Annotated in this window: 55 protein-coding genes and 2 pseudogenes (1 of these 57 cut by a window edge); 43 read left to right on the plus strand and 14 right to left on the minus strand. The window is 59.1% G+C overall.

The window, feature by feature from the left end; translation table 11 throughout:
- A partial coding sequence (locus ACGYLX_RS18015) for a plasmid pRiA4b ORF-3 family protein (protein WP_394451005.1) occupies positions 1-446 on the plus strand: 446 nt, incomplete at its 5' end.
- 336 nt (positions 447-782) lie between these two features.
- On the opposite strand, the gene ACGYLX_RS18020 is transcribed toward ACGYLX_RS18015, so the two are convergent.
- On the minus strand, positions 783-2,906 hold the full coding sequence (locus tag ACGYLX_RS18020; RefSeq protein ID WP_394451007.1) for a GumC family protein: 2,124 nt from the start codon (positions 2,904-2,906) through the stop codon (positions 783-785).
- A 534-nt stretch (positions 2,907-3,440) separates the two neighbouring features.
- Here ACGYLX_RS18020 and ACGYLX_RS18025 point away from each other — a divergent pair.
- Positions 3,441-4,763, plus strand: a complete 1,323-nt coding sequence (locus ACGYLX_RS18025; protein WP_394451009.1) for a glycosyltransferase family 4 protein — start codon at positions 3,441-3,443, stop codon at positions 4,761-4,763.
- A gap of 15 nt (positions 4,764-4,778) precedes the next feature.
- Here the strand turns inward: ACGYLX_RS18025 and ACGYLX_RS18030 are convergent, their stop codons facing one another.
- The 4 genes from ACGYLX_RS18030 to ACGYLX_RS18045 form a co-directional block, all read right to left on the minus strand.
- Positions 4,779-5,297: a transcription termination/antitermination protein NusG gene (locus ACGYLX_RS18030; protein ID WP_394451011.1), complete on the minus strand. Its 519-nt coding sequence runs from the start codon at positions 5,295-5,297 to the stop codon at positions 4,779-4,781.
- A gap of 110 nt (positions 5,298-5,407) precedes the next feature.
- Positions 5,408-6,757 (minus strand): polysaccharide biosynthesis/export family protein, encoded by a 1,350-nt coding sequence (locus ACGYLX_RS18035; protein ID WP_394451013.1) that lies wholly within the window; start codon positions 6,755-6,757, stop codon positions 5,408-5,410.
- Positions 6,758-6,854: 97 nt separating this feature from the next.
- Positions 6,855-7,475 carry a YjbF family lipoprotein gene (locus tag ACGYLX_RS18040; RefSeq protein WP_394451015.1) on the minus strand — a complete coding sequence of 207 codons (621 nt, stop codon included), beginning with the start codon at positions 7,473-7,475 and terminating at the stop codon, positions 6,855-6,857.
- On the minus strand, positions 7,472-9,610 hold the full coding sequence (locus ACGYLX_RS18045) for a YjbH domain-containing protein (protein ID WP_394451017.1): 2,139 nt from the start codon (positions 9,608-9,610) through the stop codon (positions 7,472-7,474). Before ACGYLX_RS18045 ends, ACGYLX_RS18040 begins: the two co-directional genes overlap by 4 nt.
- A 177-nt stretch (positions 9,611-9,787) precedes the next feature.
- Between ACGYLX_RS18045 and ACGYLX_RS18050 the strand changes: the two genes are divergently transcribed.
- The 18 genes and pseudogenes from ACGYLX_RS18050 to ACGYLX_RS18135 form a co-directional block, all read left to right on the plus strand.
- Positions 9,788-10,573: a metallophosphoesterase family protein gene (locus tag ACGYLX_RS18050; protein WP_394451019.1), complete on the plus strand. Its 786-nt coding sequence runs from the start codon at positions 9,788-9,790 to the stop codon at positions 10,571-10,573.
- Positions 10,574-10,719: 146 nt separating this feature from the next.
- Complete coding sequence (locus tag ACGYLX_RS18055; RefSeq protein ID WP_394451021.1) at positions 10,720-11,085, plus strand: MarR family EPS-associated transcriptional regulator; 366 nt, start codon at positions 10,720-10,722, stop codon at positions 11,083-11,085.
- Between the two features lie 176 nt (positions 11,086-11,261).
- Positions 11,262-12,260, plus strand: a complete 999-nt coding sequence (pseB, locus tag ACGYLX_RS18060) for a UDP-N-acetylglucosamine 4,6-dehydratase (inverting) (protein WP_394451023.1) — start codon at positions 11,262-11,264, stop codon at positions 12,258-12,260.
- Positions 12,260-13,408, plus strand: coding sequence for a UDP-4-amino-4,6-dideoxy-N-acetyl-beta-L-altrosamine transaminase (gene pseC / locus ACGYLX_RS18065; protein WP_394451025.1), 1,149 nt, complete (start codon positions 12,260-12,262; stop codon positions 13,406-13,408). The genes pseB and pseC overlap by 1 nt, the downstream gene beginning before the upstream one ends.
- Positions 13,405-14,259, plus strand: a complete 855-nt coding sequence (locus ACGYLX_RS18070) for an aldo/keto reductase (RefSeq protein WP_394451027.1) — start codon at positions 13,405-13,407, stop codon at positions 14,257-14,259. The genes pseC and ACGYLX_RS18070 overlap by 4 nt, the downstream gene beginning before the upstream one ends.
- A complete protein-coding gene (locus ACGYLX_RS18075; RefSeq protein ID WP_394451029.1) occupies positions 14,256-14,858 on the plus strand; it encodes a GNAT family N-acetyltransferase in 603 nt (200 codons plus the stop codon). The genes ACGYLX_RS18070 and ACGYLX_RS18075 overlap by 4 nt, the downstream gene beginning before the upstream one ends.
- Before the next feature lie 4 nt (positions 14,859-14,862).
- Positions 14,863-16,185, plus strand: coding sequence for a hypothetical protein (locus ACGYLX_RS18080; RefSeq protein WP_394451031.1), 1,323 nt, complete (start codon positions 14,863-14,865; stop codon positions 16,183-16,185).
- Positions 16,182-18,221 carry an aminotransferase class III-fold pyridoxal phosphate-dependent enzyme gene (locus ACGYLX_RS18085; RefSeq protein ID WP_394451033.1) on the plus strand — a complete coding sequence of 680 codons (2,040 nt, stop codon included), beginning with the start codon at positions 16,182-16,184 and terminating at the stop codon, positions 18,219-18,221. The genes ACGYLX_RS18080 and ACGYLX_RS18085 overlap by 4 nt, the downstream gene beginning before the upstream one ends.
- A 35-nt stretch (positions 18,222-18,256) precedes the next feature.
- Positions 18,257-19,384: a UDP-2,4-diacetamido-2,4,6-trideoxy-beta-L-altropyranose hydrolase gene (gene pseG / locus ACGYLX_RS18090; protein ID WP_394451035.1), complete on the plus strand. Its 1,128-nt coding sequence runs from the start codon at positions 18,257-18,259 to the stop codon at positions 19,382-19,384.
- Positions 19,374-20,018, plus strand: a complete 645-nt coding sequence (locus ACGYLX_RS18095; RefSeq protein ID WP_394451036.1) for a formyltransferase family protein — start codon at positions 19,374-19,376, stop codon at positions 20,016-20,018. The genes pseG and ACGYLX_RS18095 overlap by 11 nt, the downstream gene beginning before the upstream one ends.
- A gap of 1 nt (position 20,019) precedes the next feature.
- A complete protein-coding gene (pseI, locus tag ACGYLX_RS18100) occupies positions 20,020-21,063 on the plus strand; it encodes a pseudaminic acid synthase (RefSeq protein WP_394451038.1) in 1,044 nt (347 codons plus the stop codon).
- A gap of 7 nt (positions 21,064-21,070) precedes the next feature.
- On the plus strand, positions 21,071-21,607 hold the full coding sequence (locus ACGYLX_RS18105; RefSeq protein WP_394451040.1) for an acyltransferase: 537 nt from the start codon (positions 21,071-21,073) through the stop codon (positions 21,605-21,607).
- A 4-nt stretch (positions 21,608-21,611) separates the two neighbouring features.
- Positions 21,612-22,505, plus strand: coding sequence for a hypothetical protein (locus ACGYLX_RS18110; RefSeq protein ID WP_394451042.1), 894 nt, complete (start codon positions 21,612-21,614; stop codon positions 22,503-22,505).
- A 52-nt stretch (positions 22,506-22,557) separates the two neighbouring features.
- Positions 22,558-23,808 (plus strand): hypothetical protein, encoded by a 1,251-nt coding sequence (locus tag ACGYLX_RS18115; RefSeq protein ID WP_394451044.1) that lies wholly within the window; start codon positions 22,558-22,560, stop codon positions 23,806-23,808.
- A 205-nt stretch (positions 23,809-24,013) separates the two neighbouring features.
- Complete coding sequence (locus ACGYLX_RS18120) at positions 24,014-24,628, plus strand: acyltransferase (RefSeq protein ID WP_394451046.1); 615 nt, start codon at positions 24,014-24,016, stop codon at positions 24,626-24,628.
- Positions 24,615-25,904, plus strand: a complete 1,290-nt coding sequence (locus ACGYLX_RS18125; RefSeq protein ID WP_394451048.1) for an oligosaccharide flippase family protein — start codon at positions 24,615-24,617, stop codon at positions 25,902-25,904. Before ACGYLX_RS18120 ends, ACGYLX_RS18125 begins: the two co-directional genes overlap by 14 nt.
- Positions 25,901-27,001, plus strand: coding sequence for a glycosyltransferase (locus ACGYLX_RS18130; protein ID WP_394451049.1), 1,101 nt, complete (start codon positions 25,901-25,903; stop codon positions 26,999-27,001). The genes ACGYLX_RS18125 and ACGYLX_RS18130 overlap by 4 nt, the downstream gene beginning before the upstream one ends.
- A gap of 479 nt (positions 27,002-27,480) precedes the next feature.
- A pseudogene (locus ACGYLX_RS18135) lies at positions 27,481-28,352 on the plus strand (mannose-1-phosphate guanylyltransferase); the annotation flags it as partial.
- An 806-nt stretch (positions 28,353-29,158) separates the two neighbouring features.
- On the opposite strand, the gene ACGYLX_RS18140 reads toward ACGYLX_RS18135, so the two are convergent.
- Positions 29,159-29,716, minus strand: a complete 558-nt coding sequence (locus ACGYLX_RS18140) for a tyrosine-type recombinase/integrase (protein WP_394451051.1) — start codon at positions 29,714-29,716, stop codon at positions 29,159-29,161.
- Between the two features lie 220 nt (positions 29,717-29,936).
- Here ACGYLX_RS18140 and tnpA point away from each other — a divergent pair, with 220 nt between their 5' ends.
- The 5 genes from tnpA to ACGYLX_RS18165 all read left to right on the plus strand — a co-directional run bounded on the left by tnpA (position 29,937) and on the right by ACGYLX_RS18165 (position 33,304).
- The gene (gene tnpA / locus ACGYLX_RS18145) at positions 29,937-30,305 is read left to right on the plus strand and encodes an IS66-like element accessory protein TnpA (protein ID WP_394451053.1); all 369 of its coding nucleotides are present in this window, start codon (positions 29,937-29,939) and stop codon (positions 30,303-30,305) included.
- Positions 30,302-30,649 (plus strand): IS66 family insertion sequence element accessory protein TnpB, encoded by a 348-nt coding sequence (gene tnpB, locus ACGYLX_RS18150; RefSeq protein WP_394451054.1) that lies wholly within the window; start codon positions 30,302-30,304, stop codon positions 30,647-30,649. The genes tnpA and tnpB overlap by 4 nt, the downstream gene beginning before the upstream one ends.
- A 62-nt stretch (positions 30,650-30,711) precedes the next feature.
- Entirely contained in the window at positions 30,712-32,349 is a 1,638-nt protein-coding gene (gene tnpC / locus ACGYLX_RS18155; RefSeq protein ID WP_394451056.1) for an IS66 family transposase, read from the plus strand.
- Positions 32,350-32,617: 268 nt separating this feature from the next.
- Entirely contained in the window at positions 32,618-32,899 is a 282-nt protein-coding gene (locus ACGYLX_RS18160; RefSeq protein ID WP_394451058.1) for a transcriptional regulator, read from the plus strand.
- An 81-nt stretch (positions 32,900-32,980) separates the two neighbouring features.
- Positions 32,981-33,304: a VanZ family protein gene (locus ACGYLX_RS18165; protein ID WP_394451116.1), complete on the plus strand. Its 324-nt coding sequence runs from the start codon at positions 32,981-32,983 to the stop codon at positions 33,302-33,304.
- 182 nt (positions 33,305-33,486) lie between these two features.
- Here the strand turns inward: ACGYLX_RS18165 and ACGYLX_RS18170 are convergent, their stop codons facing one another.
- The gene (locus tag ACGYLX_RS18170) at positions 33,487-33,747 is read right to left on the minus strand and encodes an HGGxSTG domain-containing protein (protein WP_394451060.1); all 261 of its coding nucleotides are present in this window, start codon (positions 33,745-33,747) and stop codon (positions 33,487-33,489) included.
- Positions 33,748-33,771: 24 nt separating this feature from the next.
- Complete coding sequence (locus ACGYLX_RS18175) at positions 33,772-34,290, minus strand: hypothetical protein (RefSeq protein ID WP_394451062.1); 519 nt, start codon at positions 34,288-34,290, stop codon at positions 33,772-33,774.
- Between the two features lie 345 nt (positions 34,291-34,635).
- On the opposite strand from ACGYLX_RS18175, the gene ACGYLX_RS18180 reads away from it, so the two are divergent.
- Entirely contained in the window at positions 34,636-34,878 is a 243-nt protein-coding gene (locus ACGYLX_RS18180) for a type II toxin-antitoxin system CcdA family antitoxin (RefSeq protein WP_394451064.1), read from the plus strand.
- Positions 34,878-35,174 carry a CcdB family protein gene (locus ACGYLX_RS18185; RefSeq protein ID WP_394451066.1) on the plus strand — a complete coding sequence of 99 codons (297 nt, stop codon included), beginning with the start codon at positions 34,878-34,880 and terminating at the stop codon, positions 35,172-35,174. The genes ACGYLX_RS18180 and ACGYLX_RS18185 overlap by 1 nt, the downstream gene beginning before the upstream one ends.
- A 34-nt stretch (positions 35,175-35,208) precedes the next feature.
- Here ACGYLX_RS18185 and ACGYLX_RS18190 read toward each other — a convergent pair whose 3' ends face one another.
- Both ACGYLX_RS18190 and ACGYLX_RS18195 read right to left on the minus strand, forming a co-directional pair.
- Positions 35,209-35,979, minus strand: a complete 771-nt coding sequence (locus ACGYLX_RS18190) for an alpha/beta hydrolase (protein WP_394451068.1) — start codon at positions 35,977-35,979, stop codon at positions 35,209-35,211.
- 71 nt (positions 35,980-36,050) lie between these two features.
- Entirely contained in the window at positions 36,051-36,947 is an 897-nt protein-coding gene (locus ACGYLX_RS18195) for a LysR family transcriptional regulator (protein WP_394451069.1), read from the minus strand.
- Between the two features lie 131 nt (positions 36,948-37,078).
- Between ACGYLX_RS18195 and ACGYLX_RS18200 the strand changes: the two genes are divergently transcribed.
- Genes ACGYLX_RS18200 through ACGYLX_RS18210 form a run of 3 tightly spaced genes read left to right on the plus strand, consistent with a single transcriptional unit; the run spans position 37,079 to position 40,039 of the window.
- Complete coding sequence (locus ACGYLX_RS18200) at positions 37,079-37,591, plus strand: TRAP transporter small permease subunit (protein ID WP_209219519.1); 513 nt, start codon at positions 37,079-37,081, stop codon at positions 37,589-37,591.
- The gene (locus ACGYLX_RS18205; RefSeq protein WP_394451071.1) at positions 37,588-38,898 is read left to right on the plus strand and encodes a TRAP transporter large permease; all 1,311 of its coding nucleotides are present in this window, start codon (positions 37,588-37,590) and stop codon (positions 38,896-38,898) included. Before ACGYLX_RS18200 ends, ACGYLX_RS18205 begins: the two co-directional genes overlap by 4 nt.
- 28 nt (positions 38,899-38,926) lie before the next feature.
- Positions 38,927-40,039 (plus strand): C4-dicarboxylate TRAP transporter substrate-binding protein, encoded by a 1,113-nt coding sequence (locus ACGYLX_RS18210; RefSeq protein ID WP_394451073.1) that lies wholly within the window; start codon positions 38,927-38,929, stop codon positions 40,037-40,039.
- A 42-nt stretch (positions 40,040-40,081) separates the two neighbouring features.
- On the opposite strand, the gene hydA is transcribed toward ACGYLX_RS18210, so the two are convergent.
- Positions 40,082-41,473: a dihydropyrimidinase gene (gene hydA / locus ACGYLX_RS18215; protein ID WP_394451075.1), complete on the minus strand. Its 1,392-nt coding sequence runs from the start codon at positions 41,471-41,473 to the stop codon at positions 40,082-40,084.
- Between the two features lie 125 nt (positions 41,474-41,598).
- Between hydA and ACGYLX_RS18220 the strand changes: the two genes are divergently transcribed.
- From ACGYLX_RS18220 to ACGYLX_RS18275, 12 genes are all read left to right on the plus strand, one after another.
- A complete protein-coding gene (locus ACGYLX_RS18220; protein ID WP_394451076.1) occupies positions 41,599-42,246 on the plus strand; it encodes a GntR family transcriptional regulator in 648 nt (215 codons plus the stop codon).
- A gap of 93 nt (positions 42,247-42,339) precedes the next feature.
- Positions 42,340-42,732: a VOC family protein gene (locus tag ACGYLX_RS18225; RefSeq protein WP_394451078.1), complete on the plus strand. Its 393-nt coding sequence runs from the start codon at positions 42,340-42,342 to the stop codon at positions 42,730-42,732.
- Positions 42,733-42,807: 75 nt separating this feature from the next.
- Positions 42,808-44,367: an ABC transporter substrate-binding protein gene (locus ACGYLX_RS18230; protein WP_394451080.1), complete on the plus strand. Its 1,560-nt coding sequence runs from the start codon at positions 42,808-42,810 to the stop codon at positions 44,365-44,367.
- A 73-nt stretch (positions 44,368-44,440) separates the two neighbouring features.
- The gene (locus tag ACGYLX_RS18235) at positions 44,441-45,406 is read left to right on the plus strand and encodes an ABC transporter permease (protein WP_394451082.1); all 966 of its coding nucleotides are present in this window, start codon (positions 44,441-44,443) and stop codon (positions 45,404-45,406) included.
- 10 nt (positions 45,407-45,416) lie between these two features.
- Positions 45,417-46,289, plus strand: a complete 873-nt coding sequence (locus ACGYLX_RS18240; RefSeq protein WP_394451084.1) for an ABC transporter permease — start codon at positions 45,417-45,419, stop codon at positions 46,287-46,289.
- Positions 46,289-47,284, plus strand: a complete 996-nt coding sequence (locus tag ACGYLX_RS18245) for an ABC transporter ATP-binding protein (RefSeq protein WP_394451086.1) — start codon at positions 46,289-46,291, stop codon at positions 47,282-47,284. Before ACGYLX_RS18240 ends, ACGYLX_RS18245 begins: the two co-directional genes overlap by 1 nt.
- Entirely contained in the window at positions 47,281-48,315 is a 1,035-nt protein-coding gene (locus ACGYLX_RS18250; RefSeq protein WP_394451087.1) for an ABC transporter ATP-binding protein, read from the plus strand. Before ACGYLX_RS18245 ends, ACGYLX_RS18250 begins: the two co-directional genes overlap by 4 nt.
- Positions 48,312-49,754 carry an ABC transporter substrate-binding protein gene (locus tag ACGYLX_RS18255; protein ID WP_394451089.1) on the plus strand — a complete coding sequence of 481 codons (1,443 nt, stop codon included), beginning with the start codon at positions 48,312-48,314 and terminating at the stop codon, positions 49,752-49,754. Before ACGYLX_RS18250 ends, ACGYLX_RS18255 begins: the two co-directional genes overlap by 4 nt.
- Positions 49,744-51,201: an amidohydrolase family protein gene (locus tag ACGYLX_RS18260; protein WP_394451091.1), complete on the plus strand. Its 1,458-nt coding sequence runs from the start codon at positions 49,744-49,746 to the stop codon at positions 51,199-51,201. The genes ACGYLX_RS18255 and ACGYLX_RS18260 overlap by 11 nt, the downstream gene beginning before the upstream one ends.
- Entirely contained in the window at positions 51,198-51,857 is a 660-nt protein-coding gene (locus ACGYLX_RS18265) for an aspartate/glutamate racemase family protein (RefSeq protein ID WP_394451093.1), read from the plus strand. Before ACGYLX_RS18260 ends, ACGYLX_RS18265 begins: the two co-directional genes overlap by 4 nt.
- A gap of 8 nt (positions 51,858-51,865) precedes the next feature.
- The gene (locus ACGYLX_RS18270) at positions 51,866-52,789 is read left to right on the plus strand and encodes a dihydrodipicolinate synthase family protein (RefSeq protein ID WP_394451095.1); all 924 of its coding nucleotides are present in this window, start codon (positions 51,866-51,868) and stop codon (positions 52,787-52,789) included.
- Positions 52,789-53,370: an SDR family NAD(P)-dependent oxidoreductase gene (locus ACGYLX_RS18275; protein ID WP_394451096.1), complete on the plus strand. Its 582-nt coding sequence runs from the start codon at positions 52,789-52,791 to the stop codon at positions 53,368-53,370. Before ACGYLX_RS18270 ends, ACGYLX_RS18275 begins: the two co-directional genes overlap by 1 nt.
- Here ACGYLX_RS18275 and ACGYLX_RS18280 read toward each other — a convergent pair.
- Positions 53,317-54,515 (minus strand): IS3 family transposase gene (locus ACGYLX_RS18280; RefSeq protein WP_394451117.1). Its coding sequence is split into 2 segments (ribosomal slippage): positions 53,317-54,200 and positions 54,200-54,515, totalling 1,200 coding nucleotides; the frame shifts between segments, so codons are not numbered across the junction. The genes ACGYLX_RS18275 and ACGYLX_RS18280 overlap by 54 nt on opposite strands.
- 55 nt (positions 54,516-54,570) lie before the next feature.
- Between ACGYLX_RS18280 and ACGYLX_RS18285 the strand changes: the two genes are divergently transcribed.
- Positions 54,571-54,873 carry an SDR family oxidoreductase gene (locus tag ACGYLX_RS18285; protein WP_394451098.1) on the plus strand — a complete coding sequence of 101 codons (303 nt, stop codon included), beginning with the start codon at positions 54,571-54,573 and terminating at the stop codon, positions 54,871-54,873.
- A gap of 159 nt (positions 54,874-55,032) precedes the next feature.
- On the opposite strand, the pseudogene ACGYLX_RS18290 reads toward ACGYLX_RS18285, so the two are convergent.
- Together ACGYLX_RS18290 and rfbA are read right to left on the minus strand one after the other, a co-directional pair.
- Positions 55,033-55,107: pseudogene (locus tag ACGYLX_RS18290) on the minus strand (hypothetical protein); the annotation flags it as partial.
- Between the two features lie 78 nt (positions 55,108-55,185).
- Positions 55,186-55,936, minus strand: the 3' portion of a protein-coding gene (rfbA, locus tag ACGYLX_RS18295; RefSeq protein ID WP_394403528.1) for a glucose-1-phosphate thymidylyltransferase RfbA. Its footprint extends 119 nt past the window's final position; 751 of the gene's 870 nt are visible here — the last part of the coding sequence; its start codon lies beyond the right edge, outside the window; it ends in the stop codon at positions 55,186-55,188.

Genomic DNA, 55,936 nt, shown 5'->3' on the forward strand with positions numbered 1-55,936 from the left:
GAATAGGTCGCCAGAGGACCGGCCTTCCATCAGTTGGTCTAATAGCTTTTTGTCGATGCTCATACGTGGGTCTCCTTATAGAGCAGTTACCACGCCAGAGCACAAAATTCAGGACAGTCCCCTACGACTTTGGTGACAACTGGCACCACGTGATCAAGATCGAGAAAATCGATGGCTCTATCGCGGGCGCCGCATATCCACGCCTTGTCAGGGCTATCGGTGCTTGCCCTCCGGAGGATGTGGGTGGCTTCTCCGGCTACGCTGACTTCCTCGAAGCCATGGCGGATCCTAAGCACGAAGAACACGGCCAGATGCTGGAATGGTATGGGGGACAGTTCGACCCGGATGAGGCAGAGATCGGCCGCATCCTCGATAGCTTCGAGCGCCTTGCCAAAAAATGGGCACCGAAGTCGCGTAAACCAAAAGCTTCTACCAAACGGATCTGATCAAAAGCGAACGCCCGCGGCCTTTGCCGAATGCTTACGATCCTTCTTGCACCGACAGCACGTATCGTTGCGGAACAGGACGACGCAATCCTTCTAATAGTTCAGTCTGACCGGACTCGCCGCAGGAAGATTGAGGAAGCAATGCAGGCATTCCGAAATTCTAACGAGAGCATCACTGCACCGTGTTCAATCAGGCCCGCGCAGGGTGAATGCTCTCGGGCCACCTTTGTCGGAAACGGGTAAGCTACTCTCCCTAGCAAGCGCCGAGTCGTTTAAGCACGGTAGCTTGCGCCTGCAACCTTTCTGCTAAAGAGGTCAGGCTATTCAGAACAGTTCCTATTTCTGATAGTAACTTGAATAGTCTCCGTAACTATCGGAATAGCCGTAGCGCTTCATTTTGTTGCCATCGAACTGGCTCAACACCAAACCACTCACCCGAACGTTGACGCTCTGCAGCGATTTTAGCCCGTCCAAAACCTGACGATGAGGGGTGGAATCCCATTGAACGGTGTAAATTACGGCATCGACCAACTGGCCGATGACGCGGGCGTCCGGCACGGCGAGGACGGGCGGCGTGTCGATGATGATATGGTCGTAGTGTTCGCGAAGTCCCTTGATAAAATCTGAGAAGGTGTTCGACGAAAACAAATCGGCGGCGTTGATGGTAGATTGCTCACCGTAGAGGATGTCGGCTTTCAGGGTCTCATCATGTACAATAGCCTTTTCCAGAGGAACTTCGCCTGAGATGACGGATAGGAAGCCGTGCTTTTGATCATGTCCGAAATATTCATCGAGCACGCGGCGCCTTATGTCGCCTTCAATCAAAAGAACCTTAGCTCCAAGACCAGCAAAGTTTTGCGCAAGGGTAATGGATTGCGTGGTCTTGCCCTCTCCAGGAACTGAGGAGGTCGACATGATGATCTTCGGCTTGGTGTCGAGGTTCGCCAATAGAAGCGATGTACGGAGGTTTCGAACCGATTCGGCAGCAACTGAATTGGGCTTTTGAGAGATATACTCCAGAACATTCCGGCGATGCTTCGCAGGAATTTTTGGAATCTGTCCGATGACGGAATGGCCTGTCTTCGTTTCAAGGTCCTCTGCCGTGCGGAACGTGTTCTGAGCCATTTCCCGGAGCAATACGGCGCCGGAGCCTGCCATAAGACCCAAAATTAGCGATAGGGCCAAGATTCGGGATTTGCGGGGGGCGGAGGGGGTTGATGGCACCACGGCCCGGCTGAGGATCCGGCTGTCGGCTTGTTGGATCCCTTGTTGGATGCTGGTTTCTTTCAGGCGGCTGAGGAACGCTTCGTAGAGCAAGCGGCTTGCCTCGACTTCTCGTTGAAGCTGTTCAAGGATGACCAGTTCTTCGGACTGATTGTCGATCCGGTTGCTGACCTCGGTGATTGATGCTTCGATCGCGCTCAGCTGAGACATGGCGCGTGTTGCTTCGAGTTCTGCACGGGTTATCAGCGCGTCCGCGCGAGTTTCGAACGCCGTCTCGGCGCCGACGCTCCCATCTTCGAGAAGCCCGTAAACTTGGTTAAGGGCGGCGTCATTTGCAATCTCAACAAAAGCCGCAGGACCGGCTTCGCGCGCGTCTTCCAATACCAGCAACCGGCTTTCCGTGGCCTCGGCTTGTGTGACCAGCGTCGCGCGGCGATCCCGCAGGTCTTTCAATTGGCGGTTAAGTGCGGCCAAGGTCTCGGCGTTCACGAGCTCCGTGTTGGTAGAGAAGTCTTTCAGTTCGGCCTGCGCGGTTTCTAGTTCAATCTGAAGACCGCTTACACGTTCGCTTAGCCAGCTCGTCGCCTGTTCTGTTTTTTCGAACTTAACGGAAATTTGGTCTTGGATGTAGAGTTCGGCAAGTCTGTTGGCCATTGCTGCGGATTTATCCGGATCTTCGGTGGTCACAGTAATTTCAAAGACAAAGCTTTGACGCAGGTTTGAGGCCGAAATCGAACTAAGGACAGTGTTGATCGTAGAATCAAGAATAGCCCGCTCGGTGGCAGGCTGCGTTTCTTCCGGTTCGGAGATAAGGCCGCGTATAAAACCGACGGCTTGGCCAATGGAAAAGCTCGGGGCGGGTTGCAGTCTTGTGTTGAACTCCGGATCTTCAAGAAGGTTCATGTCCATGACCAAATCTTCGATAAGACCGCGCGAGCGAAGCACTTCAACCTCGGTATTGATCGTGGATTGATCGCCGCCAAGGCCGGTGACAACGCTTTCGATGTCCATCACCTGTTCTTGTCGGCTTTCTAACGCGATTGCGGCCTTGGCGGTGTAGACTGGCACGGCCAGACCATAAGCGTAGTAGCCGCCGAGCAGCAGCGCCAGCAAACCACAGAGCGCAATCCATAGTTTACCCCGCCAAAGCGTGCGGAATAGGCTGGAAAGGTCAATTTCGTCATCATTGTCGCGATCTTGAAGGGTGCTTTCGGAAAATACTTGTCGCTGCGTCATGAAATGCCTGTTCCCACGTGGATCGCTTGGTTAATTGCTTCCTACACCGGTAGCTTTGGCAATGCTATGAAGGATCGGCAAAAAACTTGGTCGTGATCGGTTGCTCGTGGCGTTTTGCTATCTTTCAGCCAATTTCATTGGGGTGAGTTATTTCCTCTTGCGGCGGTAACAGCCGGGTATAAGAGTTATGCAGTTGATTTAGAGACGCCGATTTTGAAGCCTTTTGCCTTGCATTTTTCGCGAACTGTGCCATCTTTATGGCGTTTTCTAAATTGCTGAACCGATAGGGCCATGCTGCACACAAGCCCGACCGGCTAAGCTTGGAGAACGTGGTTCTGGGGGGTCTACATAAATTTTTGAGATCTGCGCGGCTATAGGGTCGACCTGGGTGTGAAGGTTAAGATTTCGTAACGAACGCTCAGCCATATTGGCAAATTTGCCGCGTTTCGAGTAATGTCCCGATGATTTTTCTGGGGCGTTAAAAGAGGGCGTTTTGCGATTGCGCTCACGTTAGTTTTTTGAGGTATCCTAGTTTTGTTCGAACCGTGGATTTTGTTGGCGACCTTCCTGACCAGTCTGGCCATTGGTCTGCTTTTCATTGCCTGGCCCGGCTTGTTGATGAGCCAGGAGCATATGGAGCGTGATCTGGGTGCGCGGCAGGCGACGCATACGCGTCCCACGCCTCGGGTGGGCGGCATCGGTATCATCGTCGCGCTTGTTTTCGGGTGTTTTTACTATGCAGATCAGTTGCGCAGTGATCTGCTTTTGTCGCTGGCGGCGGGGCTGATCGTCTTTTTTGTTGGTTTGCGTGAGGATATCCATCGGAACGTAAGCCCGCGTGCGCGTCTTTTGGCGGCTTTTGCCGCCGCCGCGCTGGCGATTGCGCTCACGCGTACTGTCGTTCCAGACTTGGGACTGGTGGACAATTCGCTGGCTTACTTTGTTGTCCCCGCCATCGCCATCACTTTGCTGTGGTCAGCCGGCACTTGCCACGCGCTCAATCTGATCGATGGCCTTAACGGTCTCTCATCTCTCTATACCATGAGCGCGTCAGTCGGGTTTTTCGCGATTGCCGGTTTTACCGGTGATGTGGATGTGCAGATCGTGGCGGGTTTGCTGTTTGCTGCGATGTTCGGCTTCTTCGTATTGAACTGGCCTTTCGGGCGCATCTTTCTTGGTGATGCAGGGGCCTATGGGATCGGCCATGTTGTGGCGTGGCTGGGCATTGTATTGGTCGCCCGAAACCCTTCGGTGGCGGGGATGGCGGTTCTGCTTTTGCTGTTCTGGCCGGTCTGTGATACACTCTTCTCGATTCTGCGGCGTCGTATGACGCGCAAGGCGACCGATCAGCCGGACCGGCTGCATTTCCACCACCTCGCCGTGCGCGCCTTGCCTTTGCTGCGGAAGCGCAGCCGGCGTGGCCAGTTTGACAATCCTTTGGCGAGCCTTCTTTTGCTGCCGTTTCTCTGTGTGCCAATCCTCACAGGGGTCCTGCTCTGGGATCAACCTATCGCGGCGAGTTTCGCGCTTGCGCTTTATATCTCCCTCTTCGCGCTCGGCTATGTCGTTGCTATGAAGTATTTCACGTCGCATCGTTTCCGGCAGCCGCGCCGCTTCGTGCCGCTGCCGCTGAGCCGTAAGATCAAGGGGCGGCAGACCTCACCGCTGTCGGGGACTTATACGCGGGATGGTGAGAACTTTGACGTGTTGATCTACCGCGACAGTCCGACTGTCTATTGGACTTTGCAAGCGAAGGCGGCGGGCACGGGGGCGCTGATTCTCTATGGAAGGTTCCGCAACGACGTCATCGCTTACGAGCATTTTTTGCGGGACGCGGAAAGCGCCCAAGCAGCGTAAGAGGTTAGTGGAAGGTCATTCTGTGACTTTCGCCACATGAGCGCGGGGCAGGGAGGATCGGACTTCCCTGCCCATTAGATCGATCAGCACGCCGACACGCTCTGCGCTTGGCAGGGCTTCGATCTTTGTCACGAGTTCGGCAAAAGGTCCGGTGAGAACGCGCACGCGATCGCCGACTTCTAGGTCATCTTCACCCTTGTAGGCCTCTTCGGTATCGCAGCGGTCCTGTAGGGCGCGGATCAGTTCTTCTGAAAGGGGCCGGGGGCGTCGGGGGTCGTTCAGAATGAGGCGTGAGACACCTCGGGTGCTATTGATGGCCGTCCAGCCAGTTTGGCTGGGATCAAAGTTCACGAAGAGATACCCAGGGAAAAGCGGGCGCTCGGCGCTGCCCTTGTTTGGTCGGTCATGAGGGCTTTGCAAAAGGACGGGCGAGAAAGTTTCAAATCCCTGTCGCTTGAGATGAACCCGTGCTTGGGCGAGGCCATGCGGGCGCAGTTGGGCGACGAACCATCCTGATCTAATAGTATCGGACATCTATAGCTCTCTGGTCTTTTATTGCGCTGACAATTGAAAGCGCGCGCCAAAGGCGCGCGCAAACTGTTGGAAGGAGGCACAGAAGGTGGCAGGCCAAGCCCGCCAACAGCTTAGTTAACTGAGCTGGCCACACTGGAAATAAGAGAGGGGGTGATCTGCGTGATGACCCGGTTCCAGCGCGTGACTGGCTGTTCGGCCACGAAGATGATGTCATTTGGACGCAGCTCCATCCGCGTAGCCAGAATCAGATTGGTTGCATTTCGGGCGTCGAGGTTCCATGCGGTCACTGCGCCGAATTCACGTGGGTCATTCGAGCCGCGCAAAACGTAGATTTGCGAGGGGTTACCGGTCATCGTGTCGATTCCGCCTTCGGAGTAAAGCGCATCCGCGAGGGTGGATTTCCGGCCGAAGGGCAGAGTGAAGCGACCGGACTTGGACACTTCTCCGGCGAGATAGGCGTAGTCCCGCTCTACGGCGTCATTGGCGAGCTGAGCTTCGAAGTTCGCCCGGCCTTCTTGGAGAGAGGCACGGCGCAGATCGACGACTGCTGTGAGTTCTGCCAAGGCCTGGGCGCGCGCTTGTTGGCGGAATTGCTGGAGGGTGATCTGCTCGGCGAAATATGCCTGCGCCCGATCAAGCTGGTACTCGGTGTCGACAAACACGCTGTCGCCAGCAACGAGGCGGGTTTTCTGAAGGTCGGGCCGACGCAGGTACTGTTCAAGCGGGATTTGATAGAGGTCACCGTCCCGGTACAGGCGAATCGAAGCGTATTCGAGATCAGGGGTTTGGATACCGCCTGCGCCCGCCACGGCTTGGTCCAACGTAAGCTGTGTCAAAGTGATCGGGATCACAGTGGGGTTGCCGACAGCACCGCCGACAGAAACGCGTTTGGAGTTAAACTCTGCGATCTCAAGGCTGAACGAGGGGTCGATCTGCGCTTCAAGCAAGCGCTGGAAGAGTGCCGCTTCGGCTTCTTCCAATGTCAGATCTGAGACTTTGACGCGGCCGACATCGGGAATGGCGATCGCCCCATCATCTTGAACGGTGTAGCCTTGGCGCCGATTTTGTGCGGCGAGCAGGCCACTCAGTTCTTCGACCGTGCTGCTGCCGCTGCGTGTCGCCAGCAAAAGCACATCCCCAACGCCGATATGATAGGTCGTGTTCGGCGGGGTGTTGGGGACGCGAAGCGCGAGGTTGCCGGGCTTCGTCTGAATTTGGGAAACAGGCGAGGGCGTCGGCCCTGCACCGCGCAAGCCGCCCGCGCCGCCGGCGGTCTGGAAGAACACAGCCGGAAGCTGCTTCGGTTCATAGGTTGATCTATTCGCAGCCAGAACAGTTTCCGAGGTCAAAGGTACGATACGGACCTTGCTGCCAGCATCGGTGACTTTCGGAGAGACATAGGCGACCCCGCAACCGCTGAGGAGTATCAGAGTAGAAGCAGCGATAAGACGTTTAAACATTAAGGAACCTCGGAATAAAAACGAACGGCAGCGTGTGAACGCAAGAAGGGCCTAGGAACTAAAAGTCGCTAATTGGCATGGACCTGTTTGCACGGCATCAAACATCCTCCAACCGGATGTAACCAAGATCCGGGCCAATCCATTGCCGGGACGCGACGACTTTGCCCCCAGACATTTGATAGCTGTTCTTAAAGCTGTGATCTTTGCCATAGCAGGTTTCTGTGATCTGCGCATTTCCGCTATAGTTGCAGATGTAGCTCTTGATCACAATCTGATCTTCGCCATCAAGATAGCGATGAACGCGGACGGCTTGGCCGCCATGGCGCAAACCTGCGAGCACTTCGGCGACATCGCCGCTCATCAAGTCAAAGCCAAGGCCGCGGGTGCCGACAAGCACTCCCTCTTTGAGGCTCAGTGAGATGTTGTCGGGGGTGAAATAGGTTTCGACATTGCGATTAACCCCCTTACGCACAAGGATCGAGGCCCGTTCATTCTGCTCAAGCTGAGCGATCATCAAAGACGTGTGCTGAAACCGTTGACGCACCTCCGGGGTCACCTGCCGCCGAATGTCTGCCATGCTGGAGGGTTTCGAGGCGGACTGCGTAAAGCCGAGAAGGGCCTGACCGATCGGACCAAATATACCTTGCTGTGATTGGCCCTGCCCGCAGGCGGCCAGCAACCCCAAAAGGGACAAGACGGCGATAGATTTATGTTTCATCTCCAGAACCTGCCCCAGCTGTCTTTCAATTCGGGTGTATGGTAGCCGCGCACGCTTTCGTAGAGACGGTTTCTGACCTTCAGCCTTGCACCCCCGTCGCGTGTCAGCGGTTGGATTACGGCCTTATAGGTTTTGTCCGAAGGCTCGCCCAATACATGCGACAGCGGGACGGTAAAGCGCAAACCTTTGTCGAAGGACCCTTCGCCGAAATCGTCAAATGAGACATCGGTGAAGGTGGCGTAGGCGCCGATGCTCCAGCCATTTGCGAAGACGCGGTCGAGGGTGAAAGTCGCGCCGTAGTCGCCCGCCAGATAGCGGCCCGCGTCCACTTGGCCAAGGTAGCCGTCGCCAAAGTCGTAATAAGCCGAAAGGTGGCCTGTCGCGATTTCGTAGTCCCGGAAGCCGAACCTTTGATCGAAATCGCGCTGGACGGCATAATTCACCTCGGCGCCCAGAGCCAAGCGGCTGGCGACGGGTTTCCACAGCAGTTCGCTCGAAACACCCCCGAATTGCGATTCGAGGTAGCCCGCGGTGACCCGGGCGTAGAGATCTTTGCCGGGTCGGAAGTAATGCGCGAGTGTCAGATGCTCTAGGGCGGTTTCCCCCTCACGCGCGTAGATTGAGGATTCGGACCGAACCCGCGGCAGCACGGAATTCGACCCGCGGGCCGCGTCACCGATATTCCCCGCCAGCCGCTGTTCGATGCTGCCCGAAATGAACCAGCCCGGCGCAATGTCGTAGCGCCCTTGCAGCCGCAGGCCGGTGTCGAGGCGTACCGGCTCATCCGGATCGAAGTAACTGGCGTTGAGATAGGGGCCGACAGACCAGGTCAGTTTGGGGTATTGGTCGCGATGATAGGTCGCACCATCGAGGCTACCAGCGGCATCCTCAATATCCGCGCGAGCGTAGGTTTGCCATGACCCATCTGCCTCATGCTCCAAATCCTCGATGTCCGACCGGCGCAATGTGGTGGCGGAGAGCGGAATGCCGTTCTCCAGCGGGACCACGGTAAAGCTTTCCACCGATGCCGGCATGACCTGTGTAAGGATGCGCGCCGTGCGCCCGATGGCTTCGGGGCGGGCAAGATAACGCTCGTTGCGAATGTGGACCGTCACGGCATTCGGGCTGATTTTCATTGCCTCCAGCGCCATACCGTCGCTGGCAAGCAGCGTGCCAGTTTGCTCGCGCAAGCTGGAGCTGACGCCAACGGCCTGTGTCCAACCAAGGTCGGACGCCGCCCCCGGCGCGCGCCGTTTCACTGGCAAGGGTGCCGGACCCTTGCCACCGTTTACGAGGGGGTGTCTGGGGTTGTTCCGGAGGTTCAGCGAGAAGCCGAATGTCGAGCCGTTAAGGTAATGCGCCTGTAGGTGAATGTTGTCGCGGATCTCATAGTCGAGGCCGAAGTTGAACGGCGACTTATGTTTGAACGACCCGGATCCGGTTTCAATTGCATAGTCGTCGGAGGAATACTCGGCCTTCAGCGTCAGCTTGTCCGTCGCCTGCCAAGCGACGCCGCCAAAGAGCGCGGCATCCCCGCGGAACCAGCCTGCGGCTTCGATCTCCCCGCCGCGGCCAAAGTCTCGGGCAGGTCTGGTGTCGAAGCGGTCGTTGATGACGCCAAGCGGGTTGGAGAAGCCGTTGTAGCTGCCAAGCCGGCCCCAACCGATACCACCTGTAAAGGTCAGGCGGGGGGTGACGCTTTTCGTGGCGACAATATATTCCGCCGTGTAGATGCCCGTGCCGATAAAGTCCTGCAAACCAACTGCGATCGCAGGTCGGCTGCTGGTTTCATCCACAAAGCGATATCGCAGGTCGAAGGAGCGGTCGAAATGAGTTGTGCCCACGGAAAAGTAGTCGTCGATTTTGCTGTAGCGAAAACTGCCAGAAAGCCGCGGGGTGATCTGAAAGCTCAGCGTAGTGCGGGCAGTATTGGCGAACTGACTATATGTTGCCGTCAGCTCAGCATCTTCCGCGCTTTGCGCCGTTGGCATGTCGACCAACCCGACGGTGCCATAGGTCGAGTAGGAATAGCCTTCCGTCTGCGCTGCGGCAGGCAGCAAGAGCAGACCGACCCCCACCATCGCGCGCGGGGTCCGGCGGCGGGATGCAGGCTTTGGGCGAGGCTTGTGAGTCATATGTCTCTCCGTTCCTTGGCAGAAGGGATACTTGTTCAGCCGCGGCAGGGCAATCTCTGTGCAGGTCTCTTAGGCATTCACCGGCCTTCGGTAGTTTGATGTGGCCTATCGGTCGCAGTCGCGTTAATCGAAGGGTTCGCAAGATGACTGGAACAAGACAGTACTCAGGGGGGCGGAATGCGCGCGGAGATCACGTCATGGTTAAAGGGCTGGATAAAGCGCAGCGAGGCTGAAGCCGAGGGCGCGCCTGACCACTTCGCACCCGAGATGCCTTTTTTCGCGGTCGGTGACATCCACGGTTGTGCGGGGCTCCTTGAGGATTTGCTGGAAAAACTAGGGGCGGTCGCAACCGGTGAAGAGGTATGCGTCTTCCTGGGCGACTATATTGATCGAGGTCCAGACGGGCGGGGCGTTCTGACACGGCTTTTTGATCTTTGCCAGAGCTACCCTGAAAAAGTAGTGTGCCTGATGGGCAATCACGAGCGCATGATGCTCGACTTCATTGATGATCCTGCGGGGGCAGGTTTGGAATGGTTGAGATTTGGTGGTTTGGAGACCCTGCAAAGTTTCGGTCTCTTTGCCAATAAGCGCGGGCTGGACAGTGCCGGATCAATTGAACTCGCAAATGCACTGGAGGCAGCGCTGCCGACCGGCATGCAGGAGTGGCTACGTAGTCTGCCGCTCCAATGGTCAAGTGGTAATATGCATTGTGTCCATGCGGCGATGTCCCCGAAGCGTCACCCCAATGCGCAGCGCGAGCAGGCGCTTTTGTGGGGACATCCAAAGTTCTTTAGTGAGCCCCGCGAAGACGGGGTGTTTGTCGTTCATGGCCATACGATCGTGGAGAATGCGAGCATATCTGCGAGCCGGGTGTCTCTAGACACCGGCGCATATAAAACAGGCCGGATGACCGCAGCCCGTATCTCAACAGGCGGCTGCATTTTTCTTCAGACCGAAAGCTGATCGCAATAAATTTGATGTAAGTTTGAATTCTATCTTTCCCTAGCTCGCCATCAGGGTTAGATGTTCATTCGTGAACGCAGTGACGTTCAACTCCCGGAGGCTGCCCCAGCGAACCTCTGGTGCGGTAGCTGTGTCTATAGAAAGCTATGGCGAAACCAGTTAGTGAAGATATCCGGTTCCGCGTGATGCGGGAGCTTGAAGCTGATCCGAAGCTCTCGCAGCGAGATTTAGCCAAATCTCTGGGCATTAGCCTTGGGGTGATTAACTATTGCCTGAAGGGTTTAATCGACAAGGGGCAAGTGAAGGTTGGAAACTTCCGGGCGTCTGGGAATAAGCTGCGGTATACATATGTCCTAACGCCGCGCGGGGTTTTAGCGAAGGCAAAGTTGACTAAGGCCTTCTTGAAGCGCCGCGTGGCTGAACATGAGGCGTTGATTGCGGAAATCGAGGCGCTGCAGCGAGAGATCAACCCTGAAGTGACCGCACAAGGGCTTCCTGAAGACATCCGATAGTTTGCGTTATCTGCGGTTTGCATTAGAGCAGGTCTAATCTGCCTAAGTTTTCGGAACTTCTGAGAAGCAGCAGGACTGAGGGGTTTCCGGGTCAAAGCTGCAAAATGCGCTCTCGAATTTACGGACAACATGCAGCGACCAATATCAAGATTAACCTAGAAGATTAGGCAATTACTATGCTAGAAAATTCGACAATTCTTATAACCGGCGGCACCGGATCATTTGGGCATGCTTTCGTGCCGATGACTCTGGCGCGGTATAACCCCAAAAAAATCATAATCCTTTCACGGGATGAGATGAAACAGTGGGAAATGGCCAAGCTCTACGGCGATGATCCGCGAGTTCGTTTCTTCATCGGAGATGTGCGCGATCGCGAAAGGCTATATCGGGCCTTTGACGGGGTCGACTATGTCATCCACGCCGCGGCAACCAAGATCGTGCCCACAGCCGAATACAACCCCTTCGAGTGCATCAAGACTAACATCAATGGCGCAATGAACGTTATAGACGCGGCAATTGACAAAGGTGTGAAGGGGGTCGTGGCGTTGTCCACGGACAAGGCTTCGAGCCCAATTAATCTTTATGGCGCGACTAAGCTAGCCTCGGACAAGCTCTTCGTGTCGGGCAACGCTTATTCCGGCGAACATGGGACGCGGTTCTCTGTGGTGCGCTACGGCAACGTTATGGGGTCACGCGGGTCAGTCATTCCGTTTTTCATCTCGATCCGTGATCAAGGCGAACTTCCCATTACCGATACACGAATGACCCGCTTCATGATCTCTCTCGAGCAAGGCGTAGAGCTGGTCTGGCATGCTGTTGACGACATGGTGGGTGGGGAAATCTACGTGAAAAAAATTCCTTCGATGAAGGTTACAGATTTGGCACGGGTCCTGGCACCTGAAGCTAGACAGAAGGTCGTTGGCATCCGTCCGGGCGAAAAGATTCACGAACAGATGATCGGCGAAGAGGACGCCTACTTTACCTATGAATACGCTGAACATTTCAAGATTCTACCACAGATCAACGAATGGTCTACGAGCCCCGAGCGGATTAAGGACGGAAAGCGCGTGCCCGAAGGTTTTGTCTATTCCAGCGGTACCAACACCGAGTGGATGAGCGACGCGGAATTGCAGCGCTGGATTGATGACAACGAAGTAAAGATCGGTAAGATTTGATGATCCCCTATGGTCGCCAGGACATCCGGCAGCAGGATCTCGATGCGGTCATCGAGGTCTTACAGTCCGATTTCATCACTCAAGGCCCCGTGGTGCCGCAGTTCGAAGCAGCCCTCGCCGAAAAATCCGGCGCGGCCCACGCGGTTGCGATGAACTCCGCAACTTCGGCTTTGCACGTTGCGGTGGCCGCATTGGGACTGGGCCAGGGCGATCTAATGTGGACCACGCCAATCACCTTTGTGGCTTCAGCCAATTGCGGGCGCTATGTGGGTGCCGATGTCGATTTTGTCGACATCGACCCTGACACCTTCAATATGTGTCCGAAGGCGTTAGCCGCCAAGCTGGCGCAGGCAAAGGCCGCAGGCCGCCTGCCCAAGGTGATTGTGCCCGTACACATGTGCGGCCAATCCACCGCTACCCGTGAGATCGCGGAATTGGTGCGTCCCTACGGAATCCGCATCGTCGAGGACGCCAGCCACGCGGTGGGTGGTAGCTACCTGGGCCAGCCGGTCGGATCCTGCCAATTCTCTGACATCACAGTGTTCAGCTTCCATCCGGTCAAGATCATCACTACCGCCGAAGGCGGCATGGCGCTGACGAACAATTCTGAACTGGCGGCACGCATGGAATCGCTGCGCAGCCATGGTATTACCCGGGACCCAGCCCGAATGACGCATGACCCCGACGGCCCGTGGTATTACCAGCAGGTAGAGCTTGGCTGGAACTACCGCATGACCGAAATGCAGGCGGCGCTTGGCCTTAGTCAGCAGGAACGACTTGCGGAATATGTCCACGTTCGCAACGTATTAGCCGATCGCTATGACCAGTTACTGGCCAACCTGCCGCTGGATCTGCCAGGCCGGCTGCAGGGCGCGCACTCGGCGTTTCATCTCTACGTCATCCGGCTACATGACGCCGCGCGCCGCAGCAGCGTGTTTGAAAGTCTGCGGGCCGAGGGAATTGGTGTGAACCTGCACTACATTCCGGTTCATTTGCAGCCATATTACCGTGATTTCGGGTTTCGCGAAGGGGATTTCCCTGCGGCCGAAGACTATTATAGCCGCGTGATCAGTATCCCGCTGCATGCAACATTGAACGAAGCAAACCAGCACGCGGTGGTTGCGGCGCTGAAGAAAGCTTTGTCATGAAATTGATGCTCGGCACCGTCCAGTTCGGCATACGTTACGGCACCTTCAACCCTGCCGGGAAAGTGCCGCTGGACATGGCTTCTGTTATGCTCAACCAAGCGGCGGTCGCTGGGGTGAAGATGCTGGACACGGCGCGCGCTTATGGCGATGCAGAGGCCGTTCTTGCGCGTACCGGTGCCGCGGAGCGGTTCGACATCGTGAGTAAATGCCCTGATCTGGCCCAATCGTCAGACCCGGTCGCTGCTCTCCGAACCGCCTTTGAAACGAGTTGTGCGACGCTCGGGGTTTCGCGGCTGTACGGCTATTTGCTGCACAACGCCGAGGATCTCACACGTTCCGGCGTTTGGGAAACGCTCTGTGAGCTGCGCGATGCCGGCCGTGTCGCGCGTATCGGCGTGTCCGGCTACGATGCCGAGGATGTGCGCGTTCTGTGTAACCGCTTTCCGTTGACATTGGTGCAACTGCCCGCCAACGTCCTAGATTCCTGGTACGAGAGTGTGGAGCTTCCCGCCACGTTGGAGGTGCATGTCCGATCGGCCTTTCTGCAAGGCTTTTTGTTAAGCAACCCATCCAAACTTCCATCACATTTGGCCCCGTGGAGCGCCACCCTCGAGCAGTTCCGCGTCGAGGCCGCAGAACAGGGACTGACTCCCGTCCAGGCGGCGCTGGCGCCGCTGCTGGCTAGCCCGTCTATTGCACAGGTGGCGGTAGGAGCGGACAGTCCGGCGCAGCTGGACGACATTCTGCAGGCAGCACAGGCACTTTCAGGCCGGGCCGTCCCGACCTTTAGTCCCTTTTCCGGAGTCACTAAGAACCTGACAGACCCAAGACGGTGGAGGACTGCACCATGAGCGCCAATCAGGCCCCCTCAAAGCAATGTACTGGACAGAATACCGTCCTGAATTTGGGTACGAAGTACGAGGATGGCGGCCGCATCTATCTACGTCGCCTGTCAGCCGCGGACGTCAGTCAGGACTATCTCGACTGGTTTCAGGACGAAACCGTGACAGAGTTCCTCGACTCACGTCGCCTGACCCGTGAAGCGGTAATCGAGTACATCGAAAGCGGTGCGGCCCAGCGGACCCACTATATGTACGGCATCTTTGATGCGGACAGCTGTCGACACATTGGCAACATTAAGATCGGCCCGATCCAGTGGAACCACCTCGTATCTGATTTGGTCTGCGTCATCGGTGCCCGCGAGTTCTGGGGCAAGGGGCTGGCAAAAGAAGCGATTCGACTAGGCAACCGCGTGGCATTTGACGTGCATGGCATGCGCAAAGTTTCGGGCGGAATTGCCAGCGGTAACATCGGATCGATCAAGGCTTATACTGGGGCCGGTTGGGTGATTGAGGCCACTATGAAGGGCCATCATCTGATCAACGGCGAACCTCAGGATCGTGTTGTGGTCAGTTGCTTTAACCCCAAGTTCTTTCCGGAAAGGGCCTGAAGTTATGCGGTTGGTATTCGTAGAGAACCGGGGCAAGACGGTTTTTTGGAGCGCGGTTGCCCAACATCTTGCAGCAGATGGGCACGGTGTCGGCTGGATTGTGCAAAACCCGACCTATAGGCCCAATGGCGCACCCGGCGACGTCTTTGACCTTGGTTTCCCGAAGGCCGCGGACTTGGTCGCTGCGCCGATCCCTGAAGCGGTGTCCACCGACCGGGGTCGGCAATATTTCGGTGCCGGATCGCGGCATTATACCTTCTACCGCGGGCGGATCGCCGATGCGCTGGACAGCCTCCGTCCCGATGCGGTGATCGGCGAGCCCACGCTGATGCATGAGCTACTGACTATAGCGGAATGCCGCAAGCGGAGCATCCCCTACTTGCATCCGGCAATGACGCGCTATCCCGGCGGCCGATTCAATATCCTTGATGGCGACACGCAAATCCCGGTCGCAGGCAGTGATGACACTTGGCCAGCCGCGCGGCTGTCAGACTTGGCGAGCGCGATCTCCGAGGCGCGTAGCCTGCCCAGCTACATGGCGAAACCCCCGGCCATGGCCGCGAGGATGCGCCAACTTCGTCGGGTCGAGGCGCAGGCGCGCACCACGCTGGGGTGGCTGCGTGGCGACCGGTTTAACACGCCATCGCCTGCACGGAAGATCACACTGCAACGCGCGCTGAAGGAAAACCTTGCAGCCTGGACCGCACTGGCGCGTATGCCCGACGGCGCGGGGCCGATAATCCTGTATCCACTGCAGATGCAGCCGGAAGCCAACATCGACGTTTGGGGCCGTCCCTACAGCAATCAAGTGGCGCTGGTGCGCCAGTTGTTGGCCGCGCTCCCCCAGAATGGCCGCATAGCAATCAAGGCTAACCCGAAATCGAAGTATGAGGTTTCGCCCGAGATATTGGCCTTGGCGCGTGAGACGGACCGCGTAATTCTATTGCCGCTGAACCGTTCCATGAACGACGCGCAGGCCGTCAGTACTGGCGTGGTGACCGTGTCTGGGACTGTTGGCTTTGAAGCCGTGTTCGGACGCGGGCGCTGCCTATCGCTGCGACATCCCGTTCTAGAATACCACCTGCCCGAGTTCCACGCACATTCTCCCGAAGACGCAGTTGCCCGGCTGCTGACCGACCCTCAGGCTGGTCGCGGCAGCCCCGCGCGCGGTGCAGACCTGTTGGCGCAGCTGGTGTCCGACAGCTTTGAGGGCACGATTAACGAACCCACCTATGATCCGAATTGCCTGTCGCCCGCCAACCTCGCCCGCGTGACAGCGGCCTTTGGACAGGTGCTGGACACCTTGCCACTGAAAGCCGTCGCATGAAGACAGTCGCCATCGTTCAAGCCCGGATGGGCTCCAGCCGCCTGCCGGGCAAGGTCATGAAGACCGTGGCCGGCCAGCGAGTCATCGACCTTTTAATTCGCCGCCTGCGGCAGGCGGAACAGGTTGATGAGATTGTGCTTGCGACCACCACGCTGCCGGTGGACGACCCGCTGGCCTCCCATGTCAAAGCGCAGGGCCTGCGCGTAGTGCGCGGCAGCGAAGACGACGTCCTGTCGCGCTACGCCAAGGCTGCCGAAGAAAGCGGGGCCACTACTGTGATCCGTATCACCGGTGATTGTCCCTTTGTCATGCCTGCGCTGGTAGATGCGGCGGTCTGCGCCTTTCACGCCCGTGAGGGCGGCATCGATTACTTATCTAACATCGATCCGCCAACCTTCCCGGACGGGCTTGACCTTGAGGTCTTCAGCGCTACTAGCCTCATGCGGGCACTACACGAGGCGCGCGACAGCTTTGACCGCGAACATGTCACACCCTTCCTCCGGCGCGCGGACGACATCCGCCGCGACACCATTCGTGCCGGGCGTGATCTTTCGGCGCTGCGGCTGACGGTGGACGAGCCCGACGATTTGGAGGTCCTCGAGGGCGTGTTGAACGCGCTCGCCCCGGATCGGGATTTTGAGCTTGAAACACTGATCGCCCTGTATGACAGCAGGCCGGACTTATTCAAGGCGAACAGCGCCATCCTACGAAATGAGGGAGCCAGCATGGGCAAGGGGCAAAAACTGTGGAAACGGGCCAAACGGGTAATCCCAGGCGGCAACATGCTGCTGTCAAAGCGCGCGGAAATGCATCTGCCCGAGCAGTGGCCAGCCTATTTCGAGCGAACTGAGGGTTGCCGCGTCTGGGACATGGACGGCCGCGAACTGATTGATGTCGGTTTCATGGCGATCGGGACCAACACGCTCGGCTACAGCCACCCGGAGGTCGACGAGGTCGTGCGGAGGGTCGTAACTAAGGGCAACATGTCCACACTCAACGCCCCCGAGGAAGTGCTGCTGGCGGAACGCTTAGTTGAAATCAACGCACCTTGGGCCGAGATGGTGCGTTTTGCGCGGTCTGGCGGCGAGGCCAATGCCATCGCGATCCGCATCGCCAGGGCAGCTTCGGGGCGCGACGGAGTGGCGATCTGCGGTTACCACGGCTGGCACGACTGGTATCTGTCAGCTAACCTGGCCGATGATGCCAACCTTGACGGCCACCTCTTGCCCGGTCTCAGTCCACGCGGCGTGCCTCGCAGCCTAGCGGCTAGCACCTTCCCGTTTATGTACAACGATTTTGCCGCGCTGGAAAAGCTGGTCGCCACCGACAAGATTGGCGTCATCAAGATGGAAGTCGTGCGCAACGTCGAACCGACAGATAGATTCTTGCACAAGGTGCGCGCGTTGGCCGATGCTAACAATATTGTGCTGGTGTTTGACGAATGCACTTCGGGCTTCCGAGAAACCTTTGGTGGGCTTCACAAGAAATATAACGTGGAACCGGACATGGCGGTCTTCGGCAAAACACTTGGCAACGGCTATGCCGCTACTGCCGTAGTGGGGCGGCGGTCGGTTATGGAGGCGGCGCAATCAACCTTCATTTCCTCAACTTTTTGGACAGAGCGTATTGGCTCGGCCGCGGCATTGAAGACGCTAGAGATCATGGAACGCGAGCAAAGCTGGACGCGTATCACCGCTGCAGGACTGGATTACCGCGCACGCCTGAACGAGGTTGCAGGCACCCACGGGGTGGACGTGGTGATCGGCGGGTTACCGTCTCTGACCACCTGGTCGGTGGCCGGGGACAACCCGGCGGGCTACAAAACACTAATCACCCAGGAAATGCTAAAACGAGGGTTCCTCGCTCCGCCGGCCTTTTATGCCTCGCTGGCACATACGCCCGAGGTGCTGGACCTGACCTTTGCCGCGCTGGACGAGGTGTTTGCGCTTGTCGTGGATTGTCAGGCTGGAAAGCAATCGCTGGACGCGCTGCTGGACGGGCCGATCTGTCACACCGGATTCAACAGGTTGAATTAGATGATGGTTATGGTCGAGAGCCCGGAGGGGGAAGAATGAAAGCTGGACGCGTCGTGTTCCGCGCCGATGCTGGGCTGGACATCGGTACTGGCCATGTGATGCGTTGCCTGACGCTTGCGAATTGCTTGAGCGGAGCTAATGCGGAGGTGGTCTTTGTAACGCGCGCGCATCGCGGCCACCTCATCCCCGCCATCATAGACCGGGGCCACCGTGTCGTGCCCCTCCCTGATAATACCATTGAAGGCTATGGCCCACATCCCGCTCCGCCTGCGCATGCTGGCTGGCTGGCTGCGGACTGGCGTAGCGATGCCGAGGCAACCTATAGGGTTTTGGAAGAGACAGGCGCAAGCTGGCTAGTGATGGATCACTACGCGTTAGACAGCTACTGGCAGGACGCAGCATTGCCGCCCGGAGTACAGCTGCTGGTGCTCGATGATCTCGCAGATCGGCCGCATGTGGCTGACATTTTGTTGGACCAGAACGCAGGGCGGCTGGTCGATGACTACAACGGATTGGTGCCGCCGAACTGCTCCCGATTAATTGGACCGAAGCACGCGCTGCTGCGCCCTGAATTCGCTCTGCTACGCCCGCGAGCACTGGCGCGACGCAAGGCCTTGCAACGCCCAGAACGGCTGTTGATTACGCTAGGCGGCGTGGACCGCGATAATGCAACAGGCGCGGTCCTCGAAGCGTTAGCGGAGGCACCAACTGCAGCTGGGCTGCGGGTCTGCGTTGTTTTGGGCCGCAATGCCCCCGCTTTGGCAGAGGTTCAGGCGCAAGCGGCGGTAATGCCGATGCCCGTCGAGGTGGCCGTAAACGTTGCGAACATAGCACAACGAATGATGCAGTCAGATCTATGCGTAGGTGCCGCAGGGTCCACGGCCTGGGAGCGCTGTGCACTAGGGCTACCAACGCTTCAGGTAGTACTCGCCGACAATCAAGCAGAAACAGCTCAAAGCATGGCCGAAAACGGAGTGTCGCTCTCATTGCCCTCTCCGACTTCCCCGGACTTTGCGGCGGCGTTAGAGGCGGGGCTAGCCAACTTAGCTGAACCCCACGCATACTGGGCCATGGCCCGCACAGCATCTTCGCTTACCCATGGTGACGGCGCTCCAGAACTGGCTCGGACTCTGCTTGAGAGGACATCGACCCATGCGTATTGACATTCTTTGTTCCGACCCTGCGCACCCTGTGGTGCCAAGCCTACGGGGTTGGATCGCCGCTCACTCCGAAACCCACGCTCTGCGCCTCGTTTACGACAAATCGGACCTTGCAGAGGGCGATATTCTATACCTCGTGTCGTGTTGCCAGTTAATCACCCGCGCGGATCGCGCACGTTACGCTAATGTAATGGTGTTGCACGCTAGCGACTTGCCAAAGGGCCGCGGATGGAGTCCGCATGTTTGGGATATCCTTGCCGGCAAGGAGGAGTTGACTGTCTCTCTACTTACCGCGGAAGACAGCGTCGATACCGGCGCGATTTGGGCTAAGCAGCGCTTTATCGTGCCCCGCCACGCGTTGCACGACGAGATAAATGCGCTGGTGTTCCAAGCAGAGCTGGAACTGATGGACCGCGGCATTGAGATGGTCGAGGCAGGTGAAGCCCCTGTTTTGCAGTCCACTGAAGGCGTAAGCTACCATCGACGACGCACTCCAGCAGACAGCCGCCTAGATCCTAGCCGATCGTTAGCTGAGCTCTTTGCGCAGATCCGCGTCGCTGATCCAGAGCGTTTTCCGGCTTTTTTCGAGCTGCACGGAAAAACCTACGAACTCGCACTTAAGAAACGGGAAACCTGAAATGGAAATCGCAGGACGTCCGATCGGCTCCGATCATGCCCCTTACGTCATCGCCGAACTATCTGCCAATCATAATGGGAACTTCGAGCAGGCACTCCGGATTATCGACATAGCGAAGACTGTGGGTGCAGACGCTATCAAAATCCAAACTTACCGGCCAGATACGATCACCCTAGACGCGAAGACCGAGGATTTCGTTGTCAAAGGCGGACTATGGGATGGCCGCACCCTTTACGACCTGTACGATGAAGCCCATACGCCGTGGGAGTGGCACGAGCCTCTTTTCGACCACGCCAGGCAGCGTGGCATCACTATGTTCTCCTCGCCTTTCGATACCACGGCGGTGGACCTACTGATGGACCTTAACACACCTGCTTTCAAAATTGCTTCTTTCGAGGTGATTGATCTACCACTGATTCGCTACGTGGCATCCACGGGTAAGCCGATGATTATTTCCACCGGTATGGCCGACGACGAGGAGATTGACGAGGCCGTACAGGCCGCGCGTGATGGCGGCTGTACGCAGTTCGCATTGCTTCACTGCGTATCGGGCTACCCGGCACCGGCTGGGGATTACAACCTTGCAACTATTCCTAACATGGCACGACGCTGGGGCGTCCCGGTGGGCTTGTCGGACCACACCTTGGACAATACCACAGCAATCGCCAGCATCGCACTGGGAGCCTCGGTCATCGAAAAACACTTCACCCTCGATCGTTCCGCCGGTGGGCCTGACGACAGCTTCTCGCTGGAACCTAAGGAGTTCACTGAGCTGTGCACTGGCGCGCGCACCGCATGGGAGGCAATCGGCCGCGTTGATTATGGGCGCAAGTCCAGCGAGTTGGGAAATGTTACCTTTCGCCGGTCGCTGTATTTCGTCAAAGACCTAGCAAGGGGCGAGGTGGTTACCGAAGGTGCGATACGCTCGGTCCGGCCCGGTTTCGGATTGGCTCCGAAACACGCTGATGCCGTGGTCGGTATGCGTGTCACCCGCGCGGTAAAGGCGAATACGCCAACAACCTGGGATGTGCTAGAAAAGGTTTGATCCCGATATGAAACAGTGCCTCCTCCGACTGGAATACAACCTGCTACGCATGGCCCCCATACGGCTGGCCGTGGGCACAATGATAACCTTTGGCTTCCGCCTCTGCTGGCTCTGGGGGCGGGTGCGCTTTGGCGCACTGGTGAAACAGCGCGGCATCAGCTGCGTCTGCGCCCCCGACGTTGATTTGAAATACCCCCAGAATATTCACCTCGGCGACCGCGTTATCATTGGATCGAACGTGTCACTGGGTGCCCACAGTCCCATCACCATGGGCGATGACGTGCGCATTTCGCGCGACGTGATCATTGAAACGGCAGGGCTGAATTATTCCACCGGGCGGCCACCCTACAAACATATTTCCAAACCCGTAACCATTGAAAAGGGCGTCTGGATCGGCGCGCGGGCTATCGTCTTAGGCGGTGTAACCCTTGGCGAGAATGCCGTGATCGCCGCCGGATCCGTGGTGTCACGGTCCGTGCCTCCGGGGACGACCGTCGCTGGAATACCGGCCCGCTCAATCAGATCGAAAAAACCCAAGGAGTAGAGACATGGGGAAAATGGAGCGCATTGCGCAAATCGCGAAAGACCCGCGCTGGTGGAGCTTCTACCTTCAGCGGCGGGTTAGCAACCCCACGCGCAGGGCCGCGCTGGCGCGCCGTCTGAGCTCCTTCAAGCCAAGCTACACCCCCGTGGATCAAACACGGGCAAAGGCAGGCGAGCGCGATCTGAACAGTTCAGGACTGCACGAGCTTGGCCAGTTGCTGAGCACTAAACAGGCCGGAGAGCTGGTCACCTACTTCGAGCAAAAGCAGGTCCGCGACCCATACCGCTCTACGGTGCCGCACTTCCTACCGCTCTCTAATGCCCGCCCGACCGAGGCGCATATCGCCCATCACGAGGCACGGGACATCTTGAATGCCCCCTACTTGCTGGAAATAGCCAACGATCCGCGCATTCTCGATGTCGTGGGCGAGTTTCTCGGCTGCAAACCGACCATTGGCTACATGGCTACCTGGTGGAGCTACGCTACCGAAGTTGGGCCCCAGCAGGCCGAGAATTTCCATCGTGACGTGGACGACTGGCGCTTTGTCAAACTGTTTGTTTATTTGACGCAGGTGGACATGGAGAACGGCCCACACAAGTATGTTCTGCATTCTTCGGCCCAGCCCAAGCTCACGCAGGTTCGGCGTTTCAATGACGATGAGGTTGCCGCAGCCTTTGGGAAGGAGAATATCCGTACCATGACGTCGAAGGCAGGTGAAGGGTTCCTGGAGAACACTTATGGAATCCACAAGGGCCAGCCGGTGCAACTTGGGCATCGTCTACTGTTTCAGGTCGTTTACACGATGACCCCGCTTCCCTATGCACCCAAGGTGCCGGTGATGGACATGCCCGCCCGGGCCTCCTATGACCCCTGGATTAACCGTCTGTACCTGAAGTAGGAAACCCGCTCGCACGGACAGCTGTTCCGCGCGGGCATATGCGGAGCCTTGCGTGATCTATCGCCCGGAAAACGTCCTCTTCATGGGGGTTGGAGTCTACGTGCTTATCTACCTGCTCAGCCCGCTGGAGGTGCTAGTGCCGATGGAAATCGGCGCCCTAGCCTTCATCGCGCTGACCGTGGCGGCACTGGTGGTGGGCAGCCGATCGGCGGACTTCTTTCGGCTAGGTGGTACCGCCCGACCAACGTCCGCGGCACGGCGGCTGCGGAAAGAAAACCGGCTGTTTTGGGCCACGTTCTGGCTCGGACTGGCAGGCAACTTATTGCGGCTGCAAGATAAATACGTTCTGCGTGGAGTGGGCAACCTGACCGGCATCGAGGCGCGAGAAACGCTTTTGGAGACTAGCTCTACAAATCTGTCGTTAATCGGTGGGGTGCTTTACCCCTTTGGCTACTTGCCTATATTCGTTTTGCTGGGGTCCGCCATGCTGCCGCGCCACCGCTGGAAATTGGCTCTGGCGAGCTTTATTTTCCTAATCCCCGCGCTGGATTCGCTCGTTCTGTTTTCGCGCAGCTTTATGCTGGTGAGCTTGGCGATGGTCTACTTCGGCACCTCGCTCACCTTGTTTCGGGGCCGCGCCCTGCCGCGCCAGCTGCTGCTACCGGCGGTGGCCGGGGTTGGCGCCGTGCTGACCATCTCGGTGCTGATCTTCCTGTGGCGGCTCGACCAGATGTCCTTTGACGTCTCGGATTCAGTCTTCATGTCGGGCTATGCCTATACGGTCGCACCTAACGCCGCAATGGAATGGTTGATTAACGGTGGAGGTGCTATCGGCGAGCTCGTCTCGAGCCTACTGCCCATCGCGCAGTACTATCTCCATTCGATCCCCGAATTCCAAATCCTCTGGAGCATGAACGACACACAGAATTTTTCCAATGGGGCGCTGCATCTCGGCCCTTATGTGAAACTGCTTGCGATGTTCGGCCTGGCCTCTGAACCGGACCTGTTCGAACTGTTCCCCCGGGTCGGCATCTTTACTAGCTTTTGGGGGCCACTCTGGGTGGATTTCGGCTGGCTCTCCCTCATTGCGATGTTCGTTTTCGGCTTCATGGCCCGGATGATCGGGCGCGATGCCCGGGACGGCGATCTCGGGGCCTTTCCGCTCTACACCTATTTCTGTGTCATCCTCTTTTTCATGCCGGTGGTGAATTTTGCCATCTCGGCGCAGGGCATGTACGTCATCAACGCCTTTGCCCTGTTTTGGATCGCAACGCGCAGAACTGCCCGCGCAGTCCTTATATAAGAACGAGAAAGACACTGCTATCATGCCCAGAAAACTAAGGACCCTTTCAAAAATCGGCCGGACCCGATCTGGCCAATTCGCTTTAGGGCTGGCCTTGATGCTACTGCCAACGCGCTTGGTAAGACCGCTGGCTAATGCAATGGGTCACGTTCTAGCCCCTGGTGTCCGCATCGGACTGTCTTGGCTAGCCTGTGACCGGCTGGTGATGGCCGAAAATACCAGAGTTGGTCATTTCAATCTGATCCAAGTGAAACGCCTTCTGCTGAAATCCGAAGCCCGGCTGGGGCACATGAATTTCTGCAGAGGTCCGGTCAGCCTGCGGTTAGGTAGAGGGGCTGACTTGGGAAATCGCAATACTGTTTCCCGGGCCCCGCGAGGCGTGACATTCGGTTCGGCGCAGCTCTGGCTGGGGCAGGGAGCCAAGATCACCGCTGGTCATACGCTGGACTGTACGCAGTCGATACAGTTGGGGAACTACGCAACACTTGCTGGCAAGAACTCTCAGATCTGGACCCACGGCTATGTCCACGAGGATGAAGCGCCAAAAAGATATCGAGTTGATGGCCGCGTCATAATTGGCAACAACGTCTATCTGGGCTCAAGTGTCATAGTGACCGGCGGCGTATTGATCTGCAATGGAGTTAGTGTGGGCGTTGGCTCCTGCGTCACCAAGCACCTGACCGAACCCGGTTTTTACGTTTCGGGCGAGCTACGCATGCTGCCAAAACCCGTCGATCCCGAAAGCCGTTCCGACATGGAGCGGGTCACCGCGCCCGAGTTAATCGAAACTGTTTACAGGAAACACGATGCCAGTCCTTAAGGCGCTGCGTTTCACGGTTGGCTTCGGTTTCGCCCGAGCCACACTCTTTTTTGCACCAATCGCTCTGGCGAACCTGCTGCCACTGGATCACTACGGTCAGTTCGAGTTGGCACAATCCTATGCCGCCATTGGCGCGCTGGTGTTAGGGGCAGGCCTGCCCGCGACCGTGCCGCTGATCCGGCTGCGTGACGAAATCGAGGGCCGTTGGGACACGCTCCTGCTGCTAATTGTCGGACTAGGCGGAAGCTGTATTCTGCTGGCACTGATGGCGGCCCTAGGGCTTGGCACACTATATTCCCTACCGGTGCTAGTGCTGCTGTTCATTGGCGTGCTGATGCTTCAGGGTTTTTGGTCCACCTTACTAAAATCCGAAGGGAGGTCGACCAGCGCGGTGTTTGTAGAAGCCGGCTTCTGGACAATGGCCGTGGCTGGGGCAGTGCTGATTGTGTTGATGCGCGGGCGGCTGCCAGAAGGCACCATTACCGCGGCGCTGCTAGTCTATGCTGCAGCGCTGATGACGCTGACGCTTACACAATTCAATCGGAGTCGCGCAGTCGCCTTTGGCCTGTCTGACTTGCGCCGCAACCTCGCACTGGGATTGCCGCTGATGTTCACCAGCGTGCTGACCGTGGTCATCAGTTCATCGGGGCGGTTGGTGCTGGGGCAGACTTCAGGATTGGAGGCGGTCGGGCTATATGCCGTACTCTACCGTTCGACCACCTTGCCGTTAGTAGGCCACCAGATTCTAATAATCGGGCTTTTCCGGCAGATCTTTTCCTGGTCGGATGAGGTTCTGCGCTCGCGAGCTGCAGTGATCGTTCTCGGGGTCAGTGCGTTGGTGATGACTTTCTGGATGCTGGAGCCTTATCTAGGCTGGCTGCTAGGTCCGCGCTTTGCCGAAATTTATTCAGCCCATCGCGGGGTGGGGCTGACCCTCTTGGTGCAGACTATCCTGTGGTCGGCCATTGCGCTCAACGATCTGATTAATTCGCGGCTACAGATTGCTGGTCGCGTGGCGATGGTTACGGGGCCCTATCTGCTGTCGGGCCTGGGGGCTCTCAGTCTGTGGACCTGGAGCAGGGCGCCAGTGTTGGAGACCGGCGATTTGCTGCATGGTTTCATACTCGGGCATTTTTGCCTGATGGCGGGTTTCTACGCGGTACAATGCGTGACCTCGTGGCGGCTGGGATACCGTTTCGGCCGCTTGTGGTTGACAGCTCTGGTCTCCACCGCCTGTACGGGTGTGCTAATATTGCTAGGAGATCGTTTTTCGTGAAGATTGTGCATTTTGCCAAGTTCTATCCTCCAGAATACGGCGGCATAGAAAGTGTTACCGAAGCCTTGGCTGAAGATCATGCTGCCGCTGGCCATAACGTAGAAGTGGTTTGTTTTACACGCGGCGCATCTAGCGAGGACGAACAAGGACGGCTTACGCTTAGACGGGTGAAGGTGCAAACTGAAAGGGCCTCGCAACCTCTGGCCGCAAGTTACCTAAGGATTTGTGTCCGAGCTGCGCGGATGGCCGACGTAGTGCACGTCCATACACCCAACATGCTGGCTGCGCTAGCCGTCCTGCTCCTCCCACGCTTCGCCCGGATCGTGATCCACTGGCACGCCGATATCGAAGATAAAGGGGTCATAGGCCAAATGGTCCGCCCAATTGAGCGCGCCATGCTTCGCCGCGCCAACGTGGTTGTGGCCACTACGGAAGCCTACGCTGAGGCTTCTGAGGTGCTTGCTCCTTTCTCTGATCGCGTAAGGGTAATCCCCATTGGGATCGCCGATGTAGATACTAAGCCAAAGTTCGAAACGGTCTCGCCACCCTATGTGATCTTCATCGGACGTTTGGTGCCCTATAAAGGACTGGGAGTGCTATTGGATGCCATAGCATCGGTGCAAAGCGACGCAGAGTTCCGCATTATTGGAATAGGTCCTCAGGAATCTTGGCTAAGGGAGAAAGCTCTTCGGCTCGGGATAGAAGATCGTGTAATGTTTATGGGACGTGTGGAAGAGCACCGACTACAAAACCTGCTGGCGGGCGCTGCGGTATTCTGCCTGCCATCAATCAACCGGCTGGAAGCTTTCGGCGTCGTGCTCTTGGAAGCGATGCGTGCGGGCCGCGCTTTGGTTGCCACTGATATTCCCGGTAGTGGTGTGCCTTGGGTCAATTCTACGGGAATAAATGTACCGGTGGGTAATCCGCAAGCACTTGCGGAAGCATTGGATAACCTGCTGGCACATCCAGGAGAAGCGGCGCGGTTGGGAAAACTCGCGCGAGCCCGTTTTGAACGAGAATTTTCTCGCGATGTTATGAGCGCTCGCTTTCTCGAACTTTACGAGCAGCTTGTAGAAAATGATAACAAATGTGAATGAGCTGAAGCGAAAATCAACTCGCTTGGTCAGGGTCAGCAAGCGCAGATTTCGCAGTCGCAGCAGGGCTGGCCAAATGCAATCCGATTCCAAACTTTCATTTAATACACCAACCGCTTAGGCAGTGACCCGGTCCGTCGGGGTGGCGTGGGCTCCCCGACCGTGATCGTAATAACATCTGTCGTGCCACCCGGCTATGCCCGCGATCTAGGCCCAACTCGGCGTCGACCGAGTAATTTACAGCCCGGAGTTCCTGTATGGGGGAGAGTAACTCCATACCCATTGCATCCGTTGCGGACAATTTTCGGCGAGCGATCCGCACGGGAAGACCTTTTGCCCAGCTTCTGGCCGAGTGCACGCTGTGCGGTTTGAGCTGGCAGGCCAGGATAGCGCTTGAGACCTGGGTGTAAGAGACTCGCTTGGTCAATTGTACGGGAAAGCATCCGGGCCTGTGCCCGCAATCTACAGCAAGGTTAGACTATATGATTCATCCCATTCTTCTCTGCGGCGGATCGGGCACACGGTTGTGGCCGCTGTCGCGCAAATCCTACCCCAAGCAATTCGCGCGGCTCATGGGGGAGGAGAGCCTGTTTCAGGCATCGGCGCAGCGGCTGTCGGGACCGGGCTTTGCCGCCCCCGTAGTGGTGACGGGCGATCCGTTCCGCTTCATCGTGACCGAGCAATTGGCCGCCTCGGAGCTCGCCCCCGCCGGCATCCTGATCGAACCCGAGGGCCGCAATACCGCGCTCGCGGTGCGGGTCGCAGCGCCCTTCATGGCGTAGAGCGACCATGATGCGCTGTTGCTTGTGGCGCCCTCAGATCACGTTATCCCTGACGCACCCGCTTTCCGCGTCACGGTCGAGGCCGCAGCCGAGCGCGCGGACAGCGGCGATCTGGTGACCTTCGGCATCAAGCCAACCCAGCCCGAGACCGCTTTGTCGAGAAACCCAACGCCACCCGCGCCGCCGAGATGCTGGCCGCAGGTACCTTTCTATGGAACGCCGGCATCTTCCTGTTCAGCGCTCGGACCATAATCGACGCCTTCCGCGTCCTTGCCCCAGCTATGCTCAAGACGGTCTCCGCCGCGCTGAAGGATGCCCAATCCGACCTCGGCTTCACCCGCCTCGCGCCTGCGCCTTGGGATAGGGCGGAAGACATCTCGATCGACTATGCTATCATGGAAAAGGCCGACAACCTCGCAGTCATGCCGTTCAACTCGGGATGGTCTGTCCTCGGCGGTTGGGATGCGGTCTGGCTCGAGAGCGGGCCGGACGACGCAGGCAATGTCTGCTCGAATGGCGCCACCGCGATCGACTGCGCCGACACGCTGCTGCGCTCGGAAAGCGACGGGCTGGTCTACTGCCGGTTGAAGATTGGCAAGACGCCAATCCCAGTTTTCTGCAGTCCGCTAACTATGGGACAAACGGCATAAGTGTCGCCCCAGAAAGCCGCAATAGAAAGCGTTAAGCTGCCGCACTCTCGGTATTAACGGCGGCGTTTGTTCTAGTTTCTTGCGTGCTCATTGTACTAACGGGCGTGCCAACAAATCGGCCGCTCCCGGTGCAAACAACGATCTCGCCGCTGTCCAAAGCGCGCACAAGCGTACATTGAACGTGTACATAATCGCTGATGATAATGGTCTGAAGCACTTAAGAGGTCTCGATAATGTCGAAACCTCTCTTTAAGCCAAATTGAGCGCCCCCCCAACCGAGTAAGATGGCGGTAAATGTATTTTTCTGGCTATTATTCTCGACTGTGTTGCCGGATGATGTCTGGCCCGAGCATTCCTTGGTGTGTTGCTGGTGTTTGACGACCAGAATTTGGTGCGAATTTTCTACGCGGCCCTGAGGTCGATCTCTTATTAGCCCTCTATACCGTCGCAATGCTGCCACAGGCGTCCGCAAATGGGCGCCGGTGCGCACGGAGCTGATGTGAACGCCGGTAGTCGTGCATTCGAACCCATATGCCCGCCCACAGTGGCCGCAGAACTTTTGCGGCAAACCAGGTCCGTCTACCAGCGGTCTGTGGGGGGTGGGTATGTACGGCCTCTGTTCAATTTTTTGAAGGCTTTGGACCAGGGCTTGGAGGTGTCGTTAGGTGAGCGCGCCGTTACGCGGCGAAGCGAGATTGCTGCAGGTCAACAGTTGCATCCGCGGCAAGCTAAAGCCATACATTGCACTCGGCATTTTCCAAGTATCGCGTGAGAACGTTAATCGACTTCCACCCGCCGGCGCGCATGATCGCAGCAGTATCGTGACCTGCCTTCAGCAGGTCTTGAGCGGCGCCGACGCGCATCGAATGCCCGCTGAAACCATCGACCTCGCTCAGATTGAGCTTCGCATTCGTTGCCGCTGACTTGATCAAGTGTTTAACGGTCGTGTCGCTCAGATGCCGGTTCTGAGCATGACCCTGATAGATTGGGCAGAATAGCGGCTTAAACTCATAGCCACGCCAGTCGAGCCATTCGGCTACAAGCTTCCCCGTTCGCCTCGACGTGAAGGCAATGCGGCCGTAGCCCGCAGGGTCTGCCTTGCCGCGTCGGATCAGGACGTGGAGCGTTCCATCCGAGCGAAATTCAACCTCATTCACCGTGATTGCAACCAACTCAGGCCGCCGCGTCAAGAGGTCATAGCCCAACGAGAGCATGGCTCTGTTGCGCAAGCCCCAAGGGTCATCAGGTTGGATGGCAAGAAATTTTTCCAGATAGTCTTTCGTCATACCTTTCGCCTGTCGCGGCCGCGAAGTTTTGCTGCGGCGAATGCGTCGGAAGGTAAGGTTGATGTCTTCGTCTAAAGTTGGATCGGGCAGTCGTAGAAGCTGGTGCACCTTTCGGATGGCAGTAACCGCTCGATTGATGCCGCCTGCCTGATTTCCGCGCGATGACTTAAGACACGTCCATAGCGACGTCGTCAGTGACGTGTCTTATGGGGAGGGTATCATGCGGTGCGAGGTTCTCGGTTTCGAGCGGCGGCGGCGATGGAGTGATGATGAGAAGTTATCGATCGTATCGTCTGTTGGGATAGATGGAGCTACGGTCACGCAGGTAGCTCAGCGCTGCGATGTAAGCCGACAGCAGATTTACAGATGGCGGCACGAGTTGAAGGCGAAAGGTCTGTGGCCGCTGGAGGCGGGCGCTGCTTTTCTGTCTGTCGATTTCCGGGCTCCGGAAGTCGCGTCTCCTGAGCCGAAGCCTGCTCTTGATGTGCCGCTTAAGCTTTGCTTGCAAGGTGGTCGGAGTTTGCGGTTTGATAGCTCCATCGACGGGGCCGCGCTAACACGATTGATCAGAGCGGTAGAAGCAGCATGATCGGGCCCGGAACTGGCGTTCGTGTGTATTTGGCGTGCGGCGTGACGGACATGCGCAAAGGGATCGCAGGTTTGTCCGCTATGGCTCAAGATGTATTGCGCCAGAAGCCCACGGGCGGTGCTGTGTTTGCCTTTCGGGGTCGGCGCGGGGACCGGGTGAAGCTTCTGTACTGGGACGGTCAGGGGTTTTGCCTCTATTATAAAGTTCTCGAACGCGGCCGCTTTCCTTGGCCGAGCGCGGAAGACGGAGTCTTGCGGTTGACCTCTGCGCAGCTTGCAATGCTCTGGGAAGGCATTGACTGGCGACGCCCCGCTTGGGGCGCTCCGCCTGCGCGCGTGGGGTGATTAGAGCTTCTGATCTGCTATATTTATATGGTGTTTGCACCTGAATTTTGGTAGTCAGGCGCATGTCGCACTCAGCCAAAAAACTGCCAAATGATCCCGCCGAACTGAAGGCGATGATTGCGGCATTGCAGGCCGAAAATGCTCAGATCGCGGCGGAGAACGCCAAGATGTCAGCCACGCTGCGGGCCCATGATCAATTGGTTCAAGCGCTCCGCCTGCGGATCGCCAAATTGCAAAAGCTGGCGTTTGGTAAATCCTCGGAGAAGGTCGAGCGCGAGATCGAGCAACTGGAACTGGCTTTGGAAGACCTGCTGGTTGCAGTGGCTGAGAAGGATGAAAGTCCTATCGACGAAGGGTTGGACGAGCCGGCTCCAGAGGAGGCGTCAGCTCCTGTTTTGCGCCGCCGCCCCCGTGTCTCGGATGCGACACCGCGGGAACGCCGCGAGCTTGACCCAGGTGCGTGTTGTCCAGACTGTGGGGGCGATCTGCGTGTGGTGGGCGAGGATGTCAGCGAACTGCTCGACATGATCGCCGCCCAGATGAAGGTGATCCAGATCGCTCGGATCAAGAAATCCTGTCGGCGCTGCGAGCGGATAGTGCAAGAATCTGCGCCCAGCCATCCGATCCCGGGCAGCATGGCCGGGCCGAACCTCCTGGCGCATGTGTTGGTCTCGAAGTTTGACGACCATCTTCCTCTTTACCGTCAGCATGAAATCTTCGAGCGTATGGGGGCCGACATCCCCGAAAGCACACTTGTGGGCTGGTGCGGCCGCGCCATGAAGACACTATCGCCGCTGATCGAGCGGATCGATGCGGACATTCTGAGCAGCGACCTTCTGCATGCGGACGATACCCCGATCCGGGTATTGGACCGCTCCAGAAGAGACAAAGGGTTGGGGAAAGGCGTGAAACAAGGCCGGGTCTGGGCCTACGTGCGTGACCAGCGCCCGTGGGCGGGAGCCGCGCCACCTGGCGCTGTCTACCGGTTTGCGCCCAACTGGAAAGAAGAGCACGTGCTAAGCCATCTGGCCGATGCCCGCGGCATTCTGCAAGCAGACGGCTACAAGGGCTATGCCAAGCTCTACGAGCCCCAATCCAACAGCCCACCACGTTTGCGCGAGGCGGCCTGTTGGGCGCACCTGCGGCGAGACTTCCACGACTTTTGGACCTCAACCAAGTCCGAGATCGCGCGCGAGGCGCTCGACCGGATCGGTGAGTTCTATGATATTGAGCGTGACATTAACGGCCAGTCCGCAGAGGCTCGCCTTGCGGCCCGTCAAAGGCTGAGCCGACCAAGGGTGGAGGCCTTCTTCGAGTGGTCCGAACAGCAACTCCAGCGCATTCCTGGCAAGAGCGATCTGGCCAAGGCCTTCCGCTATGGCCTCAGTCGAAGGGATGCCTTCAGCCTGTTCCAATCCGATGGTCGCGTAGCCATCGACAACAACCCAGCAGAGCGAGCTCTGCGCCCCATCGGTATTGGGCGAAAGAACTGGCTCTTTGCAGGGGCCGACACAGGTGCGGAAACCTTGGCCCGCGCCATGACCATCATCGAAACAGCCAAGCTAAACGGCCTCGATCCACAGGCCTATCTCGCGGACGTTCTCGACCGTATCCACGACCACAAGATCAACAAGCTGGATGAGCTGCTGCCGTGGAACTGGAAGGCGTCAAACCCAGAAGCAAGCAGTCAGGCCGCATAAACCGCGGTGCCAATGGCTTGGTTACGGATGGCATACACCCGCCTGCGTACCTTCGATGGGGCGAAGCGGACCCGATCTAGCAAGAACGCGCAGACGGTATCGACGCTTCCGGGAAATGGCGTCCGCTCGCTCAGCGCGCACCACTGGGTGTAAGTTTCGATGTCGGCATGATAGGCCCGCATGGTAGACGCCGCATAGGCTCCATCAAGGCGCTTGAATTCGGCACGCCAGTCATGGACTGTGTGGTTAAGATAGGAGGGGTCTAAATATGGCATATGGCTACTTTGTAGAGGGTTTGTCAATGACTACAGGCGCCCAGATCAGATCTGCTCGGCATGCTTTAAAAGTAAGCGTCGAAAAGCTTTCAGAATTGAGTGATGTGAGTGTCCGTACCATTAAAAGAATGGAAACAGATAACGGCGTACCTAATAGTAACGCGCCGAACATCGCCGCAGTAAAGGCGGCTCTTGAAGCCGCTGGCATCGAATTCATTGGCACGCCGGATGACGGCCCCGGCATCCGCATCCGCGCGCCTAAAGCATTGGGATAATTTTACATGTCCAGCTTTCGAGTGGCTGCCTTTGCCGCAAAACGTCGACGTTCAGTTGTGATCTGGCTGACAATTAGCTTGATGGTCAGCATCGCAATATTGACCCTCATTCCTATAAACGTCCCCACTAACGCCCCCGGGACCGATAAAACCCATCACTTGCTGGCGTTTGCGGCCTTATCTCTGCCCTGCGCCGCCCTCTATCCGAAGGCGCTGCTTCGGGTGGCGCTCGCGGCGGCTGTTTTTGGGGCATCAATCGAGGTTATCCAACCTTATGTTGGCCGCCAAGGTGAGGTCGCAGACCTTATCGCCGATGTGCTGGGCATTGGCGTGGGTGCGACGCTTGGCCTCCTCCTACACTGCGGATGCCGAACACGTACTGCGTCTCGCGCTATAGGCTCCTGACCCGGCATTCTGCTGCTTATCGAAGCGTAGGTTTTACTACCTGTGAGGAAACGCTTTCTTCCTTCCATAAAATGAAATTCTTGAAGCTTGCGGGCAACCGGGCAAACGATGTTCAGCGCCGCGCACGGCACTAGCGTTCGACAGCTCTATTTTCCTTAGGCTGCGCTAGAGTGCTCGCGCGGCTACATCTTCTCGATGAGCTCTTTGCCCTTCCGCAGCAGGTCGCGCACATGCTTTCGCTGCGCCAACGCTTCTTTCGTATAGAGGCCATGTTTCAGCGCGTTTTGATTGCCGCGCGGGGCGCCCGAGCCTGTCGCGCCGCCATGCATTCGGCAGCGGGTTTTGCCTGAGAGGGCAGGGGCCTGACATCGGGTCCCCTTGCGGGTTTTGGCGCCGCATCTCGGGCTCTGGCGCATCGGCGCTGTGTTTCGCGGGTGTGTCATTGTTATTTACTCGGACCGGCTACGTTAGGGCGCCCTCTTTTTCGCCGCTTTGATGGGTGTGGACACATCCTTCATATGGTCAATGGGTTCCGCGTCGTTCAAATCTTTATCACCGCGCCGCCCCGTCTCAACATTGCCGACCACTGCCTGTCCGCCGGGATGCACATGTACATGTTCGACAGCGACTTTTTGCTGACCTTTGCCGCGATGCTTATCAAGAGCGGCCAGCTGCTGGGTGTAGATGGTCATTAGTTTATGAGCATGCTTGAGCGCCATATCGCGGCCCACGGTTGTTTGATTTTCGTTTGCTGCGCGCCTGAGGCAATCCAATGCCGCTGAATGGGTGCCTACCATTTGCGCCGCCAACATGCTCTCTGCACTGCCAACTGGTTTCAGATCCTCGTAAAGGTCCAGAGCTCGGAGGATGCGCGCGGACATTTCCTCCTCGCTCAAACTTTCCGGAAGCCATAGGAGCTCAACAATCTCATGCAACTTGCGGGTTTCTATCTGCTGGTCAAAGGCGTCTAACGCTGCGCGCGCCAAAAGAATTTCCCCCACCGGCAATCGGGAGCCGTTCTGCTTCGGCTTCGAGGATTCATTAATCCATGCTTAGATCCTGCGCTTTATTCAAGCCAAAGCGAGGGGCAATTTCTACTGTGCATGGGGTTAAATTAAGATTTTGGTTTGCCGCCCCCCCTCCCCTCCGAATGCGCGATAACGCGCAACATCAGCGGCGCGCGGGCCGATCCGCCTGACGAGGCTCAGAGATGGGTAAAAAACGCGCCTCCTGCAACCCGCCCGGGCATTCGCGCGACTAGGGAAGTGATCTGTGACCCATTGCAACACACACCAATCATGTGTATTTATTATGTGATTTAGGAGTATGACATGCAGACCACAGCCGAAAAGCAGCGCACAAACATTACCCTTACGGCAGAAAATCTCTCTGCCGCCCGGGAATTAAGCTTGAATGTCTCGGCGATCAGCGATGCTGCTGTCGGAGAAGCGGTGCGTGCGGCGCGGGCTGCGGCTTGGGCATCAGATAACGCGGCGGCGATTTCAGAGCGGCGTGCTTGGATTGAGACCAATGGGATGCCGCTGGCGGACGTACAGGTGTTGCGGCTCGGCTGATGGCGCAGTTCCAAGTCTACCGAGTATCTGGCGGGCGGCTTGTCTTCGACCTTCAGACGGATCTCATCGACACAGGTTCCCGCGTCGTCGCTCCTTTGATCCCAATTGCAGGCGGGCCGGGGGTCATAGGACGTCTGGAGCCGGTATTCGAAATTAACGGCGATGCCTATGCTCTGCATACTGCAGAAATGGCGGCGATCCCATCTGCGTTGCTCAAAGGTCCTCCCATCGCGGACCTTTCCGCATCAGACTATGAAATCCGCGGTGCGCTCGACATGGTCTTTTCGGGGTTTTGAACAGGCCAATTTGACCAGCTCATTTCATGGCACGCTATCGGATCCGATTAGCTAAGAACCCAGCAATCCGCCGCGCAATCTCGCCTCGGTCATAGTCCAGCGTCGCCACATGATACGATCGCTCCAGCCAATCCAATCGTATCTCGTTCGACCCCACTGAGGTCGCGATCCGCAGCGCGTTTTGTGGGTCGACGACATTGTCGCATCGCGATTGCATAATCTGGATCGGCTGCCGTATCAGCGGCAGCAAGGCGCCGGTCGCATTCGTCAGCAGGAAGCGTTCCTTGAGTGTATCGCGTGGAATCTGATCATAGCAGATTTCGGTCCTCCCCGGTTCGGCGATGTCGGAGCCGATGCCGGCGATGAACGCCGGCCCGTCTGCCTCGTAAAGCGGCGCCACAACCTCGGGGCGGTAGAAGCCGGTTGAGCCGTTGATGCTGACCACGCCCTGTATCTTATCGGGCATTCTGGCGGCGAGGTTGAGCGTTAGCGTCGCGCCCAGGGATAGCCCGCCGACGATCACCCGGGCACAGCATGTCGATAGTTTGGCGAGGGCATCCTCAGCAGAGGCGACCCAATCCGCTTGACCGGTTTTAGCCAAGGCTGCAGGGGTTTCGCCATGTCCCGCAAGACGCGGGCAATATACCGTCGCGCCGCTGATCTCATGTACTTTTTCTGCGACTTCGCGCACGCTCTGCGGCGTGCTGGTGAAGCCGTGGAAAAAGAGAAATCCGGTGTCGCTGCCTTCGAGAAGAAAAGGCTGCGCTTCGGGCAGGTCGAAGGGGGCGATCGGGGTCTGTTTCATAGGCGCATAAGATCGCGCTATCGCCGCGTTACGCAAATAGACTTGTGGTATCGTGCGATAACCGAACGCGATCAACCAAGCGGTGGGAAGTGGTTGCGGAACTGACGCAGCAGCCCGGTATCTGCCTTGATGCTCCATGCCATCGAGATCGTCGCCTCTGCATCCAGCCCTGCTATCGGCACCATCTTCAGCGCGGCGGGCAGGCTCTCGGCCATGCTCATGGGGAAAAGCGTCACGCCGCGGCGTTCGGCTACGCGCTGTAAGATCACCTGCACGTCCCAAGCCTCATCCACCACCACGGGGGTAAGGCCCGCGCGATCGCATGCGCTGTCGAGAAGCGCGCGCCATGATCGCCAGTTTTCTCGCAGCCCCATGACGAAGGGCATCTCAGCCAGATCATCCACTTGCGCGGGGGCTTCGCCTGCGGGGGCGACCACACCGATACGCGAACTCCAGACGGGCATTTGGTCGATCCCCGGTGCGCCAACGGTTGGATGAGAGAGCAAAAATCCAAGGTCGATCGCACCGGATTTTAGGTTTTTCAGCATGTTATCCGTGGACATGACATGCATCTCGACCTGCACGCCGGGGACGCTGCGGTGGAAGGCATCCAGCGCTTCCGAGATTTGCCGTGAGGTGGCGAGAGCGGAATAGCCCACGATGATATGCCCTCGGGCCCCGGCCGCATTCTGGCGTGAAGCGCGGATTGTCCGCTCGAACTGCGCGACCGTTTGACGCGCATCGTCGAGGAAAACGACGCCTTCCGGTGTGGGGATCACGCGCGGCCCGCTGCGATCGAATATCCGAAACCCCAAATCCACCTCAGTGTCTTTCACGGCTTTTGAAATGGCCGGCTGCGCGATATTGAGCATCTCGGCTGCGGCGCGGAAGCCCTGGGCATCGGCCACGGCCAAAGCGTATCGCAGATGTCGGAGGTCGAGCCTTGTGGGTTTCCTGCCGTCGTTCATTGATGCTTCCGTGTTGATCGCGTTTCGTTATCACTCGATCAACCATCGCTATTTGTCAACTAACCCTTCAGCGGTGAGGTTGAATCGGAATTACGGGCCCGGTTCCCGTCTTGGTATGGGGAGGAGGCCCGATGCTGACGCTGTTCAACAGATTATGCTCTTGGCTGATGTTTATCGGCGGCTTTGGCGTCATCGCGATGATGCTGAACATCGTGGCGGATGTCGTCGCTAAACTGGTGTGGAACGCGCCGATCCAAGGCACGGTCGAGATGTCGTCCTACTACTATATGGTAGCGCTGGTCATGCTGCCGATGGCCTTTGTCGAGATGCAGGACCAGCAAATCTCGGTCGATCTGTTGTTCAATCACTTCCCCGCATGGCTTCAGAAACTTGCGTTGCTCTTTAGCTGCCTCGCCGCTGCCGCCATCTTGGCTGTGATGACATGGCGCACCGGGCTGGACGCCATGCGCGCCCTGCGTGTGGGCGAAGTTGTGATGGGCGGGCGTGAGGTCATAGTCTGGCCTTCGCGTATGGTTCTGCCGCTTGGCTTCGGCCTTGCCAGTCTCGCCGCGTTGCTGCGGGGTCTGCTGGTGCTGCGCGGGCAGCCTGTCACCCAGTCCGACCTCGATGGGGGCATGTCATGAGTAATCTCGTTATCGGCTGGATCGGTGTGGGCACGCTGTTCGGGCTGCTGGCCTTTCGGATGTCCATCGGGACGGCTCTTATGGCGGTGTCCTTTGTGTGCATCACGGTGATGTTCAACCTGCAAGCCGCTTTTGGCATCGTCAGCGCCATGCCATTCAATTTGATCGGAGACTGGTCGCTGACGGCAATCCCGATGTTCCTCTTCATGGGGTTCATCGCCGCCAATACCGGACTTACCGCAGGCGCGTTTGACCTTTTGCGGGTGCTGCTGGCGCGGGTGCCTGGCGGTCTGGCCTCGGCCAGTGTCGGCGCTTGCGGGCTTTTCGCGGCTGCTTCCGGCTCTTCCATCGCGACCACCGCCGCCATGTCGAAGATCGCCGTGCCGGAGATGCTGAAGGCGAAATATCACCCTTCGCTGGCCACCGGTGTCGTCGCGGCTTCAGGCACGCTTGGCTCCCTCATCCCGCCGTCAATCCTCATGGTGCTCTACGGTATTTTCACCGAGCAATCGATCGGCCAGCTCTTCATCGCGGGCGTCATTCCCGGTGTGCTCTCTGCCTTCGTGTATATGGCGATGATCACCGTTCGCGCCACGGTCACACCCCAGCTGGCTCCGCCCGTGGTCGAACGGATTGACCGGGCCCAAGTGCTGGGCCTGCTATGGTCCGTTTGGCCATTTCCTGTGCTGGTGCTCGGCGTCTTAGGTGGCATTTTTGGCGGTTTCTTCACCCCGACTGAGGCCGGCGCCGTGGGTGCATTCCTTGCCGCGACGGTTGCTTTGCTGCGCCGCTCGCTGACCCGCAAAGCGCTGGCCGAGGCGATCCGCCAGACGACGCTGGCGACTTCTTCGATCTTCTTTCTCTCCATCGGCGCAGTGATGTTCACCCGTTTCATGGGCCTGTCGGGCGTGCCCCGCGCCCTGACGGATATGATGCTGTCGGTCTCGGACAATCAAATTGTGATCATCCTGATGATTGCCGCGCTCTTCGTCATCTTGGGCATGGTGATCGACTCCATCGGTCTGATCCTGCTGACGCTACCGATCCTGCTACCGGTGCTCGAGGCCGCAGACATAAACCTCATTTGGTTCGGCATCATCTGCATCAAGCTTTTGGAGATCGGGCTGGTCACACCGCCGGTCGGCCTGAACCTCTATGTCCTGCACAGCGCGCTCTCTGGCGAGGTAAAGCTGCGCGACATCATCTCGGGCACGACATGGTTCATCGCCATGGACATCGTGACGCTTTTTATCCTGATCGCCTTTCCCGCGATCAGCCTGTTCCTGCCCTCGCTCATGGCGCAGTAACGCTTTTTTAACCGGAGGAGACGACAACATGAAACTCAACACATCCATACTGGCCCTCGCGGTCTGTGGCCTCGGCACCGCCGCCGCAGCCCAGAACGCGAACCACTTCTTCGCGGAACGCCATTCGATGGTGCGCGGTCCTTACGTGGAATTTGCCGAACGTGTGGCCGAAGAAACCAATGGGGAGGTGAATTTCACCGTCTTCGCCGGTGGCTCCCTGCTGCCGCCGGCCGCTTCATTGCAAGGCGTGCGCGATGGTGTGGCTCAAGTGACCTATCACGCGGGCACCTACACGCCGTCCGAGCTGCCTGTCGCGAACCTCATCGGCAACTTCGCCTTCTACAACACCGACCCTATGGTCATGGCCTTCGCCTCGACCGAGTTTGGCCTCACCAACGAAGCCGCCTTGGCCGAGTGGAAAGAGAATGGCGTGGTCTTCGGTGGCGGCTACTCGACCTCGGAATATTACATGATGTGCAACACGCCCGTCGCCACCTATGAAGATATCCAAGGTAAACGCCTACGCATGGCCGGGGGCGCCTGGTCGCGTTTTGCCGAACATGTGGGCGCCGTGCCCGTGTCGATCCCCTCGAGCGAGATGTACACTGGCCTCGACACAGGCTCGCTCGACTGCGCCGTTGCGGCAGCCGATGCGCTCGATTCCTTCTCTCTTTCCGATGTGGTGACCCATCTGAACATGCTGGCCGTCGGTAACTACTACGCCGGCTTTGAATGGGGCTATAACCCGACGTTCTGGCAGGGTCTGTCGCAAGAGTCGCGCGACGTCTTGTTTGACCAGATGGCCTATTATTTGGCGCAGCACCGGGTTGAGTTCGACAAGGACGTCGACAAAGCGGTCTCTGCTGCGACAGAAGGCGGTATGGAAGTTTTCGAGCCCGACCAGGCCCTTAAAGACGCGCTGGCGGAATTCGTCAAAGCGGACGAAGCCGTGCTGATCGAAAACGCCAAAAGCCGTGGGATCGAGAACCCCGAGTCTCTGCTGGAAGACTATAAGCGCATCGTGGACCGCTGGGCCGAACTGCTCGCCGATGTAGATCACACCGACACCAATGCGCTGGCAGCGCTGGCAAAAAGCGAGATTTATGACAAGCTGGACCGTGCAAACTACGGCATGAACTAAGCTTTAGTGCGTAGAAGGGTAGGGGCGCCGCAATGGCGCCCCTTAGCCCGCCCGCATTGGCAACCAGCGACCGCGCGGCGCTTCGGTGACCAGCGCCCGGTCCCTGACCAATAGCTCACCCCGAGAGAGCACATGGCGCGGCATGCCTTTGACGGTAGTGCCTTCGAAGGGATTGTAACCGGTGTTGTCATGCAGATCATCGGCGCCGTAGGTGTAAGAAGCCTCAGGATCCCAAATCGCCAGATCAGCATCGAAGCCTTCGGCAATTGCGCCTTTGCCATCCAGACCAAAGGCTCGCGCAGGCGCGGTGGCGGTCACTTTGGCGAATGCTTCGACATCCATGCGTCCCTCGCTCACCATCGCGCTGAACATCAGCGGCAAGCGCGTCTCCAGCCCCGGCATCCCATTGGCGATTTGATTGAATGGCGCGTTTTCCCCATGGGCGAACTTGCCGCTTGCGTCCATCCGGTAGGGCGCATGGTCTGAGGTGATCAGCTCAATCGTGCCATCGGCCATTGCCTCCCAAAGAGCGGCCTGATCCTCAGTACTGCGCTGCGGAGGGGAGCACATAAAGCGGGCCGGATTCTCGCTGTCCAGAATATCCTCGGTCATGAAAAGGTAGTGCGGACAGGTCTCGGCCTGCACCTTCACCCCACGCGCGCGGGCCTGCCGGATGATCTCGGCCCCTTCACCGGTTGAGACGTGAAAGATCATCACCCGCGCCCCGATGAATTCGGCGAAACGGCACATCCGGTCGATCGCCTCGATCTCTGCCTCGCGTGGGTGGGAGGCGGCGTGGTATTTCGGGGCGGTCTTGCCCTCGGCCAGCAGCTTTTCGGTCATATGGCCGATCATCCCGTCATTCTCGGCGTGAAAACAGACGAGCGCGCCCGCATCCCGCGCCAGGGCAAGGATATCGAGAATGGATTTGTCGTCCTGACGAACCTTGGCGTAGGTGGTGAAAATCTTGATCGAACGGTGTCCTTCGGCGATAAGCGCCGGGATGTCTTCGGCAAGATTGCCATTGCCCGTGTCGGCGACGATCATGTGAAAGGCGTGGTCGATCACCGCGCCCTCCTTGGCAAGCGCGGCATAGTCGCCCACGACCTCACACATCTTTTGGCCCGCGTGCTGCGCGGCGAATGAGACGGTGGTCGTCGTCCCGCCCATCGCGGCAGAGCGTGTGGCGGTGCGGAACGTATCGGCATTCATCAACCCTGCGCCGGACATCTGTTCGATATGGCAATGGGTATCTACACCACCGGGCAATACCAGCAGGCCGCGCGCGTCGATTTCTGTCGGGGCAGAGGATGTGATGGTATTGCTCAACTCACTAATTTTACCCTCCGCGATGGCGATGTCCTGAACCGCAGCGCCTATGGGCGTTACAACGGTCCCGCCACGAATGACGGTGTCAATCTGTTTGCTTTGCATGGCAACCTCGACGATATGCAGTATCTGGGGTGGTGAAAATAATCATACCATGCGTATACCATATGGTATACCGATAAAAGATATATCGCGGCGGAGGCGGGCTCCTGGCCCCGAGAGGAGGTAACATGACCGATAAAATCGAAACGCTCGGGGATGCCACCTTCAAACGGCTGAAGGCGATGATCTTGGACGGCACGCTTGAGCCGGGCACGCGGCTGAGCGAAAAGAAGTTCGCCGACCATTTGGGCGTATCGCGGACACCAGTGCGAGAGGCAATCGGTCAGCTGGTCAGCGAAGGTCTTGCAAAGCGCAGCGCAGGTAGCGCGCCGGTGGTCTCAAGCGTGTCCCTGAATGAGATCATGGAGATCCTGCATGTGCGTAGCCTGCTGGAATGTGAGGCGGCGCGCAAAGCCGCGTCCTCGGGTAGATCCACTGCCGAACTGAATGATATTCGTAATAAAATGCAAGGGTTTATAAACGGACCGCGCCCCACAGCGGCAGAGCATTCGGCTCTGGATATGCGGCTGCATTTCATCCTTGCCGAGATGGCAGGCTCCAATCTTTTGCTCGAGTTGATCGAAAGCCTTAAGGTCAAAACCGGTATGTATGATCAAGGTTCGATCCCCGATCGTCTGGTGCCGGGTTGCGAGGAACATATCGCTTTGATCGACGCGGTCATCGCCGGGGAGCCGGAAGCTGCCAGCGCTGCAATGAAGTTGCATCTCAGCAATGTTCGAGAATCGATCATTTCGCACATTTATCACCCATTCTGATCCCTCGTGAGGCAGCGTCGACGGAAAGGTGGTTGACTCAGCATTCCCGGTGTATACCGTATGGATACTAATTGGGAACGCAGTGGGGATTCCATGCAGGTGCAACGACCCGAGGGCGGTATCGTTCTCGCGATCACATTTCAGTATTACCGCGATTTGCCGACGGCGATGCGCTTTTATGAGGACGTACTGGGTCTGACCCTCGCCATCGATCAGGGCTGGTCCAAGATCTACCGGATTGACGGCCAGGCCCATGTCGGTCTCGTGGACGAGACCCGGGGTATGCAGAAATGGCAAGAGAAGAAAACTGTTCAACTTTGCCTGCGCGTGCCGGATGTCGATGCTTGGTATGCATGGGCTGAGGCCAACAAGGTCGCCGGGCTAACCAAGATGTTCGACAGTGATGAGCTGGGCATCCGCGCCTTCGCTATGAACGACCCCGAGGGCTATCAGATCGAGGTGCAGACTGCCCGCCCGGGCCACTGACGCCGATCCGTCACCATAATGAATGAGGGCCCGCCAAGTGGCCCCGTCACCCATCCAACAGTGGAGAAGCTACCCATGAAATATCTCAGTGAAACCGCGCTGCGTGCCAGTGCCCTCGGTCTGGCCTTGATGGCCACGACGGCGGGCGCGGCATTGGCCGAGAAATCGGTCACTATTGGCCTTACCGCGGACCCAAGCCACCTCTACCCGCTGGCGGGCGAGGAATTGTCGTCTAACATCATGTACTACCACCTCTACGATCCGCTGGTGAAGCGCAGCGCCGATCTGTCCTTCGGCCCCGGCCTCGCGGAAAGCTGGGAGAATGTCGACGACACCACATGGCGCTTCAAGTTGCGCGAAGGTGTAAAATTCCACAATGGCAACGATTTCACTGCGGAAGACGTCGTTTACACGATCGAGAAGACGCGTGAGTCGATCCGCCCGGACCTCGTGGCGAACATTGCCTCGATCACTGCCGTCGATGACCACATGGTCGAGATCAAGACGCCCAAACCCTATGCGGTGCTGCCCAATGATCTGGCTGAATTGCTGATCCTCGACAGTGAATACACCAAAGCTACTGGCGACGAGAAGATGGACCTCGAGCCGATGGGCACCGGTCCTTACAAGCTGGAGAGCTGGATCAAGGAAGAAAAACTGACTCTTTCGGCCAATGACGACTATTGGGCCGGCGAGCCCAAGATCGACACGGTCACCTTCCGTCCGATCACCAACCCCGCGACCCGCACAGCGGCGCTGCTGACCGGCGAGGTGGATGTGATCCAAGACCTCGCCGTGCGCGACGTGGACCGGGTCAAACGCGAAGAAGGTTTTGAGGTCGTCACCCGCCCGAGCCTTCTGAACGTCGTGCTGGCCGTGGATACTCGGGAGAAATCCCCGACTATCGAAGGCGATAACCCGATGACCGACCGCCGCGTGCGCGAGGCCATCGCGCGGGCCATCGACACCGATGCGATCAACAAGATCGTCATGAACGGTCTGGCCACGCCGAGCGACCAGTATGTCCCCGAAAGCCACATCGGCTATGCCGACGGCATGAGCTTCCGCGAGATGTACCCCGTGGATATCGAGAAGGCGAAAGAGCTCATGGCCGAAGCGGGCTATCCGGACGGCTTCACCATGACGCTCGACGCCACCAATAACCGCTACGTCAACGATGCGCAGATCGCACAGGCGCTGGCCTCGATGCTGGCCAAGATCAACATCGACCTGCAGCTGAACATCATGCCCAAGTCGAACTTCTGGGGCTACATCCGCGTGCCCACGGAAAACTCCAGCTTCATCATGTCGGGCTGGGATGTGCCGGCGGGCGATGCGGGCTCCATGTATGGCGCGCTGTTCTACACACGCGACAAAAAGGAAGGCTACGGGCAGGTCAACCGCGGTTCCTACTCCAACCCCGAGCTCGATGCGCTGGTCGACAAGGCCGACGCCACCCCCAGCATCGAGGAGCGTGACCAGTACCTGCAGGAAGCCTCCAAGCTCTTGTTGAACGACATCCCGATGATCCCCGTGCATTACGAGCAGGACATCTACGCCAAGCGTGACGGCGTGATGCTCGAGCCGCGCGTGGACAAGTTCATCTGGGCCTATGACATGGACGTGGCCGAGTAATCCGCAGCCTCCGACCCCGGCGGCCTGCGTTGCCGGGGTCTTTCTTCTCCCTGCCGAAAGACTGTAGCCGCCGATGTTCGGATATCTGCTCAAACGTCTGATCCAGATGACGCTTGTCCTCTGGATCGTCTCCGTGATCGTCTTTTTGATGATGAGTTTCACCGGCGATCCGGTGTTCATGGTCGTGCCGATCGACGCCACCGATGCCGAGATCGCGCAGGCGCGCCGGCTCCTCGGGCTCGATCAGTCGCTGCTGGTGCAATATGGCCGCTTCATCACGAGCCTCGTGCAGGGCGATTTCGGCAATTCCTACGTTTTCCGCCAGCCCGCGATGACGTTGATCTTGGAGCGTCTCCCCGCCACCGTCGAGATGGTGTTGGTCGCCATGGCGCTGGCGCTCGCGGTGGCCATCCCGCTTGGCGTCTACGCCGGGGCCAATCCCAACAGCCGCATCAGCCGCACGATCATGGCAGGCTCTCTTCTGGGCATCTCATTGCCCGGTTTTTGGGTCGGCATGGTGCTGATCTTCCTCTTTGCTGTGCATTGGGGGATCTTCCCCTCTTCGGGCCGGGGCGACACGGCCGAGCTTTTCGGGCTGCGCATTAGCCTGCTGACCGCCGACGGCTGGCATCACATCATTCTTCCGGCGGTGACGCTCTCGCTCGCCACCATGGCGATCCTTTTGCGTATGACCCGCGCGGGGATGATGGAAGTGGGGCGGCAGGACTTCATGAAGTTCGCCCGCGCTAAGGGTGCGATGCGCCGCGACGTGCTCTACAAACACGGGCTGAAGAACGCGCTCATTCCGGTCATAACCATATTCGGCCTGCAACTGGGCGATCTCATCGCCTTTGCCACGATCACCGAAACGATCTTTTCCTGGCCCGGCATGGGCAAGCTTTTGATCGACAGCATCTACCGCGCCGACCGCCCGGTGATCGTCGTCTACCTGATGCTGGTGGCGCTGATCTTCGTCATCATTAATTTCCTCGTCGACATCGTCTACACGCTGATCGACCCGCGCATCACGTTGAAATGAGGGCGGATAGATGACGGCATTCTTCCAATCTGAATTTTTCTACAACTACCGCCGCAGCTCCTCGGCGATGATCGGCAGCGCGCTGATGGCGTTCTTTGCCCTCGCGGTGCTGCTTGGCCCCTTCCTCGTGGCACAGGATCCTTATGACATCGCGGCGCTGAACTTGATGGACAGCTACAAGCCGCCCTTCTGGCTCGAAGGAGGTGATCCGCAGTTCTGGCTCGGCACCGACGGGCAGGGGCGCGACGTCTGGGCCTCGATCCTTTATGGCGCGCGGATCTCGCTGTTCATCGGTCTGGTGGCCATGGTGGCGTCTTGCTTCATCGGCACGCTGCTGGGGCTGATCGCGGGGTTCTACGGCGGCATCGTCGACAGCGTCATCATGCGCATGGCCGACATCCAGCTTTCCTTCCCGTCGATCCTGATCGCGCTATTCTTGATGTCCGCCGTGGGCACCGGTATCGACAAGGTGCTGATCGCGCTGACGGCCGTCGGGTGGGTGGTCTATGCCCGTACCGTGCGCGGCTCGACCCTCTCGGAGATCGAAAAGGAATACGTGCAAGCCGCAAAGGTCGCGGGCCTGCCGAACCACAAAATCATCCGAAAACATGTACTCCCCAACGTGCTGACGCCCCTTATCGTCATCGCGACGATCCAGGTGGGTACCTTCGTGCTGATCGAGGCGTCACTGTCATTCCTCGGGGTCGGCGTGCCGATCACCCAGCCGTCGCTGGGACTGTTGATCAAGAACGGTTTCGACGTGCTGTTCTCCGGCCTGTGGTGGACCAGCGTCTTTCCCGGCGTGGCGATCATGATGCTGGTCTTTGGCATCAACCTTTTTGGTGATTTCCTGCGCGACGAACTGAACCCGAGGCTGAAGTGATGAGCGAAACGGCACCAGATAAACTGCTCGAAGTGCGCGATCTGCGGACCCATTTTCACACTTTCGCGGGCACGGTGAAAGCCGTGAACGGCGTCAGCTTCGACATTGCGGCGGGCGAGGTCATGGGCCTCGTGGGTGAGAGCGGCGGCGGCAAATCAGTCGTCGGCTTCTCGATCCTTGGGTTGATTGACAGCCCCGGCAAGATCGAAGGCGGGGAGATCCTGCTCGACGGCGAGGATCTCGTGAAAGCCGGGGAAGCGCGGCTGCGCGAGATCCGGGGGCGTGACATTTCGATGGTGTTCCAAGACCCAATGACCTCGCTCAACCCGCTGCACACGGTGGGCCGGCAGATGGACGAGGTCCTGCGTCTGCACAGCGATTTGGACGCCGAGGCGCGTCACACGGCCTGCGTCGAGATGCTGGAAAGCGTCGGCATCAGCCGCGCGGCGGAGCGGCTCAAGGCCTATCCGCACCAGTTCTCGGGCGGGATGCGCCAGCGCGTGGTGATCGCCATCGCCCTTCTGGCGCGGCCCCGTCTGATCATCGCGGATGAGCCGACAACCGCGCTCGACGTGACAATTCAAAGCCAGATCCTGAAACTGATGCGCCGCCAGATCGCTGAGAAGGGCGCCTCGATGATTCTCGTCACCCATGACCTGGCCGTGGTCTCCGAGATGGCCGACCATATCACCGTGCTCTATTGCGGCAACGTGGTGGAGCGCGGTCGCACCCGCGAGCTGATTGAGGCCCCGGCGCATCCCTACACCCGCGGACTGATCGACAGCATCCCGGACCTCGGCAACCGTCACGAACGGCTGAAGCAGATCCCCGGCACCGTGCCGGATATTCGCAACCTGCCCCAGGGCTGCAACTTCCGCGACCGCTGCCCGCGCGCGCAGGCCCTTTGTGCGGAGATCGAACCCGATCTGAAGCCACAGCGCGGCTCGTTATCGGCGGCCTGTCACTTTCCTCTCAGCCCCGGAGATACCGCATGACCGACGCCCCTGCACCGATGCTCGACGTGCGCGACCTTGAGATGCATTTCTCCTTGGGCGGTTCTGTCCTCGACCGACTGCGCTTTGGCAAGAAGGGCCCTCGGATTGACAAGCCTGTTGTCCGCGCGGTCAACGGGGTGAACTTCAGCATTGAACGCGGTGAAATCATGGCGCTGGTGGGCGAAAGCGGCTGCGGCAAGTCCACCGTCGCCAAGACCATCGCGCGCATCTACAAACCCACGGGCGGCGAATTGCGCATTGATGGTGAGGACGTGGCCAAGCATGACTTTGCGCAGATGTTGCCCGTCCGCGCAAAGATGCAGATGATCTTCCAGGACCCCTATGCCTCGCTTAACCCGCGCCAGAAGGTGCGCGATATCGTGGCGGAGCCGTTGCTGCAGCAGACCAAGACCGCCGCCGAACGGCGCGAGGTGCCCGAAAAGATCGAAGCGCTTCTGGCGAAGGTCGGCCTCAACGCCGAACACGCCGGGCGCTACCCACACCAGTTCTCCGGCGGCCAGCGTCAGCGCATCGGGATCGCGCGGGCGCTTTCGGTCACCCCGGGGCTGATCGTCGCGGATGAGCCAGTCTCGGCGCTGGATGTGTCGATTCAGGCGCAGATCCTAAACCTGATGAAGGACCTGCGCGACGAGTTTGGCCTCGCCTATCTTTTCATCAGCCACGACCTCTCGGTCGTGCATCACATCGCCGACAAGATCGGCGTGATGTACCTCGGTTTCATGGTCGAGAACGCCCCGCGCGACGTGCTGTTCTCGCGCCCACGTCATCCCTACACACGCGCCCTTCTCTCGGCTGCACCCAGCATCAAGGAAAAGCGGGATAAAGAGGAAATCGAGCTTACGGGCGAGGTGCCCTCGGCGCTCTCGCTGCCCTCGGGCTGCTGTTTCCGCACCCGCTGCCCCTTCGCCTGGGACCGCTGCGCCGCCGAACGGCCAGCCTTGCGCGATGTCGGCGACGGCCAAAGCGTCGCCTGCCACCTGATCGACGAGCCGGAAAGGGATGTCGTATGACTCTGATCGCACAGGCCCGGCTGGGCCTTCACGACCCGCATGACTGCACCGATGCCAATGATGAGCTAACGGTGCTGCACGCCATCTACGACACGCTGGTGAAACGCGACGGGCAGGGGTTTGCCCGCGCGCTGGCGCGGGACTGGGAGGTGTCGGAGGACGCAGCCGTCTGGACCTTTGACCTGCAGCCGGGCGTGACCTTCCACGACGGCACCCCCTGTGACGCGGAGGCCGTCGCCGCCTCGCTCACCCGCATGGCGCGGGAGGACAAGGGCTATACCCTGGGCGCGCCAGCGGTATGGCGGCAGTTTCTGGGCGGGGCAGGGCTGGAGGTTCTGGCGCCGACGCGGCTGCGCGTCACGCTGACCGCGCCGATGGCGGATCTCCTAGACGTGCTGGAGCAAGGCTTCATCGTGGCACCCTCGGCTTTCCCGGCGCTCGACGCGGGCGACCACAGCGCGCAGATCGGCAGCGGGCCCTATCGGATCACCGAGATCACGCCAGAGCAAATCAGTGCCGCGCGGGTGGCGGGGCATTTTTCAGGCACCCCGGCCAATGAGACGGTCACATGGCTGCTGGAACCCGGCGCGGCCAAACGTCAGGCGATGCTGGCGGATGGTAAGGTCCAGGTCGCCAATGGCCTCGACTTCGCAGCCTCGCGCAGCCTCGGCGCGATGCGGCACGAGTTCCTCTCGCCCGTCGCGATCATCTACCTGCTGAATGCTGCGCGCGGCCCGCTGGCGGATGCCCGTGTGCGCCGGGCGCTGAGCCTCGCCGTCGACCGCGAGGCCATTGTCGAGACCGTGATGCAGGGCGCTGCCCGCCCGCTGCGCGGCTTCGTCAGCCCGAACCATTTCGGGGCCGGTACGGGGCAGGGCGCGCAGATGGACCGCAACACCGCCCGCGCCCTGCTGGCCGAAGCCGGGCACGGCGATGGTCTGACGCTCGACGTCGATTGCCCGACGCGCCTGCCGGACGAGGCCGAGCGGCTGACCGCCGCGCTTGGCGAGCAGCTCAAGGAGGTGGGAATCACGCTCAACGTGCACATCCACCCCGAGCGCGAAGACTATGCGCACATGGTACGCCGCAAGGAAATCCGCGACCTCTGCGTCTTCGATTCAAGCCCGATGAGCACCTACCGCGTGCTCTACGAGAAGATCGACAGCCGCGTGGCCGGCTCTTGGTGGCAGGGCTATGCCAACCCGCAGATCGAGGCGCTGATCGACCGCGGGCGTGTCATGCCCGACCGCGCCGCCCGATCGCAGGTCTGGCAGGAGGCCTACGGCCTGCTGCAAGAGGACCCGGCGTGGCTCACGCTTTACAACCCGCTGCGGGTGATCGGAATCGCGGGGGAGCATCCCGATTTCACCATGCCCGCCGATGGGGTGATCGACGTGACGCAGCTGCCGCATCTTCCGGAGGTGGCCCATGCAGGCTGACAGGCTCCTCACTGGCGGCACCGTCATCACCATGGACCCCGCCCGCCGGGTGATCGAGGCAGGGGCCGTGGCGGTCCAAGGCGGCAAGATCGTGGCCATCGGCAGCGCTTCGGAGCTGACCGAACAGCTCGAAGCCACGGAGGTGATCGACTGCACCGGCCATGTCATCTTTCCGGGGCTCGTGGATGTGCATGCCCACGCCGGCCATGGTCTGATCAAGACCATGGGCATGCACGCAGGCGATCGTTGGGAGGCGATCTGCGGCGAGGTCTATACACAGATCTCCCCCCCCGATTTCTGGCGCGCGGAAGCGCGGCTGGCGGCCCTTGAGCGGCTGCGCTTCGGCGTGACCACCGGCGTGTCGCTCTTGGGCGGCGGAGACACGATCATGCGCAGCGACGATCCGGCCTATGCCGCGGCGCATTGCGAAGGCGTACTGGAGATCGGCACCCGCAGCGTCGTGGCCATCGGCCCCACCCGCGCACCACACCCGCTGACTTACGCCGATTGGGAGACCGGCGAGCGGTGCCCCTATCCGGTGAGCTTCGAGCAGCAGTTCGACACCGCGAAAGCCGTGGCCGAAGACTGTCACAACACCCACGCGGGCCGGATCAACATCGCCATGCTCTACCCCGTCCTGCGCGACGAACACGAACGCGACATGGCCCCGGAAGATTACGCCGCCGCCTGCGCGCAGACCCAAGCGGTGCAGGCCCATGCCCGCGACAAGGGACTGGTGTTTACCCAGGACGGGCACTGGCGCGGCTCGATCCGGCGGGCCAAGGAACTGGGGACATTGGGGCCGAACGCGCTGCTGTCGCATTGCATCGACCTGCACGACGACGAAATGATCGCGGTGGCCGAAACAGGTACCAAGATCGCGCATAACCCCTCGGCCAATGCCTCGATCTCGGGCCGTTGCCCGGCGGTGGAGATGATGGACATGGGTGTCTGCGTCGGCCTCGGGTCGGACGCCACCGCGCCGGACCGCTCGGGCGACATGTTCCGGCACATGCAGCAAGCGATGCATTACCACCGCCGCCATTTCCGTGACGCCGACGTGCTGCCGATCGGCAAGGTTCTGGCGATGTGCACCATCGACGGCGCTCGCGCGCTCGGGATGGAAGACCGCATCGGCTCGCTGGAGGTCGGCAAACAGGCCGACATCGTGACCATGGACCTTTCCCGCCCGCATCTGCAGCCCGGCAACATGGCGGTGCACCGGCTGGTCTGCTTTGCCAACGGCAACGACGTGAGCAACGTTATGGTGGGCGGCGAGATGGTGCTGCGCGACGCCCGTGCGACACGGCTCGACGAGAGCGCGGCGCTGCGCGAAGCGGCCACGCAGGCCGAGTTGATGATCGACCGCCTCGGCGGTGCGCCGGATCTCGACCTGCCCGCGAATTTCTGGGGCAGCAGTCCCCACGGCACGGAAGGCCAGCCATGACCATTTACATCGTCAATCCCAACAGCAGCCAGCATGTGACCGACGGCATCGACCGCGCGGTCGACCCGATGCGCGCGGCCTCCCCGGTGCCGATCGTCGCGCGGACACTGGCCGAAGGCCCCCCGGGGATCGAGACGCAGGCCCATGTCGACGGTGTCGTCGGCCCGATGCTGTCGCATTGCGCGGCGCTTGAGGATCAGGCCAGCGCCTTTGTCGTCGCCTGTTTCTCGGACCCCGGTATGGCCGCCCTGCGCGAACAATCGCAGCGGCCCGTCTTGGGCATCGCGGAGGCGGCGGTGCTGACCGCGATGACGCTGGGCCAGCGCTTCGGCATCATCTCGATCCTGCGCCGCTCGATCTCGCGGCACATGCGCTACCTCGGCGCCATGGGGGTGATGGACCGGCTCGCGGGCGACGAACCGCTGGAGCTCGGCGTGCTGGAACTGGCCGACGAGACCCGCACCTTTGAGCGGCTGAAGACCGTCGGCACCTCGCTGCGCGATGGCGCGGGGGCGGATGTGCTGATCCTCGGCTGCGCCGGGATGACCGCCTTTCGCGGTGAGCTTGAAACAACCCTCGGCGTGCCCGTCATCGAGCCCTGTCAGGCGGCCACCGCCATGGCGATCGGCCGGGTCGCCCTGCAACAGACAAGATAGGAGAGAACATGTCCGCACTCACAGCAGAGGCGAAAGGCGTCTTTGTCATCGCCGTGACCCCCTTCCACCCCGATGGCCGCATCGACATGGAAAGCTGCGACCGCATGGTCGACTTCTATCTCGAGGTGGGCGCCACGGGCCTGACGGTCTTGGGGATGATGGGCGAGGCCCCGAAGCTCACGGTCGAAGAATCGCAAGAGGTCGTCGCCCGCATCCTGAAACGCGTCGAGGGCCGGGTGCCGGTGGTCGTGGGCGTATCCGCCCCCGGCTTCGCGCAGATCGACACGCTCACCCGCGCGGTGATGGAGTTGGGCGCCGCCGGTGTCATGGTGGCCCCGCCCGGGAGCCTGCGTACCGACGACCAGATCGTGAACTATTACCGACAGGTGGCCGAAGTGTTGGGCGATGTGCCCTTCGTACTGCAGGACTTCCCGCTCGTCACCGGCGTGCAGATCGCGCCCAAGGTGATCGCGCGGATCGTCAATGCACTGCCGACCTGCGTCTGCCTCAAACACGAGGACTGGCCGGGGCTGGAGAAGATCTCCACCCTGCGCGCCGAGGGCATGTTGGAGCGCCCGCTGTCGATCCTTTGCGGCAACGGCGGCCTGTTCCTGCCCGAGGAGATGGGCCGCGGCGCCGATGGTGCGATGACCGGCTTCGCCTATCCTGAAATGATGGTGCAGGTGGTCGATTTGTGCAGCCGCGGCGAGCTGATCCGCGCGCAGGACATCTTCGACGCCTACCTGCCGCTGGCGCGCTTCGAGCAACAGCCGGGGCTAGGTCTGGCGATCCGCAAGTACACGCTCGCGAAACGCGGCATTATAGCCCACGACGCGCAGCGCCGCCCCGGTGCCGCGCTGAGCGAAGCCACCCGCGCCGAGGTCGACCGGCTGATCGCGCGACAGGAAAAACGACTGAAGGAACTGAACTGATGGATCTCGAACTGAACGGCAAACGTGCGCTCGTGCTGGGGGCCAGCCGGGGCCTTGGCATGGCGATTGCCAAGTCTTTGGCCGCCGAGGGCGCGACCGTCTTTGCCGCCGCGCGCAGCCGCGACAAGATCGCCGATTGGGCGGAAGGCATGGAGAACGTTCACCCCGTTGAATGCGACCTGTCGGACCTCGCCCAGGTCGACGCGCTGGCCGATCAGCTGCTATCGGACGGCGGCGCGGACATCATCGTCAACAACGGCGGCGGCCCGCCCCCGGGCACGGCTCAGGCGGCCGAGCGTGGCCAGTGGCTTGCGCATTTCGAGGCGATGGCGGCGAACCTCTTTCACCTCAACACGCGGCTCCTGCCTGAGATGAAGGCACGTGGCTGGGGCCGGATCATCTCGATCACCTCCTCGGGCGTGGAGCAGCCCATTCCGAACCTCGCGCTCAGCAACGGCATCCGCTCGGCGGTGGTGGGTTGGTCGAAGACATTGGCAAACTGGACTGGCCCCCGTTTCACCGGACACCTAAGCGGTTTCGGTTGTAGCCTTGATGAACTCGCGAGGCGAGCGCCATCTTAGGCCGCTGTGGGGGTGGTTGTTGTTATAGTCCTCGATCCATTCTCCTATCAAATTCAAAACGGTTTCGGCATTGGGTAGTGGATTGACGCGCACGTAATCGCGTTTGAGCGTCTTTACGAAGGCTTCGGACATGCCGTTGGATTGCGGGCTGGCGACTGGGGTGAAGCATGACTTCAGGCCGAGCTGGCGAGCGAAGATGCGGGTTTCCTTTGCTGTATAAGCGCTTCCATTGTCGGATAAGACCTCGACCACCTCTGGCGCGTGATAGTTGCCGAAGCGTTTTTCGACAGCCTCCAAAAGCATGTCACGGACGTCCGAGCCGCTAATCCCGGCATTGGCGACGGCCCGCCAGGCGATGACTTCACGATCATGAGCATCGAGCAGGAACGCCGCGCGGATAATGTCGCCATTCCAACAGGTGAACTCCAGCCCGTCAGAGCACCAGCGTAAGTTCGACCGCATCATGATGACCTTGCCGTCATGGGCGCGTTCGGGCCGGTTGAAGCCGGATCGCTCCAGCAGCAGGTGATTGGCCTTCATAATGCGATAGACGCGTTTATGATTTGCCGGGGCAAGGCCTTCTGCCTTGAGTTCCCGGTTCAGCACTGCACAAATCCGGCGGTAGCCATAGGTTGGGCGCTCCGCCACCAAACGCTCGATACGTGGCAAGAGCGCCGCGTCCTGAGCTTTATAATAGCTCCGACGCGGCTCCGTGGTTCCTTTCTGTCGTTCATGCAAGTTCGAACGGGATACGCCTAACGTTTGTGCCACCGCCTTCACCGGGAACCGCCCGGTTTGAGCGACTGCACAAGCAAGGTCGGTTTTTTTGAGCGGGACTTGTCGAGCGCTTCCTTCAAGATCTCCACTTCCAACGTTTTGCGTCCCAGCTGGCGCTCGAGCTCCCTCACGCGGGCTTCCATCTCTCGGACAGCCTTATTACTGGTCACGCTATCATCCCCTGTCACGGCGATACTCCCTCCCTCGAGCATCAATCTACGCCAACGATACAACAGATTTGGGGCCACGCCATTACGGCGAGCAACAGCGGAAACGCTGTCCCCGTCATAGAGGGTCTCTTCAACGATCCGCAGCTTTTCTGCCGCAGACCAGCGTCGACGCCGCCCGCCATCAGTAATGATTTCCATCTCAGACATAAACACGTGCTTAAGGCTATCCTTAAGCCTCCTTGGTCAGTCCAAGGTGTCCGGTCGAAATGGGGGCCAGTTCACAAACGAGGTCGCGGGTGATGGCATCACCGTCAACGTGGTGATGCCGGGGCGCATCCACACGCAGCGGGTGGACGAGCTGGACGCCGCCGCGGCCAAACGCACCGATAGCGACGTGGCCACGGTGGCCGCCAGGTCCCGCGCCACGATCCCGGCGGGCCGCTACGGCAAACCGGAAGAATTTGCCGATGTAGTCACCTTCCTCGCCTCGGCGCGGGCAGGCTACGTCACCGGGTCGCGCATTCGCATTGACGGCGGCGCGATCAAAGGGATTTGATCGGGATCAATCAACGAGATCAAAGCGCCAAAAAGTGCTTGGGTCACAATGGTCGCTATATCAAGGGTGCCCTCCCGAGGCCTGTTCGCATCAAAAGGGGCGTGTCTAGCGCGCGCAGCGGTACGCCATCGCGCTAGACACGCCGCCGTCAAGACCTCACTACTTGCGCGCGTAAACGTCCTCGTGGCGAATGATGTCATCCTCACCCAGGTAGGACCCGGTCTGTACTTCAATCCGTCATGTTGACCGAAGCGGACCATCGAAGAAACGCACCTGCAAATCAACCGCGCCACGCGATTGAGGAGCGCAGGCTTACTTCAACGTGGCAAGATAGCTGCCATAGTCATTCTTAGTGAACATCTCGGCGCGCTCTGCGAGGGCTTCTTCGCTGATCCAACCTTTTTTAAAGGCGATCTCTTCCAGACAACCGGTTTGCAAACCCTGTCGCTCGGTCAACGTACGGACAAAATTTCCCGCGTCCAACAGGCTGCCATGGGTGCCGGTATCCAGCCAAGCATAGCCGCGCCCCATGCGTTCGACCTGCAGTTTGCCCGCCTGTAGATACATCTCAAGCAGCGAAGTGATCTCCAATTCGCCGCGCGCCGATGGCTGAACCTCTGCTGCATGTTTCGGGGCATCGCCGTCAAGGAAATAGAGACCCGTCACAGCGTACTTCGAGGGCGGCACATCGGGTTTTTCGATGATCTCTCGGGCTATGCCATTAGCGTCAAAGCCAACGACCCCGTAACGTTTTGGGTCAGAGACGTGATAGCCAAACACAGTGCCTCCTCCGATGCGCGCATCTGCAGAGGCCAGCATGTCAGGCAGCCCGTGACCGAAAAAGATGTTATCGCCGAGCACCATTGCAGAAGGCGCACCGGCCAGAAAGTCTTCAGCCAGCAGATAGGCTTGCGCTAAACCGTCGGGGCTCTCCTGCACAATGTAGGTCAGATTGATCCCCCACTGGCTGCCATCGCCGAGCGTTCGGATGAATTGCTCTTGATCCTGCGGCGTAGTGATCATGGCGATGTCACGGATGCCCCCGAGCATGAGAACCGACAGC

Source organism: Sulfitobacter sp. 1A13496 (assembly GCF_043557225.1).
Taxonomy (GTDB): Bacteria; Pseudomonadota; Alphaproteobacteria; order Rhodobacterales; family Rhodobacteraceae; genus Sulfitobacter; species Sulfitobacter faviae.

Bases quoted from the DNA above. Each gene is read 5' to 3' on its own strand.
- ACGYLX_RS18170 (WP_394451060.1), bottom strand. From the start codon at position 33,747: ATGACACACCCGCGAAACACAGCGCCGATGCGCCAGAGCCCGAGATGC.
- ACGYLX_RS18070 (WP_394451027.1), top strand. From the start codon at position 13,405: ATGAAATTGATGCTCGGCACCGTCCAGTTCGGCATACGTTACGGCACC.
- ACGYLX_RS18035 (WP_394451013.1), bottom strand. From the start codon at position 6,757: ATGTTTAAACGTCTTATCGCTGCTTCTACTCTGATACTCCTCAGCGGT.
- ACGYLX_RS18190 (WP_394451068.1), bottom strand. From the start codon at position 35,979: ATGAAACAGACCCCGATCGCCCCCTTCGACCTGCCCGAAGCGCAGCCT.
- ACGYLX_RS18085 (WP_394451033.1), top strand. From the start codon at position 16,182: ATGAAGACAGTCGCCATCGTTCAAGCCCGGATGGGCTCCAGCCGCCTG.
- ACGYLX_RS18055 (WP_394451021.1), top strand. From the start codon at position 10,720: ATGGCGAAACCAGTTAGTGAAGATATCCGGTTCCGCGTGATGCGGGAG.
- ACGYLX_RS18080 (WP_394451031.1), top strand. From the start codon at position 14,863: ATGCGGTTGGTATTCGTAGAGAACCGGGGCAAGACGGTTTTTTGGAGC.
- ACGYLX_RS18125 (WP_394451048.1), top strand. From the start codon at position 24,615: ATGCCAGTCCTTAAGGCGCTGCGTTTCACGGTTGGCTTCGGTTTCGCC.
- ACGYLX_RS18040 (WP_394451015.1), bottom strand. From the start codon at position 7,475: ATGAAACATAAATCTATCGCCGTCTTGTCCCTTTTGGGGTTGCTGGCC.
- tnpA (WP_394451053.1), top strand. From the start codon at position 29,937: ATGCGGTGCGAGGTTCTCGGTTTCGAGCGGCGGCGGCGATGGAGTGAT.
- ACGYLX_RS18220 (WP_394451076.1), top strand. From the start codon at position 41,599: ATGACCGATAAAATCGAAACGCTCGGGGATGCCACCTTCAAACGGCTG.
- ACGYLX_RS18030 (WP_394451011.1), bottom strand. From the start codon at position 5,297: ATGTCCGATACTATTAGATCAGGATGGTTCGTCGCCCAACTGCGCCCG.
- ACGYLX_RS18265 (WP_394451093.1), top strand. From the start codon at position 51,198: ATGACCATTTACATCGTCAATCCCAACAGCAGCCAGCATGTGACCGAC.
- ACGYLX_RS18075 (WP_394451029.1), top strand. From the start codon at position 14,256: ATGAGCGCCAATCAGGCCCCCTCAAAGCAATGTACTGGACAGAATACC.
- ACGYLX_RS18165 (WP_394451116.1), top strand. From the start codon at position 32,981: ATGGTCAGCATCGCAATATTGACCCTCATTCCTATAAACGTCCCCACT.
- tnpB (WP_394451054.1), top strand. From the start codon at position 30,302: ATGATCGGGCCCGGAACTGGCGTTCGTGTGTATTTGGCGTGCGGCGTG.
- ACGYLX_RS18095 (WP_394451036.1), top strand. From the start codon at position 19,374: ATGCGTATTGACATTCTTTGTTCCGACCCTGCGCACCCTGTGGTGCCA.
- ACGYLX_RS18205 (WP_394451071.1), top strand. From the start codon at position 37,588: ATGAGTAATCTCGTTATCGGCTGGATCGGTGTGGGCACGCTGTTCGGG.
- ACGYLX_RS18275 (WP_394451096.1), top strand. From the start codon at position 52,789: ATGGATCTCGAACTGAACGGCAAACGTGCGCTCGTGCTGGGGGCCAGC.
- ACGYLX_RS18210 (WP_394451073.1), top strand. From the start codon at position 38,927: ATGAAACTCAACACATCCATACTGGCCCTCGCGGTCTGTGGCCTCGGC.
- ACGYLX_RS18225 (WP_394451078.1), top strand. From the start codon at position 42,340: ATGCAGGTGCAACGACCCGAGGGCGGTATCGTTCTCGCGATCACATTT.
- ACGYLX_RS18180 (WP_394451064.1), top strand. From the start codon at position 34,636: ATGCAGACCACAGCCGAAAAGCAGCGCACAAACATTACCCTTACGGCA.
- ACGYLX_RS18200 (WP_209219519.1), top strand. From the start codon at position 37,079: ATGCTGACGCTGTTCAACAGATTATGCTCTTGGCTGATGTTTATCGGC.
- ACGYLX_RS18270 (WP_394451095.1), top strand. From the start codon at position 51,866: ATGTCCGCACTCACAGCAGAGGCGAAAGGCGTCTTTGTCATCGCCGTG.
- ACGYLX_RS18240 (WP_394451084.1), top strand. From the start codon at position 45,417: ATGACGGCATTCTTCCAATCTGAATTTTTCTACAACTACCGCCGCAGC.
- pseI (WP_394451038.1), top strand. From the start codon at position 20,020: ATGGAAATCGCAGGACGTCCGATCGGCTCCGATCATGCCCCTTACGTC.
- ACGYLX_RS18255 (WP_394451089.1), top strand. From the start codon at position 48,312: ATGACTCTGATCGCACAGGCCCGGCTGGGCCTTCACGACCCGCATGAC.
- hydA (WP_394451075.1), bottom strand. From the start codon at position 41,473: ATGCAAAGCAAACAGATTGACACCGTCATTCGTGGCGGGACCGTTGTA.
- ACGYLX_RS18250 (WP_394451087.1), top strand. From the start codon at position 47,281: ATGACCGACGCCCCTGCACCGATGCTCGACGTGCGCGACCTTGAGATG.
- ACGYLX_RS18245 (WP_394451086.1), top strand. From the start codon at position 46,289: ATGAGCGAAACGGCACCAGATAAACTGCTCGAAGTGCGCGATCTGCGG.
- ACGYLX_RS18120 (WP_394451046.1), top strand. From the start codon at position 24,014: ATGGCCGAAAATACCAGAGTTGGTCATTTCAATCTGATCCAAGTGAAA.
- ACGYLX_RS18195 (WP_394451069.1), bottom strand. From the start codon at position 36,947: ATGAACGACGGCAGGAAACCCACAAGGCTCGACCTCCGACATCTGCGA.
- ACGYLX_RS18230 (WP_394451080.1), top strand. From the start codon at position 42,808: ATGAAATATCTCAGTGAAACCGCGCTGCGTGCCAGTGCCCTCGGTCTG.
- ACGYLX_RS18260 (WP_394451091.1), top strand. From the start codon at position 49,744: ATGCAGGCTGACAGGCTCCTCACTGGCGGCACCGTCATCACCATGGAC.
- pseG (WP_394451035.1), top strand. From the start codon at position 18,257: ATGAAAGCTGGACGCGTCGTGTTCCGCGCCGATGCTGGGCTGGACATC.
- ACGYLX_RS18050 (WP_394451019.1), top strand. From the start codon at position 9,788: ATGCGCGCGGAGATCACGTCATGGTTAAAGGGCTGGATAAAGCGCAGC.
- ACGYLX_RS18160 (WP_394451058.1), top strand. From the start codon at position 32,618: ATGGCATATGGCTACTTTGTAGAGGGTTTGTCAATGACTACAGGCGCC.
- pseC (WP_394451025.1), top strand. From the start codon at position 12,260: ATGATCCCCTATGGTCGCCAGGACATCCGGCAGCAGGATCTCGATGCG.
- ACGYLX_RS18185 (WP_394451066.1), top strand. From the start codon at position 34,878: ATGGCGCAGTTCCAAGTCTACCGAGTATCTGGCGGGCGGCTTGTCTTC.
- ACGYLX_RS18105 (WP_394451040.1), top strand. From the start codon at position 21,071: ATGAAACAGTGCCTCCTCCGACTGGAATACAACCTGCTACGCATGGCC.
- ACGYLX_RS18020 (WP_394451007.1), bottom strand. From the start codon at position 2,906: ATGACGCAGCGACAAGTATTTTCCGAAAGCACCCTTCAAGATCGCGAC.
- ACGYLX_RS18110 (WP_394451042.1), top strand. From the start codon at position 21,612: ATGGGGAAAATGGAGCGCATTGCGCAAATCGCGAAAGACCCGCGCTGG.
- pseB (WP_394451023.1), top strand. From the start codon at position 11,262: ATGCTAGAAAATTCGACAATTCTTATAACCGGCGGCACCGGATCATTT.
- ACGYLX_RS18140 (WP_394451051.1), bottom strand. From the start codon at position 29,716: ATGACGAAAGACTATCTGGAAAAATTTCTTGCCATCCAACCTGATGAC.
- ACGYLX_RS18045 (WP_394451017.1), bottom strand. From the start codon at position 9,610: ATGACTCACAAGCCTCGCCCAAAGCCTGCATCCCGCCGCCGGACCCCG.
- tnpC (WP_394451056.1), top strand. From the start codon at position 30,712: ATGTCGCACTCAGCCAAAAAACTGCCAAATGATCCCGCCGAACTGAAG.
- ACGYLX_RS18235 (WP_394451082.1), top strand. From the start codon at position 44,441: ATGTTCGGATATCTGCTCAAACGTCTGATCCAGATGACGCTTGTCCTC.